Origin of the sequence: Photorhabdus sp. HUG-39 (assembly GCF_963878365.1) — a bacterium.
Lineage (GTDB): Bacteria > Pseudomonadota > Gammaproteobacteria > Enterobacterales > Enterobacteriaceae > Photorhabdus > Photorhabdus kayaii.
In genome coordinates, this window is the sequence record NZ_CAWNWY010000001.1 from 230,685 (window position 1) to 288,355 (window position 57,671).

Below are 57,671 nucleotides of genomic sequence, written 5' to 3' on the forward strand. Positions count from 1 at the left end.
ATCGGGATCTGTATCCTTATCCATCGAAAATGTTACAGTAAAATCACTGGTACTGGAATGAGCAGTAACAACAAACTTTGCAGTGCAGGTATTTTTCTCGACATCCCTTGAAATACGGGGGGTCTCATCAAAACTGGCATCTTGTAGATCACTGTAAACTATGCCGGTTGTTTCTGTTACTTTATGAGTATCATCACCCAAATAAGTCACAGTCATGACAACCGGGCACTCTTCTAAAACCGTTATTCCTGAAACGATATCTGCTGTAAGTGTCGACATATTAAGCCTCATATTAAAGTTAAACACCAATCAGTAACAAACACTTAATTTTCTATCAAAATAATGCGTTTATACAACGATGCCTACTCTCTATTACCTCCTTCCTGTTTGTCACATAAATAAATTATTTACTTTAGCCGTTAATGTAATAACAATAAATATCTACTCGAAACATAAGCTTTATACCAAAATATACCCTATATAGTTACAATATATCTGGGGTTAAAATTACGGCAATTGTTAAATCATTTTTCGCCATATTGACCATTATTCATACTGTCACCATTAGCTCCATGATTCCTTGGTTGAAAATAAAATAACAACGATTAATAAAACATTATAGTATGTAATAAAGAAATCGCCAGTTCACAAATAAGAAATATGCTCGGAAAAATGGAAAATAAATAAAATCCCAATCAGTTAAATTTACTGTCCAGGTGGAACAGTATCAAGGTATCCAAACCAAATCTTAGATTCCTTTTGGCCTACACTGTAAGTGATATAAACTGAACCTAGCGTACCATCACGATATGAGTCTACATTAGTAAAAGGCCCTTGACCAAGCGGAATAATAGCTTCTCCTGCCGCCACTTCGTCGGTAGTTACCGTATGAGGTTCAACAGAATAAATTTTCGAAGATGGATTCTCATTTACAATACCATTAACGTAAATACGTACATTAATGACATTATTTACCTCTATTCCACTGTTTTTACCCACAGCAATATGAGCGTCCAATCCCCCTCCTAAAATACCATCAAGATTGATCTTAGCTGGCCACACAAATTCCAACTGCGTTCTATGATTAAAAATTATAGGTCTCGCTAATATACGCTTAATCTCTGGTGGTACATTTGGTACTGACCTCGTTAAATTAAAATAGAGGGAGGATGACATAGTTATGTTTCCCATTACATCAGCTACATAATAGTATAACTCATTATTGCCAATATTTGGAACACTAGCATATGGAACTAAAATAAATGGTATATCCAACTGATTCAGATCAGTAATTACAGCAGACGCACTTAGCGTTTCATCATTACCTTCTCTGATCATTAAGAAAACTCTATCTTTCGGTCTAACACCTTCATAGAACGGGATACTCACATGAAAACCCGTGCTACTATTTCCTATTGATGGCGTTAATCTATCACCGTCCAGTTCTTCTATATCTGGCATCACCAGCATTGGAGCAATGTCTTCTGTAATAAACAGAATATTTGATGAAGATTTTCTTGAAAAACCCTGCAATTCGGTGAACATATTAACTACATAGTTCCCCCCCTCCTCCTGACTGGGAAAAATCTTTAAGGCAACAAAACCTTTATTATCTGTATTAATATAGTATTTATTGTTATCTAGTTCTTGAATAAAAGGAAATATTTCTTTCGTAAGTTTCTTTCCATCATACCCAAAAATACGTACTAACTTATCCGTTACAAGGGGAATTTGAAAATAGGGTAACGGATCATTTGTTTTACTCAGCGCATATAGATTAATAAACAGGCTACCATTGAATGGTGAAGGTTTCTCATTATCCTCTGCCGGAGATAAGTCTTTTATCAACGAATCGCCAATAACTATAGGTTCAAATGCTGCATGTGAAAAACCATTTTCACCAATAGGATGAAACGCAATCTCCAATTTAGCATCGGGATCCGTAGCCTTATCCATTGAAAATGTTATGGTGAAATCACTGGCGCCAGAATTAGCAGTAACAACAAATTTCGCAGTGCAAGTATTTTTCTCAACATCTCTTGAAATACGAGGGATCTTATCAAAACTGGTATTTTCCGGGTTATCATACACTATGTCAGTCGAATCCGTTACTTTGTGAGTATCATCACCTGAATAAGTCACCGTGATAACAACTGGGCACTCCTCTAAAACCGTTACTCCTGAAACGATATCTGATTTAAGTATCGACATATTAAACCTCATATTAAAGTTAAACACCAATCAGTAACAAACACTTAATTTTCTATCAAAATAATGCGTTTATACAACGATGCTTACTCTCTATTACCTCCTTCCTGTTTGTCATATAAATAAACTATTTACTCTGGTCATTACTGTAATAGCAATGTATTCTTTATCCAAAAGGTATCATAAAATGGGATACAGTGTTTCCTCCGCATATTCAAAAAACTAAGTCAGAAACCATCAGCATATGAAAAAAACGCCTGACTAAGCTAATAACACTTACTCTAACCTCCACATCTTCCCTGATAAATGTATAAGGATCAATAGTAATAACTACTTAATCTAACTCCTCTCCCATAGTACGATTAACGTAAACACTTACACTAATAATATCATCTACATTGATTTCAATGAACAATTAAATAATTGATTTTCCCTCTCTGTCCAAGTTCTAAATGACCTTGGTGAGTAAAAACTCCAGCTACAGCTAATGTGCGAGAAACCTCTGTGATCGCTCATTAGGGACTGAATCGGTTAAAATAACGAGAAGATAGCATAGCTACATTTTCACTATAAGTAGCAGTAATGACAACTGAGCATTCTTCTAAAACCGTTATTCATGAAACGATATTTGCTGTAAGTATTGACAGATTAAACCTCATATTAAAATTAAACACCAATAAGTAACAAACGCCTAATCTTCTATCAAAATAACTTCCTGCTACAATGATGTTTACTACCTGTCTATTATTTCCTCCCTACTCCTCACATAAAACCACATAAGCCAGTAGCGATTTATCGCTCCTATTCAACATATGAGCCTTAATACTCTTATTATTTATCTGTAGTCCCCCCATTCTTATTCCGTTAGCACCTAACCCGTCAGTTGGATCATCTAATAAACCCTTTTGAATAAGATTTAAACCCAAATTATTAACCAGATAATCAATTGAACCACCAAGATCACTCTCTTTTATCCTATTTCCTCTTGTACAACGAGGTAAAGGTTGGCTCTTGTCAATATGACTATTCAGGTCAGGATAACCAATCCCCGGCCCTATCGGATCAGAATCAATAATTACAAAGTGGTCAATTTTCACATCGGGAATAACATATTTTAAATACCGGCCAGATTTTTGGTGTGTAAACGTCGCAGTTAATGTAACCATTCCTACTTTTTTAACTTGAAAATGCTCTCCATCCACATCAATTACGTTCCTATTACTTGAGTCATATACTCCAGTATAACCAGCTATATCTGATTTTCCGGGCAAATACTCAGGTTTAAATGTCATTTTTGGCCAAGCAAAATTCATTCTTTCTTTTGGAACCGAAGGCCCTAAATCTTGTTTCGCTTCACGTTCATAATGATAATCCAATATAAAGAAGCCAGTAACATCCTGCTCATTAGCCTTAATTTCCACCGTTTTATTCTTAGAGCCAACAGATGAATCATTCACTTTGGCTGTTACCATAACAGCAACAAACCCGCCGCTTTTGCTATATACCCGATATTGCGCTTTCCCATCAGCATCTGTTTTACCATCACCCACTACCTGAGTTACCAAGTTTTTATCAGTAATGGTGACTCCCTTACTATTTACTGCACTCCAGGCCACCGTAATACCGCTTTTCGCCTGCCCGGAAAAATCTTTTACTGTGGCAGTGAAGGTATAAATATGCCCCTCGCCTTCTCCTTCTGTTACGTGATCTGGGCTAACAGTAAGAGAAGCAAGCTCATTAGGGCTGATAAAACTGACTTTTTTATCCGCATTCATTGGCGTCTGCTGAGTAGCCGTTTTTGCCGATACTTGTACATCAATCGCTACCACTGTGCTGCTTAACGTCGCGGTCACCTGTCCCTGCGCGTTACTCACCGAGTTGTTCTGTTTCGTCAGGGTTAACCCGTCAACCGTTGGCTCTGTCTGCCAGTCGATATCAATCGGTTTATCCACCACCGGCTTGCCATATGCATCTTCCACTGTCGCCGTGAAGGTGTAAGTATCAGTGCCTCCGTTGTAGAGTGGACCCTCTTTGTCCACCGTTACATGGGTAACATGATAGCTAGTGCTCAGCTCCTCAAAGCTCACCGGGCTATCGGCCTTAACCCACGACGGGTTCGCCGCCGCCTTCGCCGATACCTGCACATCAGATACCTTCGCCGTGCTGGTTAAGGTCGCGGTCACCTGTCCCTGCGCGTTACTCACTGAGTTGTTCTGCTTCGTCAGTTTTAACCCGTCAGCCTTTGGATCTGTCTGCCAGTCAATATCGATTGATTTATCCACTACCGGCTTGCCATGCCCATCCACCACCGTCGCCGTGAAGGTATAACTGTCAGCGCCGTTGTTGTAGCGTACTTTGTCTTTATCCACTTCCACCGTCACGCTGGCGACATGGTAGCTGCTGCTCAGCTCCTCAAAGCTGACCTTTCGATCAGCATCGACCCACGACGGGTTCGCCGCCGCCTTCGCCGATACCTGCACATCAGATACCTTCGCCGTGCTGGTTAAGGTCGCGGTCACCTGTCCCTGCGCGTTACTCACTGAGTTGTTCTGCTTCGTCAGTTTTAACCCGTCAGCCTTTGGATCTGTCTGCCAGTCAATATCGATTGATTTATCCACTACCGGCTTGCCATGCCCATCCACCACCGTCGCCGTGAAGGTATAACTGTCAGCGCCGTTGTTGTAGCGTACTTTGTCTTTATCCACTTCCACCGTCACGCCGGTGACTTGATAACTGAGGCTCAGCTCCTCAAAGCTGACCTTTCGATCAGCATCGACCCACGACGGGTTCGCCGCCGCTTTCGCCGATACCTGCACATCCTTCACCGCCGCCGTGCTGGTTAAGGTCGCCGTCACCTGTCCCTGCGCGTTACTCACCGAGTTGCTCTGTTTCGTCAGTTTTAACCCGTCAACCGTTGGCTCTGTCTGCCAGTCAATGTCGATTGGTTTATCCGCTACCGGCTTGCCATGCCCATCCACCACCGTCGCCGTGAAGGTATAACTGTCAGCGCCGTTGTTGTAGCGTACTTTGTCTTTATCCACTTCCACCGTCACGCCAGTGACTTGATAACTGAGGCTCAGCTCCTCAAAGCTGACCTTTCGATCAGCATCGACCCACGACGGGTTCGCCGCCGCTTTCGCCGATACCTGCACATCCTTCACCGCCGCCGTGCTGGTTAAGGTCGCCGTCACCTGTCCCTGCGCGTTACTCACCGAGTTGCTCTGTTTCGTCAGGGTTAACCCCTCAACCTTTGGATCTGTCTGCCAGTCAATGTCGATCGGNNNGTGACTTGATAACTGAGGCTCAGCTCCTCAAAGCTGACCTTTCGATCAGCATCGACCCACGACGGGTTCGCCGCCGCCTTCGCCGATACCTGCACATCAGATACCTTCGCCGTGCTGGTTAAGGTCGCCGTCACCTGCCCCTGCGCATTACTGACCGAATTGCTCTGTTTTGTCAGGGTTAACCCCTCAACCTTTGGATCTGTCTGCCAGTCAATGTCGATCGGGTGACCCACCACCAGATTGCCGTGCCCATCCTTCACCGTCGCCGTGAAGGTATAACTGTCACTACCGTTGTTGTAACGCTTCTTATCTTTATCCACTTCCACCGTCACGTTGGCGACATAATAGCTGGTGCTGAACTCCGTAAAACTGACTTTTCCGTTCGCGTTCACCGCCGTCTGCTGGCTGGCCGTTTTCGCCGATACCTGCACATCTTTCACTGCCACTGTGCTGGTTAAGGTCGCGGTGACCTGCCCCTGCGCATTACTCACCGAATTGCTTTGTTTCGTCAGGATTAACCCGTCAGCTTTTGCGTCGGTCTGCCAGTCAATGTCGATCGGTTGACCCACCACCAGATTGCCGTGCCCATCCTTCACCGTCGCCGTGAAGGTATAACTGTCGGTACCGTTGTTGTAGCGCTTCTTGTCTTTATCCACGTCCACCGTCACGCTGGCGACATAGTAGCTGGTGCTGAACTCCGCAAAACTGACTTTTCCGTTCGCGTTCACCGCCGTCTGCTGGCTGGCCGTTTTCGCCGATACCTGCACATCTTTCACCGCCGCCGTGCTGGTTAAGGTCGCGGTGACCTGCCCCTGCGCGTTACTCACCGGATTGCTCTGTTTCGTCAGTTTTAACCCGTCAACCTTTGGATCTGTCTGCCAGTCAATGTCGACCGGTTGACCCACCACCAGATTGCCGTGCCCGTCCTTCACCGTCGCCGTGAAGGTATAACTGTCACTGCCGTTGTTGTAGTGCGCCTTGTCTTTATCCGCATCCACCGTCACGCTGGCGACATAATAGCTGGCGCTGTACTCCGTAAAACTGACTTTTCCGTTCGCGTTCACCGCCGTCTGCTGGCTGGCCGTTTTCGCCGATACCTGCACATCCTTCACCGCCGCCGTGCTGGTTAAGGTCGCCGTCACCTGTCCCTGCGCGTTACTCACCGAGTTGTTCTGTTTCGTCAGTTTTAACCCGGCTGGCGTTTGGTCGGTCTGCCAGTCAATGTCGATCGGTTGACCCACCACCAGATTGCCGTGCCCATCCTTCACCGTCGCCGTGAAGGTATAACTGTCAGTGCCGTTGTTGTAGCGTACTTTGTCTTTATCCACATCCACCGTCACGCTGGTGACATAATAGCTGGTGCTGAACTCCGTAAAACTGACTTTTCCGTTCGCGTTCACCGCCGTCTGCTGGCTGGCCGTTTTCGCCGATACCTGCACATCCTTCACCGCCGCCGTGCTGGTTAAGGTCGCCGTCACCTGTCCCTGCGCGTTACTCACCGAGTTGTTCTGTTTCGTCAGTTTTAACCCGGCTGGCGTTTGGTCGGTCTGCCAGTCAATGTCGATCGGTTGACCCACCACCAGATTGCCGTGCCCATCCTTCACCGTCGCCGTGAAGGTATAACTGTCGGTACCGTTGTTGTAGCGCTTCTTGTCTTTATCCGCATCCACCGTCACGCTGGCGACATAATAGCTGGCGCTGTACTCCGTAAAACTGACTTTTCCGTTCGCGTTCACCGCCGTCTGCTGGCTGGCCGTTTTCGCCGATACCTGCACATCTTTCACCGCCGCCGTGCTGGTTAAGGTCGCGGTGACCTGCCCCTGCGCGTTACTCACCGGATTGCTCTGTTTCGTCAGTTTTAACCCGTCAGCTTTTGCGTCGGTCTGCCAGTCAATGTCGATCGCTTTATCCGCTACCGGCTTGCCATGCCCATCCACCACCGTCGCCGTGAAGGTATAACTGTCAGTGCCGTTGTTGTAGCGTACTTTGTCTTTATCCACATCCACCGTCACGCTGGTGACATAATAGCTGGTGCTGAACTCCGTAAAACTGACTTTTCCGTTCGCGTTCACCGCCGTCTGCTGGCTGGCCGTTTTCGCCGATACCTGCACATCTTTCACTGCCACTGTGCTGGTTAAGATCGCGGTAACCTGCCCCTGCGCGTTACTGACCGAATTGCTCTGTTTTGTCAGGGTTAACCCGTCAACCGCTGGGTCGGTCTGCCAGTCAATGTCGATCGGGTGACCCACCACCAGATTGCCGTGCCCATCCTTCACCGTCGCCGTGAAGGTATAACTGTCGGTACCGTTGTTGTAGCGCTTCTTGTCTTTATCCACGTCCACCGTCACGCTGGCGACATAGTAACTGGTGCTGAACTCCGCAAAACTGACTTTTCCGTTCGCGTTCACCGCCGTCTGCTGGCTGGCCGTTTTCGCCGATACCTGCACATCTTTCACTGCCACTGTACTGCTTAACGTCGCGGTCACCTGTCCCTGCGCGTTACTCACCGAATTGCTCTGCTTCGTCAGTTTTAACCCGTCAGCCTTTGAATCTGTCTGCCAGTCAATGTCGATCGCTTTATCCGCTACCGGCTTGCCATGCCCATCCACCACCGTCGCCGTGAAGGTATAAATATCAGTACCGTTGTTGTAGAGCGGCCCCTCTTTATCCACCGTCACGCCGGTGACTCGATAACTGCTGCTGGACTCTGTAAAACTGACTTTTTTATCCGTAGTAACACGTTCGCCATTAATACTGACACTGACTTGTATATCGGATAATGGCGTTGTACTTGTTAATGTTGCAGTCTGTTGTCCATTTTTATCTGTTGTCTCTGAATCAGGCTTTAATTTCAATCCAGGATCTTTTTTATCCGTATCCCAAATCAATTTTGCATTTTCTATCGGCGTTTTTTTGTCAGCGCCAAACAGAGTAGCTGTATAAACATATTTCGCATTTCCATCAGCAATTAAAGGATCGGTTGTGTTAACACTCAAAGAAATATTACGTTGTAATACATGAGCTTGTATTTGCACCCTTAGCTGATCATCTTTACTTGTACCTGTTATAGTATAGTCATTTTTTCCATCAGTCTGATATTCCGGTAACTGAATGGTATAACCATGAGTACTTTCTATATTTATAATCCCGCCATTCTTCTGGAATAACTCAGGCATATCCCAAATCATATTTTTGAATGGAGTATCAGATTGAATTTGTATTGGTTTAGCCTCACCACCATAACCACTAATTTCTAATACAGGAACCAGTAACCTAAAATGTTGCGGTTTTTTCAAATAATTCAAAATAATATTATTATTTCTTTCAACTAAGTCGTAACGACTCCCTGCCAAGCTTCGTAGTGAAGAAACATTTTCTGGTGAAAGTTGTTCTGATAACGGAACACCAAATCGGTAATTCACATTGAATGAAAATATACCATCACTTTTACCCTCTTTCCCTAATTTATAGTCAACTCCTGCTGTTATCAGTGGAATTGGCGTATAATTTACGCCAATAGTTGCCGCATAGGGATCTTTTTGTCTATTATTAGTTCCAAATAATGCAACATTATCACCAAAATATTGTTCATATTTTATTTTGGCACCGAGTGACGGCATCGAAGGTAAATACATGTCGGCAATAAGGTCATAACCATTGGCAGGGCGCTCATAATAATTGGTTAAATCACGGGAATTATGCCAATTACTCAGGCGAAAATATGCGTTAGCAGACATTTTTAGGTAGTTAGTCCATAGTTCACCACCCAGGCTGAATCGGCTATTATTGCCGGTTAAATCATTATCGTAAAAAGTGTTCGCCCCATACATCCAGTCATTTATAAATAAACGGCTTCCAACACCTAAATTCACGGTGTCACGGTTATCTTTATGACGATATCCATATTGACTGTAAACAAGCCAATGATCTTTATCATCATAAAAAGGAACGAGTAAGTCTACAGAACTTTCATCCAAGTGCCCATGATGATCAACTTTTAGATCAATTTTGGCTGTACCAAACTGGGATAACCATTTCTGAGTATTACTTGTTATCTGACTATTTAACTTGTTGACAATATAATCCTGGGCTAATTTTTTCGGATCTTTATTTAATAACCCAAGGAATTCGGGGCCACGAGAGAGAATTAAAGGAGGAGTATTTTGATTATCATCTTTATGACTATTTTCATATAACTGGGGTATTTTGGGTTTTTCACCACCATCGTTTTTTCCTACTATGCTTCTCTTTGATAAAAAATTACCACATCTCCTCGGCTCTGATCGCTTTTTCTCTTTATAAGTAACGTTTTCGTGCAATTTATTGCCAGCCTGCTCGGTTATCTGTTTTTTGCTATCAATATTATGCTCTATAACTGCTTTTGGGTATTCCTGACAATTTTCAATACCAATCAAAGACTTTACTGGCTCAGATAAAGCAGGATAACTTTTTAGTAGCATAATCGCTGCAAATAAAAAACAAACGATTAGCACACTCTTATTTATACTACGAAAAGTACGATTAATGTTCATCAGTAATACCATAAAGTCATTGCCGTTATATTCAGTTGTCACTACTGAGCACATTAAATTACTTTCTATGATTTTGTATAATGAAAATAAATTATCAGTCGATAACCATAAGTAATCACTTAGCAAAATAAAAGTCGTCGTAAATGCTTTCCTAATACAGCATTAAGTATTTATACCCGTCATCTTTTAAGCTGCCTCTTTGTTGGCTGCACTCGCTCACCCCGGTCACATCGTTATCTATGCTTCCGGGGATTCGTTCCCTTGCCGTCGCGATGCAACTTGAAATCCATAGGGTATATTATGATTTTTCCGGCAGTTGGACTCGAACATTAATCACTCGTCCATCGGGGATATCGCATAGTTCACCATCATTATAATAAATGACTTCTCCATTGCCATTAACGTTCTTGACGCGCCTATTTTGAGCAAATATCGGCGCATCTTTATTTTGACGATGATAACATTCGATGGTTATATTGCCATTAGATGGATCTACTGATTCACAAACCCAAATCAGATTTAACCCGTTGCTATCTGCTGGGACGATAGTACCACCGTGAATTCCCCATGCCCCATCTTTAGCGAAACCGTTGCAACCGCTAATGCGATATTTCCCTGTCTCTATCCGCTCAACAATCATACCTTCCGCTTCACGAGTGAGATCATAAGTTCCGTCTGGATGAATATTCACTACGGGGCTGGATACTTTGAGATTGCCGTTAGTATCGGCGATACAGTTATCATTAAAAACTGCAATAGGATTACCGTTATATTTTAACTTATCGCCAACTGTCAGCCTGCCATATTTTTTTTCATTGCAAATATCAAAATCCGATGATCCGTCACCTGGAAATCCAACGTAGGCCGTTCTTGTTGCCCCTTCATAAAACTGCAAATATGCATGTCCGCCTGCATCGTATGCTACGTTAAAAACACCCCCAGCCCCCTTTAAATTCGCCGACCCAGCATCAATCCGACCCGCCGGAGAAACAGAGAAAACCCGATTGTTATTAATATATGCCGCCAACTCTCCACCAATTGTTAATTTGCTAGATTTTTTTTCGTTGCAAATATCAAAATTCGGCGACCCGTCACTTGGAAATCCAACATAGGCCGTTCTTTTTGCTCCCTCAATAAACTGAAAATATGCATGTTTACCCGTATCATGGGTTATGTTAAAAACTCCCGCGTTCCCCCTTATATTCGCTGACGCGGCTTCAATCCGCCCCGCAGGAGAAACAGAAAAAACCCGTTTGCCATTAATATCTATTGTATATCCGTAGGTATCAACGCTACTGCCACGCACAATACCTGTTTTAATATAATTGTCATACCAGTTGTAAAGCGTAAACCCGACTATTTCACTTGTCGGTTTGGCGCCCTGTAAAGAAACTAACATCGTCTCATTACGTTCAGTGGGCAGTGTTTCAACCTGTTTAAACCTAAAATACTGTGGATAATTCCCCCCATTGGTCGATACCGCATTTTTCGCCAATTCTACTGTTTCCGATAAGCCGAGGTTTTTCACAAACGCGTTTTTGTCAGGAATATCTGCGCCATTTTGATTTTTTGCCAATCGGTTATTAGCGTTATCATTTACATCAGAAACAAGCTTCTGCGTTACCGCGAGGGTATTGCTATTACCTATTTTATCTGTGAGCTGAGTAACACCTTTTTGTGTTAATGAAGCATCTGGTACTTTTATTGCTATTTTTTGTTCTAACGCTCTATTTAATTGAACAATAAGTTTAGCTACATCCCCATCATCCAGAATATCATTGCCGGAATATGTTGCGATAAAATCAGCCACAACAGATGTTATTGTCGACGACTGACGTAATACCTTGTTGAGTAAATGAGTAGTAATATTTTCTGGTGGAAACCCCGTCTTTAAACTCCGGCTTTCTTCATATCCTTCTTGGCTCACCACATTAGCATTATTACTAATAGAAAAAGCTTTAAAATCATTTTTTTGACTCATATATCCTCCTAAAATAAAAAAACATCATTTCATAATCAACATGTTGAATTATCGTAAAAATCGTTCTGCATAATTTATTTAAATTATAGTCTATCTCGAAAAAACAATAATAAAACTTTCTTATGACTTAGGTAGTTAACTATTTTTGTACCACTGGCAACAATAAAAAATTAAATATTTTCAAACCAGAAAGATATCAAAACTATTTGTGCTTAATCTCTGTAAATGACTATTCTCCTTCCAATTTCCTCTCGAAAATTTTCGTAACAATATTTCCAGGCTTTCAAACTGAACTTTGTACTTGTAGCCGCCGACAGGTAAACTATCCTCCTTTTTGTTTTACTGTCAAAAGTGAAGAAAAATAGTGAGTAACATAAAACTAATCGTCGGTCTGGCTAATCCCGGTGCTGAATATGCCCAAACCAGACACAATGCCGGAGCCTGGTATGTTGATCTACTCGCTCGGAGCCACAATCAATCACTAAAAGAAGAGAGTAAATTTTTCGGTTACACTGCCCGGATTAATATGTGCGGTCATGATATTCGTCTGTTAGTGCCAACGACATTTATGAATCTCAGTGGTAAATCTGTCGCTGCCCTCGCCTCCTTCTACCGTATTCAGCCGGATGAAATTCTGGTGGCCCATGATGAACTCGATTTACCGCCAGGGGTGGCAAAAATGAAGCTGGGTGGTAGTCATGGCGGTCATAATGGCTTGAAAGATATTCAGAACAAATTTGGCAATAACCCTAACTTTTATCGCTTACGTATTGGTATCGGCCATCCCGGCGATAAAAATAAAGTTGTCGGTTTTGTGCTAGGCAAACCACCAGCCAATGAACAAAAGCTGATTGATGATGCGATTGATGAAGCACGGCGTTGTACTGATATCCTGATGAAACAAGATATGGATAAAGCGATCAACCGTTTACATAGCTTCAAAGCCAGCGTTTGATGACATGGAATCGATAAATCTTGTCTGTAAGATCGTGATAACCCGTCATTCCGTGTATAATGGCGCCAATTTTTTTGACTCATCGAAAAGGCTGATACAGCCTTTTGATTTATAAGTAAATTAAGGTGAAAATCATGGGATTCAAATGCGGTATCGTTGGCCTGCCTAACGTCGGAAAATCAACCTTATTCAATGCGCTGACTAAAGCCGGTATCGAAGCAGCAAACTTCCCGTTCTGCACCATTGAACCTAATACTGGTGTCGTCCCTATGCCAGATCCACGGCTTGAACAACTGGCTGAAATTGTGAAACCTCAGCGAATCTTACCAACCACAATGGAATTCGTCGATATTGCTGGTCTGGTGAAAGGTGCATCAAAAGGTGAAGGCTTGGGCAACCAGTTTTTGACTAACATTCGTGAAACAGAAGCTATCGGCCATGTTGTGCGCTGTTTTGTCAATGACAATATCATTCACGTTTCCGGTCAAGTTGATCCTGCTGCTGATATTGAGATCATTAATACCGAACTGGCTCTTTCCGATCTGGACACCTGCGAACGAGCCATTCATCGTGTCCAGAAAAAAGCCAAAGGTGGCGATAAAGATGCCAAAGCAGAATTAGCGGCACTGGAAAAATGTCTGCCTCATCTGGAACAAGCGGGTATGTTGCGGGCGTTGGATCTCAGTACCGAAGAGAAAGCGGCTATCCGCTATTTGAGTTTCCTGACGCTGAAACCCACTATGTACATCGCTAATGTCAACGAAGAGGGTTTCGAAAACAACCCTCATCTGGATGCGGTTCGTGCGATCGCAGAAAAAGAGGGGTCAGTGGTCGTACCGGTTTGTGCGGCGGTAGAAGCGGATATCGCGGAGCTGGAAGATGATGAACGCGAAGAGTTTATGGCTGAACTTGGGCTGGAAGAGCCCGGTTTAAATCGCGTTATCCGCGCTGGTTATCAGTTACTGAATCTGCAAACTTATTTCACTGCCGGCGTGAAAGAGGTTCGAGCATGGACCATCCCAGTTGGCGCAACCGCACCACAAGCAGCCGGTAAGATCCATACTGATTTTGAAAAAGGTTTTATCCGTGCACAAACCATCTCTTTTGAAGATTTCATCACTTACAAAGGTGAGCAAGGGGCAAAAGAGGCCGGTAAGATGCGTTCAGAAGGTAAAGACTATATCGTTAAAGATGGCGATGTAATGAATTTCTTGTTTAATGTCTAATTTATTTTTCATGTCTCATGACATCGCAAGATGTCTCTGAGACTGATTAAAATTCTTAGAATCCACGCAGTTGCGTGGATTCAGATCCCGACTATATATACCCAATGGATTTCAAGATGGATCGCGACGGCAAGGGAGTGAATCCCCGGGAGCATAGATAACTATGTGACCGGGGTGCGCAAGTGCAGCCAACAAAGAGGCAACTTGAAAGATGACGGGTATATATCCTATATTAACGCGATGCTCGACTTTAACGCCCTATAACATTAGCTTGTTGAAGCCAGTCGCGTTGTTTTTTTACCTTGTTTAAAATTAGCAAAAATGCCTAATGTGTGAGAAAACACCTTCCTGGCAATTCGATTGCTCACATGCCACAGATCCCGCGCCCAGCACTTCTCGATAGTCAATTGCCCGGCGAGTTGACCAATGACCGTTTCAATTAAACATCGTTTGGCGTTAATGCGCTTTCTCGTTTCTCTGGGGATGGGATCATCCATATTGGCACGTACCGGGGTAATCATTTCAATACCCTCTTTTTTCATTTTATATTATATTATATATAATATAAATATTTCCATATAAACTTATATTTTGTGACAATGATCAATAAAACAAAAACAACAATCAATTAACATATAATTAACGTCAATGACGTTATTAAAATGAGTTACCTATTACATTTAAGCCGTATGTAATAAAAATAAATATAACTTAAATGAGGTGCACTATGAAATCCCAAAATCGTATTGATGAAATTACTCTTTCAGATATTACTCCATTAACTAAAAACGTTAAATATGCTCAGCAGGTACATGAAGAATACAACGCAATAGAAGAACTATCACTTTTGGATATTGCTCCATTAACTAAAAACGTGAAGTACGCTCAACAAATCCCTATGGAATAATTATATTATCTTGATCTTTTTTAAGATAATATAAATTTAACAAACAACAAGGTGGTGATTATTTCACTACCTTGTTAACCAAACTTTAAAGGTTATTTCATATGAATGATATTTCTAGTCTGGATTTTTCTCAAAAAATTTGGAATAAAAAACCTGCGGAATTAAATTTAACAAATATAAAATTTTCCGAAAATGAGATATTCGATTCATTAATAAAATATAAAACTTCCCTAGAAGAGTTGAAGTCCAGAAATAGTGTTTCCGAATTTATAACAGCTATAGACGGAAAGTTGACTGAAAAGCCTGTTTCAGATTTTTTGATTGAAAAAGATGAAATTAATTTTGATCAATATATCAAACGACTAGATAATTCATATATAAATCAAGAGTGGTGTATTGCATACTTTGGGTTACATGCCTCTACTCCAGTTATTTGGGATAAAGCTAAAAGTTTTGCTGATTTATTATATAGTTCACTATTTTATAGACCAAGAGGCAGAGTTGATATTGATTGTTTTTTAGGAAGATACTCATCAACTCATACAGGAATACATATAGACTATGCCCATAATTTCGCATTTACATTGAGAAATGGAAAAACAATGTATACATGGGAGCCAGAAAATAAACAATTAATGTATATCCGATATCCTCATTATGAACAATATAAATCTTCTAGTTATATACTCAATAATTCATCTGATAGAGTATGCTATTTCCCACATGATTATCTGCATGTTGCTGAGAGTAAAAACAATGTCTCTTTGGTGATCAATATTGCTTTTTGGGAATTTGATGAAAACAAAAAAAATATAAAATCATTCATAAACAATCAAATAGATAAAACAGTTGATACCTCTATTTATGAACACAATGAATATCAAGGAAATGTGTGTGTTTCTCCTGAGTTACATCAGTATCATACAAAAGGCAAAAAAATATTCGAAGAAGGTACATTAGAAAAATATTTAATAACAACTCAATTAATACGAGATACCAGTAGTTCACTTTGTGTCCCAAGACCTCCGGTACAATTTGATAAAAAAATAAGAACTGTTTTTTTTAATGGGAACTCTTTACTACAATGGTATATCATGAGTTCCAAATTGAATATACTAGTTTCTTCAAATGGGCACTGCATTTTGATAGATTATCATAAAGATACAATTAAATTGTTATATTATATCTTAGAAGGAAAAAGGATAAACTTAAATAAACTCAATGAATTCCATCAGTTGCTGGTTATAAAATTATATGAATGGGGTTGTGTAATAAATGCAGATCATTAAGATAAAATTAATATTCCATATATTATTACTATTATCAATTACATTAGGTAGCTTCTCAGATGAAGCTACTCAAGTAGCTTTAACTTTAAAACTCAACGGCATGTCTCATTCTAATGAGATCGCTATGTTATTTATCGCTTTGCTACTCGGAGGAATAGTTTCCAGTAATTTTGCCAACTTATTTTTTAGGCACATAAATATAAAAAATATAATTATTTATATATTCTATATACAAACGTTTATTATTTTTATGTCCTCCTTTTCAAGCAATATATTAGCTATGGTTATTATCTCATTTTCTCTTGGGTTTCTCGGAAGCATGTTATGGGCAGCTATATTGACAGTGCTTCCTGGTTATTTCAAGGAATTTAAAGAATTAGAAAGAGCTAATAAAATAATTCAAACAATCCGAAATTTAGGTTATGTTATAGGCCCTGCAACTGCCGGAATTATTTTTTCTAAATTTGAGAATAAAACATTTCATATAATAGGAGTATTTACTTTATTTTCTGCTTTGATACTGAGTTATTTATTAGTGTCAGGGAAAGTATTTTCAGAAAATATATCAAATGAGCATAAAACTAAAAATCATAAAAATGGATTCAGAAATACGTTAGCATTATTTAAAACCAGTAATATTAGAAATGCTCTATTTCCACTGTTTTTTACAATAATATTTACATCAGTATTAAATGTACTATTAGTTATATATGTTAATAATATAATCCATTTAGGTAATGAAAAATATGGTTATATAGTTTCTTCAATGAGCGTAGGGTTAATTATTAGTCCTATATTATTAAGTGACTATTTTCTAAAATTAGGAAGGGCATCTGGTTCTTCTCTGGCTGCATCAATCATTGGCCTGGGATTAATTTTAATCAGTTTGACGTCTAATTTTTGGTATTTATTAGCCATTGGATTATTAATTGGATTAGCTAATGGTATCCAGAATACATTAATGAGTTCATTTATGATGGCAACTATTCCTGCCTCTAAAAGAGAAGAATATATGCCAGCTTATATTCTATTTATTCAATTTTCAGTTTTATTAGGATTTACTATTTCATATTATATAAAATTCTCTTACATTACAGAATCTTTGTTATTCTCAGGCATAATAACTGTATTCTTTGGTTGTGTTGGGTTTTTAATTAACAAAAAAAATCATTAAATTTAATAGGATATTGCTATGATAGCAGATACGATAAATTATAAAAAATTATTCTTCTGTGATAATACAGGAGGATATAATTGGCAAGTGGCTGAGTATATTTTTAATAGAGAGAAAAAAATCCGTATAGATAATGATTACTCTTTAAGTAAAGTAACTCCAACTCATTTTAACCGCCTAGAATTATATCCAATCAAACCGGATAATACCGTTATCGCTACAGTAAATGAGTCTTGCTTATTTTTTGAAAACACGCAAAGTATTATTGATATAAACAAAAAAAACATGCTGACCATTATAAATAATGACATTGGCAGTTATATTCAAATAGAAAATATAAAAAAAGAGGGGTTTTTAAATTTAATTAAAGACCTTAATTCTTATTTGATAATTCACAATCAGAATATTAAATTGAAATTTATTGCAATAAATTTACATCGTAATGGACTAATTCACTTAAAAAATATAAAAACAAACCCTTTTAATGAAAAAAGAGTAAGTATTATATCCGAACCTTTCACCTCGACACATATAAATAATAATGATATTTTCGCAATAAATACATTAACCGGAAGGATGATAAAAATTAATGAATATTACCTCGATATAATAAAACAGGGTTTCACCGTTAAAATATCCATAGACTTTAATAAAGAATTTGACTTTCTTGTTAAATCCGGCATTTTTAGATTAGTTTATTAAAAGGAAAAAATATGTTTAGAATAGGTATGGGAACTGAAAACTGTAGCCTTATTTTAAAAGGTTTGATAAAAATGCTCAGGCCAAATACAGTCATAGAAATTGGTGCTGGAGATTCAACTATTTCATTATTACAAGCCTTGAAAGAAACCATAGATGAATTCAATCATGATAAAGAGATAATCATGCTTAGTGAATGGAATGAAAGGCATTCTTTAATTATTCCTTTCTCTGTGGATGATTCTTATAACCCAAAATTGATCAGCATTGATGATGGTTCAGGTGAGGGCTCTTCAGCCGAAGATGTTTGGAAATATGTAGAAAATGAACCTTCACTTTCTCAATTAGTTTCATTTATAAAAAAAGATTTTCATCAGATAAAAGATTCAGAAATTTCTAATTGGGGAATGATTGATTTTGCATGGATCGATGCTGGAACTTTAGTTGATGATGTTCGATTCTTATCAAAGATTGTACCTTATTTATCATATGGTGGAATAATTTGCTTACATGAACCACTTATGACAACAACAATAAAGGAATCATCGTTAACAAAAGTAAGAACTGTCCGTAATCCCATTTGGGAGGAGATCTCAACTAATTTATCAAATGATTTTGAATTAATTACTATTCCAGAAAATCATAAATACAGGCAAGCTGGAATTGGTTTATTAAGAAAAAAAGATACATATGAATGTACTAGAAGAACATCATCATTTCAGGATGAAATGCTTACACTCAATGAACCACCAATAAAATTTGCTATTCCTGATATTATTAATAGATCTAACAATAAAATAAATAAATTCTTTAATATTTTCAATGAAGAAGAAAGCAGATTGATTTACGCGCTTATTTTGGCTGGACATAACAGAATTAATGAAGTAAAAAATAATTGTAATATTCCTATTAAAATCATAGAAAAAACAATAAAAAAATTATTAGACACTGAAATTATTTTAATGGAAGATGGAGTATTAAAAGATAACACTGAGTTTTGGAATCATTCTGTATTTAAAAATAAATATCGGCAATCTGAAAGTAAATCATGTCATAATTCAGTTTATAATACAAACACATTATTACTCATTGCTAATCAATTAAGAGATGATGTTTCTTATACAGAAGATCTTATTTCAGATTTTTGTTCTTTATTTGATGATGACTATGCCCGGCTTAGGCGTGCGCTGGTTGATAATCGCCTTCTCACCCGAAATAACGAGGGGATTTATTTTAAGGTTAAGTAAATAACCTCAGCTTTGTTTAAGAATAGCCATGTCACAAGAGCGTAGATTTAAACTCGGTTTTTTTAGGTTGGAAGGTATAAGCAATTAATCCTGATACGACTTCCAGCAAAAAACCGAGTTGGCTACGGTGCCTTGAATGCTCTATCTGAGAAATATTTTTTAGCTGGTCAACAACCGTTTCTATCAGAAAACGCTTTCTTAACATCAGCTTATCCCAGAGTGATAATGCTTTTGCTTTCATATTGCGACGGCTATTTGTGATTAAGATGAGTCCTTCTGCTTCCAAATCATTACACAGGGCTTGCGATACATAGCCTTTGTCACCATACAAATGCCCCGTTATCCCTTTCACTAACGCTTTGACAGGGCTGCGGTCATCGGTATTTCCTGACATCAACTTAACGGCCAACAGTTCGCCACAATCATTGATAACCAAACGAAGCTTAAAGCCATAAAACCATCCTGTACTTGCTGTGCCATACCTTCAAATACCCGATGCCGGGGAATGCGAAGGTTGTGACAAACCGCAATTTTGGTTGAGTCAATAAAAGCGATCCCGGCTGTCTTAGCCTTGCGAGTGGAATGAAAGGCACATAAGGGAATGAGAGCCCTTCTTTTCAACGTTAACATCCGCGTATAACTGACCAGCTCTGGAACATCTTGATGAAGATATTTTCTAACATGTTGAAGATAAAACGTTTTGAAATCCCGATAGTAGCTCATATGAAATAAAATCAGGATCGTCATCACTTCACTGAGTGAAAGGGAAGCCTGCCGATAACGTTTGAGTAATCCGCTTTCAATTAACTGTTGATGCCAAAGAGGCATAAATTTTTGGCAAAAATCATCGACGCCGCAGTAAAGTTCTTCTAAATTAACCATGCCTGAGGATCTCCACGATAATGTTTTCTTTAACAAAAACTTTGATCGTGCCTCAGGCACTTAGTTCCTTTATTAAGCGAAACTCACGTTATTTACTATTGACAATATGTAAAGATGTGAATATCTTTACCTTTTATATTTAGTAAAGAGGTATTTGTATGCCAATAGTTAGCCAGAAAAGGCAGGTAACGTTACCGCTTGAGCAATGTTCGATTGCCGGCATTCAGCCAGGTGATGAGTATGAGAGTTTCGTCAGCCGAAAAGGCGTCATCTCAATTGTCACAAAGCGCAGAGGGGCCGCGAAGGGGATATTAAAGGGTATCCTAGTCGATCACCAGGTGAGTGAAGAAGAATCACTTGAGAGTGCCATACACAAATGATTGCGGTAGATACAAATGTTGTTCTCAGATATCTTCTGCAAGATGACGCGAACCAGTCTCAAAAGGCCAATGCACTTTTTGAAGGCAAGCAAAAAATCTTGATCACAGATGTGGTCTTAATCGAGATAATTTGGACATTGAGAGGCAAGCGTTACTTGCTACCTAAAGAGGCGCTGATAGAAGTGTTGCACAGGCTCATTGAAGAGCCTAATGTTGTCTTCGAAGATGGTCATGCGCTCTGGTGTGCGTTGGATGACTACATCAATGCCAAACCGATTAAATGCGGCGGCAAGACTAAGCAGGCCGACTTTGCGGATGCATTGATAGTGAATAAGTCTCAGCGGTATGGCATAAAAAACAAAAAATCGGTTTCGCCGCTTTATACATTTGATAAAGCCGCCTTGGAGATCGATGGTACAGAAGAGCCTTAGAGGAAAGGCGTTATGCTGGAGTTAGCTAAAGCCCTTAAAATCCACGCGGTTACGTGGATTTTTATATATTATTCTTGTGATTTTTCCAGCAATTGCACTCGAACATTAATGACTCGTCCATCAGGAATGTCGCATAATTCACCATCATTGTAATAAACGACTTCTCCGTCACTATTAATACTCTTAACACGCCTATTTTGCGCAAATATCGGCGCATCTCTATTTTGACGATGATAACATTCGATGGTTATATCGCCACTGGCTGAATCTACCGATTCACAAACCCAAATCAGGTTTAACCCGTTGCTGTCTGCCGGGACGATAGTACCGCCGTGAATTCCCCATGCCCCATCTTTAGCAAAACCGCTGCAACCACTAATACGATATTTCCCTGTCTCTATTCGCTCGACCGTCACCCCTTCCGCTTCGCAAGTTAACTGGTAAGTTCCGTCTGGGTGAATATCTACTACTGGACTGGAGACTTTAAGGTTGCCATTAGTATCCGGCTTGGCGTTGCTTGTTGACCAGACTTTATACCACGGATTCCATTTATTGATGTTACCGTCACCATTATGCGTTCTATAGTGTAATTCGCTCTTCTGCACATATGAGGAGTGAATCATCAGCTCATAACCCTTAAAGGCCCCATACCCTCCTGAAAATCTCATTCCGGGACCATATACACCTGGACCATTTAACCCTACTGGATAGCCAAAATATGTCGAATTCTGAGGAATATTATCAAAATTATCGATTGTAGAAGCGGTATTATTCCCAACAACAACCGGCTTTGTACTAATCACTTCTAAACCGAGATTTTCCACAAATGCTTTTTTATCAGGAATGTCTGCACCATTTTGATCTTTTGCCAATCGGTTATTAGCATTATCATTTACATCAGAAACTAGCTTCTGTGTTACCGCCAGGGTATTACTGTTACCGATTTTATCCGTAAGCTGAACAACACCTTTTTGTGTTAATGAAGCATTTGGTACTTCGGTCGCAATTTTTTGTTCTAACGCGCCATTTAATTGGGCGGCAAGTTTAACTATATCCCCATCGTCCAAAACATCATTGCCGGAATATGTTGCGATAAAATTAGCCACAACAGATGCTATTGTTGACGACTGACGTAATACCTTATTGAGCAAGTGAACAGTAATATCATCTGGTGGAAATCCAGTCTTTAAATCTGGGCTTTGTTCATATTCTTCTTGACTCACTATATTAGCATTATTACCAATAGAAAAAGCTTTAAAATCATTTTTAGAACTCATACACCCTCCAAAATAAAATAATATTATACCCGTCATCTTTCAAGTTGCCTCTTTGTTGGCTGCACTCACTCACCCCGGTCACATAGTTTGCTATGCTCTCGGGGATTCACTCCCTTGCCGTCGCGATCCATCTTGAAATCCATAGGGTATATTTTAATTTAACCACCGTGAAAATCATTCTCCATAACTCACTTCAATCATAGTCTAACTTAGAAAAACAATAATGGAACATTCTTACAACTTAAATTACCAACTATTTTTATAATTGATAGCAATAAAAATTAAACTCCCTAAAACCAGACATATATTAAAATCATTTCTGCCCAATATATGAAAGTGACTCTTTTCCATCCATTTCATCTCGAAAATATTTATAACAACATTTACTTTCCAAGAATAAATAAAATTAACCATGCAATAAAATGTTTTAACCAAGAAGTTAATATAATTGATCGTAATTTTCACTTGTAATTATTAATTTAAAATAAATATGAAACAAAATAAATCGATAAATAATTAATAATAAAATTCATTATTAGAAAATAAAAAATAAACAGCCGGATAATATAATGTAAGATTATTCAATAAAAACAACCTAAAGCAAAAATTTTATTGCAATGGACTTTACATACTACATTTTTACACTATTATTAAAAGATTAGATATATATTTTTATCTATTGATTAAGATATTCTCGGTTTTCAGGAACATATGCTTATCACATAAATAAACCCTATGTTATTGATATGAAATAAATTATAGTTTCTGAATCTGGAACTCATTTTGAGTAAAGAATGAAAATCAATTAATTATCTAATATACCCTATGGATTTCAAGATGCATCGCGACGGCAAGGGAGTGAATCCCCGAGAGCATAGCAAACTATGTGACCGGGGTGAGCGAGTGCAGCCAACAAAGAGGCAACTTGAAAGATGACGGGTATAAATCCATAAAGGAAAATAGACATGAAAGATATACTCACAAATTCTGATCATAAAATTAAAACTGTCCAAGAGTGGATAGAATACGTTAAACACAGAGGAGAAAGATATTCTAAAACGCAGCCACATTCAGATAATATTTTTACTCATTTCCTAGAAATTGAGGATCTTTCTGATATACAAAGCCCAGCCAGTGTAGCAGCGACAAATAAATACACACTATTCGCCAAAAAATCGGCCACATCAAATAAATACCCAGTCAGTGTCACTGAGGGGCTGCAAACTATCATTAACTTATGTCGAGTGGCCTCAGGTTACGACCCGCAGGAACCAGAAGGTAATGGCAATGCGCAGAAATTCATCGCATTCACAGAAGAAATAGAAAAGGTTCCCTTTCTCTCTTTACTATGGGCAGATACCAATACGATTACCCAACAAAGTCATGACACAGATGTCTTAATCGATTCTTTTGTTGAAGCCTTTCAAGGGTTATCTCCTCAGGATAAAATTACCATTAAGACTTATTTGAAAAAGTTGATTCATACCGCTTTATCATATGCCGATCAAAAGGAAAAAAAATCCAACCTGGTACAATATGCTCTGACTAAAACCCCAAATGGGGTGTCACTCTTACTCTATTCTTCTATATTGATAATAAAGAAAGTAGATAACAAGGGTACTATTAAATTCACCTCTCATTATAATCTTTGCCAGGCAGAATATAATCTCAGCCAGAAAACGTGGGAAATAGTAAAATCTGTATTCGAGAAAGAGGATAAGATAACCATAGAATATTTAATTGATTGTATGACAACCAAAATGAAAGCATAAACTGAAAACTCTCTGTAAGTAGATTAATTGATTTATATCAACAATATTATTACCAATCTGTGCTAAGATTATTCTAATCATAGTTATTTAATAAAATTATTAAATTCAATAAAAATAGAATATAAAAGAATATAACATACGATCAGAATATATAAAAATGAATTATCTTAAAATGTGAATTTTACATCGATAAATTTTAAAAACCGTATTTTAATGCTAATATGGAAATATCACATAAACAACCTTTTATCCGTGAGGAATAAGAGCCTATCCCAATAGGCGTAATTGTTGCAGGCCATTCTTATCAATGAACAGAGAACACGGACAGCGCGGAAAAACCGGAGCGTACACGTAGTACGTGAGGATTTTGAGCACTGCCCAGGTTCGCTCTTTATGGCAAAGAAGGGCAAATAAAATAGCCCTATTGGGATAGGCAGTAAGTTAAATTACATACCCTTAATATTTGATAGTGAAAAATATTCACTTATGGATATACTTAGTTCGCATAAAAATACATTTAACATTTATTAACAAAATTTAAAATAAAAATTACCAAGCTAAAAAAACAGTAATATTAAGTACACGATTATCGATTTATCTCACTGTTAAAAATAGGGTTCAACATTGTTCCCTACTTTCAACAGTACCCTAACATTCAATACCTAACTTAATAAATCTATTAAGGATAAAAATCATGGAAAATATCTTAAATAATCCTGATTATGCAGTCAAAAAAGCCCAAGAATGGATAGAACATATTGAAAAAGGAGGAACAAGATTCCTTAAAGATTGGGAGCGTTCAGGCAATATTACTATGGATTATCCTGATGCCGGAGATTATTCCGATGTACAGAGCCCGGCTAATGGCGCAGCTACAGAGGATTATACACAGCTTGAAAAAAATTCTTCCACATCATCTAGAAATCCACTCAGCATTACCGAAGGCTTACAAACTGTTATTAATATGTGCCGTGCGGTCTCAGGCTATAATCCTTTAGATCCTCAAGGCCAAGGTAATAAAAAGAATTTCTTCTCATTTACCTCAGAATTATCTGGCGTTCCATTCCTTTCTTTACTGTCAACCAGCGTACAAAATGTTATTCAAAAAAGCCATAATGCCGATGTTTTAATCAACTCTTTCCTGGAAAACTTCTTAGGATTATCTAGTCAGGAGAGAGAGCAGATGAAAACCCCACTGAGACAACTGGCTATCGCTGCATTATCCTATGCAGGCAGGAGACAAACTCAATCCAATTTCGTTCAAAGTGTTCTTGCTACATCGCCAAGAGGTGGCGTGTCATTCTTCTTATATTGGTCTGAGTTTTCAATCGTCGCTTACGAAGATGATAAAGGGCTTATCGAATTCAAATCTCATTACTTCCTGCCACAAGCAGAATATAACCTGAGGTACGAATCATGGGTAAATGTAAGGCCAGCATTCGAGAAAGCACAGAAGGTATCATTAGAAGATTGGATTGATAGTATGACCACTCGGAGAAAGCAAGGAAGTAATGTAAGAGCGCTTTGTATAGAATAATGTGGTGAAATAACCCCAAAATGGTGTCTGCAAAAACGTCGTGGACACCATAAGTTTCATTGAACCATCGATAATACAGTAATTATTTTTCGTTGACCCAGTTCTCAACACGAAGGCCAGGAACCCGCTCAAATTCGCGCACATTATTAGTCACGATAATCAGCCCTTGGCTTCTGGCATGCCCCGCTATTTGATTGTCATAAGACCCTATGCGTAAACCGCCCCGTTCAAGCTCTGCGATAATCTGACCGGCATGCACAGCAGCCTTACTGTCGAAATCCAATACCTCCAACCTAGCAACGAATCCCTCAATAATCTTCATATTACTTTCTGGATTTCCCGATTTCTCTGCGCCTTTAATCAGCTCCATCAATGTCACCGTGCTGATACACAACTGATCGTGATGGAGCAGAAAAGCTTCACGCACTCTCTGGGGCTGGTTCTTGATAGTATAGATGCAAATACAGGTATCAAGCATGTATTTCAGCATCAGAATCCCTCTCGCTCTTGTACTGGTGGCTGCTCGCGTTCTGCCATAAAATCGGCCGTAACACTAGGGCCATCAAACCAACTGTCCCAAAACTCACCAGCCGGAGTGATTATGCGAGTATGGCCTACAGCGACAACATCAACCCACTTCACATCTTCCGGAAAAGCGACAGCTTTAGGAAGCCGGACTGCCTGAGAACGATTGCTTTTAAATACCGTTGTTTGAACCATAAAATATTCCTCATATAGGGATATACTTACTGTATATCCATGATAAGCACTAAAAAGAGCGTGTCAACAAGATGTACCCAATTTTTCTTAATTGAACACTCTGAGGGTATTGGCTCTGATCTATATAAATCACTAAACAACTATAGACAGAAACCCGCATCGTTATGCCTTTCCACATTCAGCCAATAAACTATGGCAAATATTGCCTAAAGTCTGCATCGCACGTTCCATTTCCTGATTCCAATCAAAAGAGGCATTCAGACGAAAGGCATGGTTAAACTGTTCACTGGTACAAAACATACTGCCCGGTGCAATACTGATCCCTTCTGCCAATGCCAGTTGATAAAGCCGCTGTGCATTGAACAATGGCTCAAATTCCAACCAGAGAAAATAGCCACCTTTAGGGCGATTCACTTTGACTGAAACAGGCATATAGTCACCAATTGCTCGTAACATCAGTTGCTGACGTTGCTCCAATGTGCGACGAAGGCGACGTAAGTGGTTGTCATATCCCCCCTCAGCAAGATAATCCGCAATTGCCAATTGCGTCGGCATGCTGGCAGAAACGGTACTCATCATTTGTAGCTGTTGGATTTTCTTGGCATGTCTTCCTGCTGCAACCCAACCCACACGGAATCCCGGTGCCAGACATTTAGAAAACGAGGAACAGTGCATAAAGTTGTTTTCACTGTCTAACCCTTTCGCCGGTACAGGCCGTTGCTGATCGAAATAGAGTTCACCATAAACATCATCTTCAATCAGTACCACCTGATTACTGTTCAGGATATTCACCAGCCGTAATTTACTTTCAGCAGACATCGTTCCCCCAAGCGGGTTCTGAAAGTGAGTCATTAACCAACAGGCTTTTATTGGGTATTTCTGAATGACCTCCTCCAGCGCATCCAAATCAATACCGTTTTGTGGATCAGTTTTGATTGCCACCGCTTTCAGACGTAAACGTTCAATAGCCTGTAAAGCACCGTAAAAAGCCGGTGATTCAATCACGACCCAATCCCCCAGCTCAGTCACCGACTGTAAACTGAAACTCAGTGATTCCATCGCACCAGCGGTAATGACAATTTCATCAGGAGAGACATGAATACCGTGCATTGCATAACGGCGCGATATATTACGGCGTAACTTATCATTACCCGGCGGTAAATTGGCTAAAGCGCTATGCGGTGCTATTCGCCTGGCAGCGGCCGCTAACGCTTTGGAAAGTTTAGGTTGAATCAATAAGGATGGGTCTGGAAATGCTGAACCAAACGGAATAATCGCAGGATCTTTGCACGCCTGTAATACATCAAAAATAGAAGCGCTTATTTCTACGCTTTCACTTAAATGTAATCGCTTTCCTCCTTTTGCTGCGGCAAAGGGCTGCAAACGTTTGGCGACGTAATAACCCGATTGAGGGCGGGAAATGATCCATCCTTGACTCTCTAATAATTGATACGATTGAACAACAGTCATCAAACTCAAACCCGATAATTTCACTGATTCCCTCAGTGAAGGTAATCTATCTCCCACCAGCCAGGTACCATCTTCAATATGTTGGAGAATTTGCCTGGCAAATTGTTCATAACGTTTCATCAATTCAGATCTCCCCGCAACTGTTATAGTCAATATACAAAAAACTGTCACTATTATAGTCATTTTTTTCATGCTTTACTTGTCCGCATACATTTCCTGCCTTTATTTAAATTAAAAATAAGAGGTCACTATGTTTGGTTTAAGTGCCCTGGAACTGGCCAGAATTCAGTTCGCGTTTACCGTCTCCTTTCACATTATCTTTCCGGCGATTACCATCGGGCTGGCAAGTTTTTTAGCCGTACTAGAAGGGTTATGGCTGAAAACGCGTAATGTTGATTACAAAGTGCTATATCATTTCTGGTCGAAAATTTTTGCTGTTAACTTCGGTATGGGCGTGGTTTCCGGTCTGGTTATGGCTTACCAGTTCGGCACTAACTGGAGTTTTTTCTCTGATTTTGCCGGTTCGATCACGGGTCCATTACTGACTTACGAAGTACTGACCGCATTCTTTCTTGAAGCGGGCTTTCTCGGCGTTATGTTATTTGGCTGGGATCGTGTAGGTGAAAAATTACATTTCTTCGCCACCTTTATGGTTGCGCTAGGTACTCTGATATCCACTTTTTGGATACTGGCTTCCAATAGCTGGATGCAAACCCCGCAAGGTCACGAAATTGTCAATAATCAGGTCGTCCCCGTCGACTGGCTGGCAGTGATATTTAATCCCTCCTTTCCCTATCGTCTGGCTCATATGTCTACTGCGGCCTTCCTCGCCTCAGCATTCTTTATTGCAGCTTCAGCGGCATGGCATTTATTAAAAGGCAATGACTCGGCAGCAATGAAAAAAATGCTATCCATGTCGATGTGGATGATCTTGATTATTGCGCCTTTGCAGGCATTGATTGGTGATGCTCACGGTCTCAACACCCTCAAACATCAACCCGCTAAAGTCGCGGCAATGGAAGGCCACTGGGAAAATCTTCCCGGTGAAGCAACGCCGCTGATCCTGTTTGGTATCCCGGATATGGAGCGGGAAGAGACGCGTTATGCCGTCGAAATTCCTTATCTCGCCAGTCTAATTTTAACTCACAGTATAGATAAGCAGGTTCCAGCGCTTAAGGAATTTCCACCGGAAGACAGACCCAATGCGCTTATGGTTTTCTGGTCATTTAGAGTGATGGTCGGCCTCGGTGTGTTGATGATAGTTGCCGGCTTTTGGGGGCTTTGGCTGCGCTATAAGAGACGACTTTATCAGTCAAAAAGCTTCCTGCGCTTTATATTCTTGATGGCACCTTCCGGCCTGATCGCCATTCTTGCCGGCTGGTTTACCACAGAAATAGGCCGTCAACCGTGGGTAGTTTATGGCCTGTTGCGCACCAAAGATGCCGTATCCGCACACGGTGAAATACATATGAGCATCAGTTTGTTGCTTTTTATCGCGGTTTACAGCTCGGTATTCGGTGTGGGTTACGCCTATATGATGAAACTTATCCGCAAAGGTCCCAAAAAGGAGCTAAAAAATGGGTATTGATCTGCCGTTAATCTGGTTCATTATCATTGTATTCAGCATCATGATGTACATTGTCATGGATGGTTTTGATCTTGGGATTGGGCTGCTCTATCCCACGGTTAAAAGCGATAAGGAGCGTGATTTAATGATGAACAGTGTGGCGCCGGTATGGGATGGTAACGAAACCTGGTTAGTGCTTGGCGGCGCAGGTTTATTCGGTGCTTTTCCTTTGGCTTATGCCGTTATCCTTGATGCATTAACGATCCCCCTGACATTAATGTTATTTGGTCTGATCTTCCGTGGTGTCGCCTTTGAATTTCGTTTCAAATGCGCGCCCGAGCATCGTCATATCTGGGACAAAGCTTTTATCGGCGGCTCTGTGATGGCGACGTTTGCTCAGGGCGTGGTGGTGGGCGCCTTTATTCAAGGGTTCCCGGTGGAAAACCGAACTTACACCGGCGGCTATTTTGATTGGTTCTCACCCTTCCCCCTATTTTGTGGTTTTGGCCTGATAATTGCTTACGCAGTGTTAGGCTGTGGCTGGCTAATTATGAAAACCGAAGGTCACCTACAACAAGAGATGTACCGAGTCGCCCGTCCGCTCACTTTTCTGATGCTGACAGTTATCGCCATTATCAGTTTATGGACACCATTCATTCATCCGGCAATAACTGAACGTTGGTTCAGCTTACCTAACCTGTTGTTCTTCCTTCCCGTGCCACTGTTAGTGGTCTGGTCTGGCTGGAAACTACTGCATTCCATCAAACGTAAAGCTCATTACACACCGTTTCTGGTAGCACTATTGTTAGTTTTCCTTGGCTACAGTGGGTTAGGTATCAGTATCTGGCCTAACTTGATCCCACCGACCATTAGCTACGAAACTGCGGCAGCACCGCAACAAAGTTTAGGTTTTATGCTGGTCGGCGCCCTACTTATCATTCCAGTGATCCTGGTTTACACCTATTGGAGCTACTACGTTTTTCGGGGGAAAGTTAACCATGAACAAGGCTACCACTAATCAAAACACCCCACGCCCTTCTGTATGGAAACGGATAGGCTGGATGGCAATGATCTGGTTATGCAGTGTGATGGCTCTTTTTGCTGTTTCCACGCTATTTCGTCTTCTGATGACAGCAGCAGGTATGAAATTGAAGTAATTATTAACACTATTTAACAAATTGAGCTAAAGTTTTCATCAGTATTGCAGAACGGAATCTTAACCTGATGAAAACAAGTTCAAATAACACCATCTTCAAAAACCAAAAACTGTTTGTAATCAACTCTGTTATAAATTTATTTTTACTTTTTATACTGTTGTTGATTAATAAACCGTCGATTCCAGATTTAATTTTACCGTTATTGATAATGTTGAGTATTACAAATGTCTACTTTCTGATAAAAGTGGTACATAACTCTGCTCCTGTCAAAGAATGGCAACATGCAAGATACAAAGCAGAAATTAACGCACTGAAACAAAAAAATGGCTATTTGGATTTCCTCTGTCAAAGCCATTTCAAACTACAAAATTGTAAACTGCTACCTGAAAAGCTTCAGGAGATTTTTTCTCACCTCAATCGCCTAATCCCTTTCTGTGAAGCCAAAATCATCTTTTATCCATCACAACAAGAATATTTCTTTCGCAATCCCCACCAATGTCCCTACTTTGATATGCCGCTGATTATGAGATGGAATCTAGATGATAACATTGATAGCTATGGGATACTCTGGATAAAAACACACAGAAATAGTGATCTCACTCCTGATGAAAAAAAACTGGTCCAGGATATAGTGACTTTAATGACAAATAAACTATTACGGGAAAATCAGATCCAATGCCAACACCAGAGTATGTTGGCCGCGGAGAGAGCCGCTATTTCTCGTGAACTCCACGATTCCATTGCCCAATCCCTCTCTTTCCTTAAGATTCAAGTTAATTGCCTATATATCGGCAGTGATAATTTACCCAAGCAAAGTTTAACCTCGCTGAATATGATTAAAGATGAGTTGAATATTGCTTATCGTCAGCTCAGAGAATTACTGGCAACTTTCAGGAACGAACAACCTCAATGTAATCTACAAGAATCTTTACAGACCTTGATTAATGAATTTAACCACCGTCTAGGCTTCAATATTGAATTCAATTACCGCCTGACACATCAACACATTCCTGACAGTTATAGCAAGCATTTGATACAAATCATTAGGGAATGTCTGAACAACTGTTATAAGCATGCCGATGCCAATTGGATCAGTATCCATATTTATCCTGTCGATGAAAAAATCATTACAGTTGTCAGTGACAATGGTCGAGGCATTAATTTGAATTCCGCTAATAAAAACAAATTTGGGCTGGCTATTATGCAAGACAGAGTTTCTATCCTAGGTGGGCAATTACAGATAAAAAACCGTAAACATGGTGGTACAGAAGTAGAAATTCAATTTTCAGTGGATTGAAAAAGGCAGATAAATCCCATTATTGACGGCAACGCAATTTGTTGAATGATAATAATTAGCATTTGCGTTAATTACTGTTACACTAACATTGGCTTTATCAGATAATAACCTTCGGTAAGTTTTCCAGAGGAATTTTACGTGACCAATAGAACAATTGAAGAAAAAAACATTTACCGGCCTGCACCACCTAGACTTGTTCAGGTAAAAAACATTTTCGACGTGACACCTAATATGCGCAGCATGACTTTCACCAGTGAATGTCTGGATAGTTATCCCACTGAATGTGAAGGCGGACACTTAAAGATATTCTTACCGCTTCCGGGGCAGACCAAACCGGTGTTACCGACTTTATCTCCAGAAGGCCCAATATGGCCGCCGAGTGAACTGCGCCCAATAACGCGCACTTACTCGGTTCGGGCTATTCGTACCGAACAAAAAGAGATCGATATTGAATTTGCACTACACCACCATGGCGGCCCGGCAGTGGAATTTGCTTATAGAGCCCAAATTGGTGACTGGATCGGTATCACTAACCCCGGTGGCCCAGATCCATTACTGCCAAAAGTCAGCCACTACTATATGGCCGGCGACCCAAGCTCCCTGCCTGCTATTGCGGCGCTATTGGAAACAGTAAAACCAGATGCGACCGGGCAAGTCATTATGCGTATCGAAAGTGAGCAAGATATTCAGGAATTAAAAAAACCGGCAGGAATAGCCATTCACTGGATCACTGGTGATGTTGAAATAACTGACAAAATCATATCTGAATTCAAATCCTGGTCATTACCAACAGAAGATGTCACTTTCTGGCTTGCCGGTGAAGATAAGCTGGTAAAAGAGCTTCGTCGCTATATTCGCCGAGAAAAAGGCTATGAACGCCACCAGCTATATGCCATTCCTTATTGGAGGCATGGCTTTGATGAGGAAGGTTATCATGCCTTGCGTCATGAAGTGATGGATAGCGACGATTAAGAACCTTATTTAATCCCCCCTCACTTACTGCAATCAGAAAGTGAGGGGATCAGCGATACGGATATTATCAGCAACATCACTTTAAACGAGGTTTTTAAAATCGAAGAAATGCGATTGACGATAACTCAATCCCTATTGAGTTTGTAACACTTTCTTACAAATCTATTTTTTCATAGATTTAAAAAATGAAAATTTTCTCTTGCTATTTACTGATGATTTAATAATCATAACTTGAGTTCCATCATATGGACAGTATGAAGGAAATTACAACTCCTGTTCCCTTTATTCAAAGGGATTAATTGATGGGAATACAATTCTGTCTTCCTGTCGTTCAACTCACTATTACTCACGGCATAAGCGGTGTTTCTTATCTATGGTAATAGGATTTTTACTATCTTGTTTCTTTAGTGACGCAATCAATCACGGCTATTCCTGGCGGGATACTTATTCTGATGAAAGTGATTGATAGCCGGGCGGGGAAATAACGTTAAAAGAAGGAAGTAAAACTAATGGCTATATCAGATCCACGCTTATGCTTTGATTGTAAACGGTTTCTGAAAAACTGGGTGGAATTTCAGTTAGTGGATGAACAGGGAAAGCCGCTGGTCAACATGCCTTATCGCCTGATCAGTCACGGAACCCCAGGTTATGTGCGCCAAGGGAAAACAGATGGTTTTGGTGTGCTCAGAGAAGAGGAGCTGTTGCCTCATCCGGTGACGCTATATATTAATGCTCAGCCGCTAGCCGATGAGATGGAACAGCGTCCGTTGCGGGAAAAACGGGGAGAGGAATTTTCAGTGGTGAAGCCAAAAGCAGAAGCCGAAGGCTATCAATATCGCTATGTGACTATCGGGCAGATTAGTGATGGGTTGCCGGTATTTGAGGATTGGAAAGACCCTAAAGACATTCCGCCACCCTATCATTTCCCGGACCCGGAACCAAAAGGCTATCGGGTTCATCCGTTAAATCGTCGTTATGTTCTGGAGGTGTGTCCTTTCCGGGCCTGGGTTTTACTGCTACATCATCAGAAGGAGTATTCCATTGTTAATGCCTATAACCAGTGTTTGATGAGCGTGCTGGCCTATGCCGATGGGGATGTCAATGTAGCAGGCTCTGTGAAACACTTTTTTAACCGGCAAATGGTGGATGTTTCAAAATTGCCCTATAAAGTGGAAACATTGTCAGCAACACCTGTAGTTTACGATGTGCCGTTTAGTGAACGTTATACCCGGGTGGAATTTATTGATTCACAAGCGGGGAACAACAAACAGGGTGATACCAAACTGTTTTATGCTGCCAGTCAGAAAGATGTGATTGTTAGTTGGCGAGGAACGGCTAATCTGGATAATTACCTGACTGATGCCACTTTCCAGCCATTGTCTTTAAGTTGCGATGATGACAAATCTCTGTGTAGTGGGTTTATCTACAGTGGTAAAGTGCACAAAGGGTTCTGGGATGCATTTAATTTGGTTGGAGAGTTAATAGTCCCTAGTGATAAAAAGAAAGAAGTATTCAGTGATATCTTGGATTTGGCTAAAAAAGGGAAGTTATTTATTTGTGGCCACAGTCTGGGAGGGGCGCTGGCATTATTGCATAGCGCACAACTGAAAGAACACAATCCTTGTCTTTACAGTTATGGAATGCCGAGAACATTAACTCGCAGTGCAGTAGAGGAATTGTCTTCTATTATCCACTATCGCCATGTTAATGAAGATGATGTAATCCCTTCTGTGCCATTTGAGCAGGATATGGATAATGTTTTTTTCAATTATTGGGCACCAGCGGGGTATGACTGGGCGGTTATGAAGTTGTTGTCGCCGTCACCGATTATTCAGGCAATTAAACAGGCGACAGCCAATAAAGAAATCTATTTGCATCATGGTAAAGTGGTTCATTTCTTTCAAGCCAACAGTTGCCCGGAATGGCTGATTTCCGCCCGGAATGCCTCCCTGATAGCCGGTGTTGCTGAAAAAATATTGGATAACACCACAAAACTCTACTTAATTCCTGAGTTAAATCAGGAAACAGAAAAGGATTTTTCTCTGGCCGGTGAGCGGCAAAATGCGTTGTTTAATCAGCTCAGTCAACAAGAAAAAGACAAACTGTTTGTTGAAAACAGAAGTGCTGATTTAAAAGGCGGATTCGGTTTCTCTAATCATAGCTCGTATAAATATGCGGGTTATATTGACAAGCGCCTCAGAGAGTTATGTGAACCGGATAAGATTACGGTCTATCAGGACAGTCAGCGTCAATTTAAGGCGAAAATGGACAGTTATAAGATGCTTATCCCTGACAATGTTTACTACCGAAATCTCTATTTTCTGGATATGGATAAGCAGTTAATAAAATCACTGACGGTCAGCCAGCAGGAAGAACAAGAGGAACTGGCCTTACAGCATTACTGTGATAAACAGGAACTGTCCGTATGAAAATATTGAAGATAACGCTGTCCTTATTATTTCTCTATTTTATTTACTGGGCGTTTGGTGACACCTTTTTTAACTGGCTGCTTCCCTTTTCATCTGCCGGAAAAGGGCAGTTGATTACGGTAGAAGGAGTGGCTCCGAAGCACACTGAGCCATATGTAGCAGCTATATATAAGTCAAAAGATTGCTTAAAATATCAATTTGATGCGGGTATGTCGCCTTTTAAAGTACCGACTTATCATAGCCTAGGTTTGGATGTAAAAGCTGATGCGAAAACTGGTTACTTTCAGGCAAAATTGCCTTTTAGTGGTGGAGGTTGGTGTAAATGGAAGATTGATAGAGCCTTTGTATCAGTGAGTTATACCGATGTCAGTCATTTGGTAAAAGATGCTGTTCCGTACGAGGGAACAGGATTAACTGCATTTATCAACGACGCGACTCAAACAAATATTAGCGAAATTGCAGCATTGAATACTATAGATTTCAGCCCGGTTATTTACCCTGTATTAAAAGTGGTTGATGGGCGTCCAAATAGAATTTTCTTGCAGGGCGTGGTGGATACGTATCCTTTTAGGTTGAAATTAACTCCAGGAGCGGAATGGAAAATTACCTATAAACCTAAATTAGATGAAACCAAAATGCCTAAAATTATTATCCCACCAGGTAAAGAACCTTCAAGAGTTGAATATCCTGATGGCAGAATTGATTTAAACAGAGACTCTATTGATTACTGGAAAATAAAGTAGAAGTAGTGCCATTCAGGTTATATCACCAGTTTATCTATACCCGTCATCTTTCAAGTTGCCCCTTTGTTGGCTGCACTCGCTCACCCCGGTCACATAGTTACCTATGCTCCCGGGGATTCACTCCCTTGCCGTCGCGATGCATCTTGAAATCCATAGGGTATATATCCAAAATTAAACAGTAAAGGTAAAGGATTTAAAATAGGCGGAATAATCAAGGATCACGCCGTGAGGCGCTCTTGCAAAAGCCCCCACGGCATATTTCCATCAGTTATTTACAATAAGCTAATAACGTTTTCTGGCACAGTTGAGAACGAACACAATCCTCTTGATTAAAATGGATAACACTGACGATTTCATCATCTGAAAATCTTTCCAGTGCATCACGCAATCCTGATACGACTCCAACCGGCAAATCGCATTGACTTATATCACCATTTACAATCACAGTAACATTTTCCCCAAGCCGGGTCAGAAACATTTTCATTTGATTGATCGTCACATTCTGGGCTTCATCCAAGATCACAAATGCATTTTCAAATGTTCTGCCCCGCATATAGGCAAAAGGCGCAATTTCTACTTTGCCAATTTCAGGCCGCAAGCAATATTGCAGAAACGATGCACCCATGCGTTTTAATAAAACGTCATAAACCGGTCGGAAATAGGGTGCAAATTTTTCAGCCATATCTCCGGGCAAAAAACCGAGATCTTCATCCACCTGTAATACAGGACGGGTGACGATGATCCTATCAATTTCCTTATTAATCAACGCATCCGCAGCCATTGCCGTACTGATAAACGTTTTACCGCAACCCGCCTCCCCACTGGCAATAATCAGTTTTTTATAATTTATTGCACGCATATAACGCCGTTGCGTTTCAGTCCGTGGCAAAATTTCCGAAGTATCCCGCTTATCACGTGCCATACCAATGACTTCTACGCCACCGAGTTGTACCAGAGAAGTCACATTATCATCCTGATAACATTGATGATGACGCAAATCCCTTTTCATCATCCGTTTTGCTTCTCGACGTGATTTAATCACTGCTTTCTGTCTACTCATAGCAGTATCACCTTATCGTTGTTTTCACCCATCCGGTGTCATATCACCGATACAATAACTACGTTATTTAATGACGCTGAGCTTCCCACAGGTTCGCATATTATCGGAATATCAATCATTAATGTTACTCACCATTATTTCTATTTAGTGAAAAATAACGAATCATTATGACAGTATAATGACAATCTCTCCGTTATGACAAACACGCCAGGGACGCTCAATTAAAAATAATCGACAGTATCGTTTATTTAGTTTTGCGAGAAATTTAATTCATTGAATAATATGACTTAAATATAAGCTAATGACTTAACACCACTAATTACTTAACATCATAGTAGCCATTATTGATTTGACTACTATGGTATTGATACATTCCGTTACCATCCGGCAAAGAAGTCACTATCTGCAAGCACTTTTCTTCAACGGATGGCAATAATATTATTATTGATGACAACAGAGCAAATAGTTAATTATCTGTTTTATTAAGTACCCTTACAGTTTCCAGCCAATCGAAAACCCGCATTTTTTGCTTCAGTTTCTGTTTTAAAATAGACCGCGTTCTTCTCCTGAATCATCTTATAACCTGAACAATGAGAAAAATGATAGATTTTGCTATTGTTATTCCCTTTAATTAATCCTGTAGAGGATGCATCAGATAACACCCGTTGTCTCTGGGTATCTGTTTGACTATTTCTCTGCCCTTTTCTCTGCTCGCTTTTTGGAATGCCAGCGGCGGAGTTTTTATGCCACAATTGCCATTTCTGTTCACCGGTAACAAAAGGGTTATGATGCCCCATAATACCGGCAATTCGATTATCTCTCTCCTGCTCCCATTTACTCGGTGGATATTGACGATCCCAAGCGATAAATAATTGCTGTTGTTGGCGGGACATGGAAAGATTGTAACGATCGTGCATATAAAAATTGATCCGAGCGACCTGCCCTTTTACTTCATCTCTCGGTTCGAACGTTCGAGATTTAAAATCGACTTTACTGGTACAACGACCATAACTATTCGGCATATTTTTCGGTAACATTCCATAACTGAAATTACTACGATCGCCATTAACCTCACCAATTGATGGGGCCAAATTATGCATATCAGATTCCATTGCCCTGAAAACAGGATCGGAAGAGACACAATTCTTCCTCCCACCATTTCGCCAACATTGCCGCTGATGACCAAAAACCCAGGCAGGAACAATATGTTCCCATTCAATTCGTTCAGCACGATTCTGTTGTGACCTGACTTGATAACCACACGAAGAAAGGATTGTGCGTCCACCGCTCTTACCTGTCCATTGCCAATGACAACCACAATAAAGTGTCCCGGTCTCTGACTTAAATTGATCATGATAAATGCGTTTACGCAATTCAACTTTAGCTTGTTCAAAGGCAACCGGTGCGGCAAAAGAAGATAAAGGAGCAATTAAACTGAAACACCCAATGTGAATTGCCCAAAAAATAACTTTACGTTTCAATGATAACCCCTACTTATATAAAAATATCATTCTGATTTTAACCTTTTATATTGCCTCATAATCGACCTATAAGACAAACATTGTTTCTTTGCATTTCTTCTTAGCAGCTCTTTTAAAAAGAAAGACTATTCAATAGACAGGTTGGGATATCACAAGATAGTGGTTATCCTATTATAGCGGAATGATTAATTGGGTATTATGAAATCAACATATGAACTATATGCTTTAAAAACGAGCGGTTATATCACTCACCATTAATATGAAAAAATAGAGAATGATGCTCAATGTCAACATCCTAATATTGAAGCGCCAAAAAGCCTAAATAAGATACAGGGCCGATATACGGCCCCGTCTTACTACAATCTACAATTTATGACCAAAAGCGCTGCTACTCGCCATTTCTTTCTGTAACTTCTTTCGATTCAAGTTCCAGAGTGAATCTTCTGGCATTTGGACCCTAATATCTAAACGGCAAGAATCGGGAATATCACAGGGTTCCCCATCTTGATAGAATATCTTGTTGCCATTGTCATCAATAGATTTGAGCCGCCAATTTTGAAATCTCTCCGGTAAATGTGCGTGTTGGCGATGGAAAGTCTCAATAATAATAGAGCCGTCAGGTTGAACGTGATCATCAACAAAAATCAGTTCAAGATTATTGTTGTCGCGGGGAACGGAAATACCCCCATTAACACCCCAACCACCATCAGCGTTATAGCCCAGGATATTTGATATACGATATATACCGGTCCCCTGTTTTATCACTTCTGCACCTTCGGATTCGTCATTAGTCGAGAATGTGCCATCAGGGTAAATTTCTATTATCGGAGAGGCTTTCTTGAGGTATCCGTTGGTGTCTGGTTTAGCGTTCTTATCGTCCCAAAACTTACGGGTAGCTTGTCTGTTGCTATCGCTATTTATGCTATCTGTACGATATGTATTGCCTTCATGCTCGAAAACCAGCCTATGGCTCCATACACCATACACGCCTTCACTTGATAAGCCATTTACATTACTAAATCTTAACTGAACGCCATACCCACCAAGTGGCAATCCATATTTAGTGACGAATGGCGCGTTGGGTCCATATCCGGCACAACCATCGTATAAATTTTCCAATCCATCCAAACGAGCAAAACCCATTGAAAGCATTGCATTATTAGTTGATACCGCACCCACATCCGCCGCAGTCAGATTGATATCCCCAGTCAACGCCTTACCGTTTATTTTCCGGCTATCAGGTACTCTAGTATTAATATTTCCAAGTAATGAATTAACTATTTCCTTAATCAACTGTTGCGTCACTGCCAATGTATCACTATCACCCATCACATCGGTAAGTTGCACAATACCTTTTTGTGTTAATGAAGCATTGGGAATTCCTGTTATCGCTTTCTGTTCTAAAGCTTTATTTAACTGTGCAGTGAGTTTAGTGACATTACCATCATCTAAAACATCCTCACCAGTTTGTGTCGCAATAAAATCAGCTACAACCGATGTTATTGTTGATGTTTGACGAAATATCTTATTTAATATGTAATTATCAATATACTGCCTGTCTGGAAACCCACGCGGCAAATTCGGATCTGTTTCATAGTTTTGTTGACTGGGCACATTAGCGTTACTATCAATAGCAAAAGCTTTAAAATCATTTTTACTCATATACCTTCCCCAAATTAAATAATGTTCATTTACAGTCAATAAATCGAATTATTAAAAATAATTCTCCATAATTCACATCAGTTATAGTCTAATTATAAAAAATAATAAAAATATCCTTACTGACCGCCCTCCACTTTTAGCAAAAATACATTTAAAATCGATAACCAAATAAATTTCACAGACCAGAGTTCATTTTTATATGGACTTTCATACAAATTTTCCAATCAAAGCACTGATTAAAAACCAGTGCTTCGTTAATATTTAAGAATTATAAAACTTTAATGGTATTATTCTTGCGGCTTTTCAGGCCAATTAATATCTGGTGCCGATGAAACATCAACCCGACGCAGTAATACCAAATACTTTTTCCAATCTAGCAATAAAGTTTTTTCCGCTTCTGAGGCCATTTCAGTTTCAACCGCATATTGCAATACCGTGATGGCTTCATCAGCTTGCCGACGAAAAATAGCACGCTGTTGTTCTGCCTGTTCAATTTGACTGATTTTTTGAGCTTCAAAGTCCGTTACCCATTTTTCACCATCCCATTGATCAAAATCGGTGGACGGTTGTTCAAATGTTAATGTTTCTGGTAATTCACCCAGCGCAGCCACTTCTTCCTGTGCACCCACTTGCGTGTTGTAAGCTATTTTTCCACGGTGGTCAGGAACAATTTCCCAATAACTCCCGTCCTCACTGCGACGCACAGCCATATCATCAGAATCTGGCAAATCTGGCGCGTCTAAATAAGAATGCGCTGACAAACCGACGCCTTCCGCAACATATTCGAAATCACTACCAGAGAATTCTCTCGAATAGGGATTGGCATGATAAACTTTTATCCAGCCAGCTTGAGTCGCTAATCCATCTTCACCTAATACAGCGGTTTCTGAATTTAAGATATTTTCTTGTGTCATTATTATTCTGCCTTTACGATATTATTCTGCTTTTACGATATAGTTAAATGCGATATTGCGGGGGCGGGTTTCATGACCGCTTGTATTGTTAGCAATTGATGTAACAGTGGCACTATCAAGTACATCACGCCCCAGAGGGAACTGGTATCTATCTACAGGACCTTGATAACTAGAAAGAAATTGCCCATCAGGGAGTCCTTTCGTAAGTTGTATTCTTTTTGTGTTGTCAGTCTGTGCGCTTAAAATAACACGGCCACCATCAACACCACGACCATCATCCCAACCACGAATAAACTCGCCTCTTAAATCAGGTAATCTACCGTCAGGATAAGCTTCTGCTAACTTCGAATACTGTGATCTACTAAAAGCGGAACCATTACAAGTAAAATAACCGGAAGGTGGATGGGGTAACGGCCACGGAATAGGAGAACCAACAGGGATACCGGAAATATTTGAAGCTTTTTGCTCTAAAGCTTTATCTAAAGCGCTATTAAATAGCACGGTCAGTTTAGCTATATCACCATCATCCAGTATATCTTCACCAGATTGTGTCGCAATAAAATTAGCCACAACAGACGATATTGTTGAGGATTGGCGTAATACCTTATTTAATACATGAGTAGAAACATTCTCAGGTGGAAACCCCGTCTTTAAATTCTGGCTTTCTTCATATTTTTCTTGACTCACTACATTAGCATTCTCACTAATAGAAAAGGCTTTAAAATCATTTCTTTGGCTCATATACTCCTCTTAAATTCAATAATATCATTCAGTAATAAATATATTAAATAGTCGTACAGATAGCCTATCTCAATTGGCGATGATTATAGTCTAGTTCAGGAAAGGAATAATGAAATTTATTTTATAACTTATAGGGTTAATTATTTTTGTATAATTGGCAGTAATAATCATCCAACACATTGCAATAAATCTTCATGATAATATTTCCTACCTTTATTAAAACAAATGAAAAAATAATAGTGACAAAAAGTTCTTTCATTGAAAAGTAAAAAGACCACACTACAGCGTGGCCTTAAGCAAGGTAACTCACCAGTAAAAATCATTGTTTTTCAGCAAATAATAACCTGTAAATTCCCCCTCCAACAATCCCACCAATAATTGGCATCACCCAGAAAAACCATAACTGCTCTAAAGCCCAGGTATTCTGGAATATCGCAACAGCCGTGCTTCGTGCCGGATTGACTGACGTGTTAGTAATAGGAATGCTAATCAAATTAATTGAAACCAGCGCCAAACCTATTGCTAATGGCGCAAAGCCCGGAGGTGCTCGTCTATCTGTCGCACCAATAATAACAATTAAGAAAATAGCCGTTAAAACAATTTCAGCCACAATAGCCGATTGAAGCGAGAATCCACCTGGTGAATGTTCACCAAAACCATTTGCTGCAAAACCACTCGTGGTCGCATCAAAACCCGCCTGCCCACTGGCAATAACATATAATACCGCGCCAGCAAGAATACCACCTATAACTTGAGAAATAATATAAGGAATAACCTCCACTGCCCTGAAACGACCACCAGCCCAAAGACCAATTGTTACAGCGGGATTAAAATGCCCGCCAGAAATATGCCCAACAGCATATATCATCGTCAATACTGTTAAGCCAAATGCCAAAGATACACCGACAAAACCAATCCCTAATTCAGGAAATGCCGCAGCGAATACAACACTACCACATCCCCCAAAAACCAGAACAAAAGTTCCAAGTAATTCAGCCGCCAATTTTCTTAACATGTTTTGTCCTCATCCAGTTATCAAAACGAGTCACCTTGCTGAAATTAACTATAGCCAATAAATTAAAATCATGCTTATTTTTACTATAACCGCATAAGTTGCTGATTCTTGTGGCATCTTTGCCTGATATTCACTTTAATCAGGGATTTTATGCAACATCTATCCTGTGCAGATCAACTTTTTGGTAAAAAATGGATAGCTTAAAATCAATTATCACCAAAATAAGTTCAATATTCTGTTGTGACTGCTCCCCGCCGTCGCGATGCATCTTGAAATCCATAGGGTATAAGTCATTCATCTGACTACCAAAACTGAAATATTTGCATATCCAACAATCCCTGAAGCGTTTGAACCCAATAAATGGGTGGAAATATTAGGCCGCCGGGAACCAATAACAATTAAATCTGCTTTAATCTCATCTGCTGTCGATAATACTTTATCCCTCGGTGACCCAAAGGCTACGGAGAAAGAGACTCGCTCTTTTGGCAAGTCTATTTTCTCAGCCACTTTTGCCAATTCCTCTTCTGATCTTGCAATAGATTTCTTGGCAAAAGAGTTGAGCAAGTCATAATGGTCACTATAACTAATTGAAAATCTTGATATGTCAGGAACGGCATGGAAAAGATGTATATTAGCATCAGATAACTTCGCTAAATACTCTGCATGTGCAATCGCTTTATCGGTCAACTCATCTTCTGAAATATCCACTGGCACTAAAATCGTTTTGTACATACGTACTCCTATATTTATATACCAAACCTAACTACTTCATAGGGTATATACCCGTCATCTTTCAAGTTGCCTCTTTGTTGGCTGCACTCGCTCACCCCGGTCACATCGTTATCTATGCTCCCGGGGATTCACTCCCTTGCCGCCGCGATGCATCTTGAAATCCATAGGGTATAAACTATTACATTATTTGTTGTGAGTTGTTTAACTAAATCAAATAAATTACCGTATAGCTCTATTTTCAATCACTCAGAATTAAGATGCCACTTATGTAATATTCGATGAATGAAAGGTGTGACAACAAGCCCCAAAGTAATAAAGAACACACTTTCCAAAAATACCCCATATATGGCAATAAAATATTTACCGGGTAAACTAATAGGGACGGGATCTAAACCCTGCGATCCCAGCATAGATAAAGCATTAAGCAAAGATTCAGAAAATGTATGCCCCTCTATCAGGTAAAACCCCAGGACACCCGGAATTATTCCAATAAAGAAAAACGTTGCAGCAATAAGGTAAAAACGCACCACCCGCCATAAAAAATGGTCCAAACGAATCAGTTTATCAGTAAATTTTTCCACAATTATTGCATCCTCAACAATTCTACGAAATCTTATGCAATCTCAATGAAAATGAAATCAGAGCAAATTTAATAAAAATAGTGCAACACAGCGTTAGCTAAGACATATATAGCAAGCCATCCGAAGATGGCTAATCAATCTCTCTCATTACGTTTTAACCACCTTACCTGATAACCAAAACAGATGTTGTCGAATATTTGACAACACCTGATGCATTAGATCCTAATAAGTGCGTTGTAATATTGGGCCTTCTAGAGCCAATAACGATAAGATCAGCATTAATTTCTGTCGCTGCTGCTGTTATTTCATCTCTTGGCGACCCAAATGCAATGGAATAGGATAACCTGTCAGCAGGAAAATCGATGGTATCAAGCAGCGTTTTCAAATCATCTTCGGCTTTAATTGTCGCTTTATCCTTAATTTCATCATATCCCAACGAATATGCGTTAACAATCGCGGATGAAATTGGCAGTACATGAAGAATATGGAGCTTCGCACCTGTTTCTTTTGCTAAAGACAGTGCATGCTTAACCGCTTTACTCGTTAGTTCATCTTCTGAAATATCTACCGGTACTAAAATAGTTTTGTACATACGCACGCTCCTATATTTACATACCAAACCAGACTACTACATTTAGTATACGCTATATCCTGTTAATTACTATGAGCTATTTTCCTCTTCCCACACCTTTATCTATAACCAGACAATTAATATCATTTTTAATTTATTTACCTTACACCTTTAGTTTCATATAGTTATGATCATTAAATAGGTAGCAAAAGTGGGATATGTACAGGGGCAATAACATTAACCCCTGAGACCCTACCTCACTGCCGATATAACACTTTTATTTGCTGAACGGTATTTTCAAATATCTTAGCCTGTTTTTCATCGCCCATTTCTGCAATAACATGTTCCAAATTCAGTACAACTTTCCCTGCATGAGCTTGCCCCATAGTTTTAAGCATAGAAGCCAACAGAACTTTCAAACATGTCACCTCTGTTGCCAAGGTTTCAGTATCAGATGAAGGAATTAAATCGATTTTATTCATAGTCGTTACCTGTTTACGTATTAATTACGTTATGAAAATAATAATTATACCACATAATTCACCCCCTATTTTTATACATTTTCCAAATAGATCTACGCCAAAAAACGTTAAATTATTGTTAAAGCCATTTGTTTTATAAATATTTATTTAGTTATTAATTTTATCATAATCAGAATATATAGGACATTCTGATTTCAAATAAATAACACTTGTTATCATATAAAATAATTCTCTTTTGTCTTTGGAGGAGATAAGTATAATATTCACATTTCTGATGAACTTTTAGGATAATCTATCTATTTTATTGTTTTATATAATCTTTACTATACCTTATGGATTTCAAGATGCATCGCGACGGTAAGGGAGCCAATCGCCGGAAGCATAACGAACGATGTGGCCAGGGTAAGTGAGTACAGCCAACAAAGAGGCAATTTGAAAGATAACGGGTATATCAATGAAGCTCATGTATGAGCATATAGAGCCAGTTGGAGACACTTTTTTGATAAATATTTTGTTAGTCGATGATCATGAGCTGATCAGAGTTGGTGTAAAACGTATTCTTGATGACGTAAAAGGAATAACCGTAGTAGGAGAAGCTAATTGTGGTGAAGATGCGATAAAATGGTGCCGAGCTAATAAAGTAGATATCGTGTTAATGGATATGAACATGCCAGGCATTGGTGGCCTGGAGGCGACAAAAAGAATCCTACGTTATTGTCCCGATGTCCGTGTCATCATGTTGACTGTCTATACTGAAAACCCTTTACCAATGAAGGTGATGCAGGCTGGCGCCAGAGGATATCTCAGTAAAGCCTCGACCTCTCAAGACATGGTTAATGCAATTCGTGCAGTTAATGCCGGCCAGCGCTATATTGCTCCCGATATTGCTCAACAGATGGCCCTTAGCCAAATTAGCCCACAGCAAGACAATCCATTAAGTTGTCTGTCTGATCGTGAATTACAGATTATGCTGATGATCACGAAAGGACAAAAGGTGAACGATATCTCTGAACAACTTAATCTCAGCCCAAAAACCGTTAATAGCTATCGCTACCGAATGTTTAGTAAACTAAATATCAGCGGTGATGTAGAATTAACACATATAGCAATACGTTATGGGCTATTCGACACAGAGAGTCTATTAAATAGTGACGGAACAATTTGATTCAAAAACATTTTTAAAAACAGTAACCAGTCAGCCTGGCGTTTATCGTATGTATGACACCTCAGGCACGGTTATTTATGTCGGTAAAGCCAAGGATTTAAAAAAACGGCTTGCCAGCTACTTTCGCACACAGATCGCCAGTCGTAAAACCGAATCTCTGGTTAAAAATATTGTTCAAATAGATGTTACAGTTACGCATACCGAAACTGAAGCACTGCTGCTGGAGCATAATTACATTAAGCTCTATCAACCCCGATATAACGTTTTACTGCGAGATGACAAATCCTACCCTTACATTTTTCTCAGCGCAGATAAACACCCACGACTGACAATGCATCGGGGAGCTAAACATTTCAAAGGTGAATATTTCGGCCCATTTCCAAACGCTCATGCGGTACGAGAATCATTAATCTTACTGCAAAAACTTTTTCCTATCCGACAATGTGAAGATAGCGTCTACCGCAATCGCTCGCGGCCATGCCTGCAATATCAAATTGGCCGCTGCCTTGGGCCTTGCGTTAAAGGGCTGGTAAGTGAAGAAGAATATCAGCAGCAAGTTGATTATATTCGTCTGTTCCTTTCAGGCAAAGATCAGCAAGTTTTAACCAGATTAATTGACCGAATGGAACAAGCCAGCCAGCAACTGAAATTTGAAGATGCAGCAAAATACCGTGATCAAATCCAGGCCGTTCGTCAGGTTACTGAAAGACAATTTGTTTCAGGAACAGGCGATGACCTCGATGTTATCAGTGTTGCCTTTGAAGCGGGCATGGCTTGCCTGCATGTACTGTTTATACGTCAGGGCAAAGTACTGGGTAGCCGAAGTTACTATCCTAAAGTCCCGACTGGGACAAAGCTTGATGAGATTGTACAAACATTCCTTGGTCAATTTTATTTACAGGGCAGCCAAAATCGGACTTTGCCCTCAGAAATTTTGCTGGATTTTACTCTGCCAGAGAAAGACATTTTGTCTGATTCTTTATCTGAAATATCCGGGCGAAAAATTCATATTCAAACCCGGCCCCGCGGAAATAAAGCCCGTTATCTGAAACTTGCCCGCACAAATGTAACAATCGCCCTAGCAACCCGCTTATCACAACAATCAACTATTCACCAAAGATTAGACGCTCTCACCAAATTAGTTAAATTAGCAAAAATTCAGAGAATGGAATGTTTTGACATTAGTCACACTATGGGGGAACAAACTGTTGCATCCTGTGTCGTCTTTGATAGCAATGGTCCACTACGTTCTGAATACCGGCGCTATAATATCAGTGGTATTACTCCCGGTGATGATTACGCTGCCATGAATCAAGTATTACGCCGTCGATACGGAAAAGCATTAGATGAGTCAAAAATTCCCGACATTATTTTCATCGATGGCGGTAAAGGGCAATTAGCTCAGGCAATAGATGTCTTTCAGTCTCTTGATGTTGAATGGGATAAAATGCGACCTCAATTAATAGGCATTGCCAAAGGCAGTGATCGCAAAGCCGGGCTTGAAACACTATTTTTCGCGACGGAGGATAAAGGTATCGCATTACCGCCGGACTCTCCTGCCCTGCATGTGATTCAGCATATTCGTGACGAATCACATAATCATGCAATAACCGGGCACCGTCAACGTAGATCTAAAGTTAGAAACACCAGTACGCTGGAATCTATTGAAGGCGTTGGGCCAAAACGCCGACAAATGTTACTGAAATACATGGGAGGTTTGCAGCCTTTACGTAATGCAAGTGTCGAAGAGATCGCAAAAGTACCGACTATTTCCTATGCATTAGCAGAAAAAATTTATAATGCATTGAAACACTAAGTACATTGATGCACCATACTTATAAATTCCACTATAGCCAGATAGTTAAGAAGCACTATGCAATTAAATATACCAACATGGCTCACTCTATTTCGTATCGTCCTGATCCCATTTTTTGTCCTGGCATTCTATTTGCCATTCACATGGGCGCCGATGGTTTGTGCCATAATTTTTATTGTCGCTGCGGCGACAGACTGGTTTGACGGTTTCCTCGCGCGCCTTTGGAAACAGACAACTCGCTTTGGCGCATTTCTTGATCCTGTCGCGGACAAAATCATGGTTGCTGCCGCATTAGTCTTAGTTTCCGAACACTATCATACATGGTGGATAACCCTCCCCGCAGCAACCATGATAGCGCGTGAAATTATCATCTCTTCTCTCAGAGAATGGATGGCTGAATTAGGCAAACGCAGTAGTGTTGCCGTTTCCTGGATGGGTAAGGTAAAAACGACAGCACAGATGGCGGCGTTAGTTGCTTTATTATGGCGCCCTAATTTTGAATTCGAATTGGGCGGATTCATATTACTTTATGTTGCTACGGTGATGACATTTTGGTCAATGTTTCAATATGTAAACGCGGCTTGGTCTGACTTGCGTGAAGCTTGATCGAAATGACGTAAAAACCATCGAACAAACACAGCGTAACAATAATTGTGTTGACTCGATACGTGAAGTAAGTAGAATGCAACGCATCGAACGGCACATGAGATTTACGAAAACAAATAAGTAAATCAGCCAGTTCAAAGCGGTGCGGGAATAGCTCAGTTGGTAGAGCACAACCTTGCCAAGGTTGGGGTCGCGAGTTCGAGTCTCGTTTCCCGCTCCAAGTTACTGTTCAGAAGTTTGATAGTAACTTAGCGACTAAAGGTTTAGTAGCTGAATTATTCGTTGAATAATTATTCATTGAATATAGAAAGGCGCGTTGGCAGAGTGGCCATGCAGCGGATTGCAAATCCGTCAACCTCGGTTCGACTCCGGGACGCGCCTCCAAATTCAGCCCAGGTGGTGAAATCGGTAGACACAAGGGATTTAAAATCCCTCGGCCTTAAGGCTGTGCGGGTTCAAGTCCCGCCCTGGGCACCATATAGAAACTTATTGTAAAACAGTGAGTTAGGAAAAAGAAAAGGCCACCGCAAGGTGGCTTTTTTGTTGATACAAATCACACTTCACTATTCATTCACTATATCTTTTCGCTATATTTTTACTTTGGCACCCAGTGCCGGAATTAAGGATATCTCCGTCCACCAATCTAAAAAGCAAATAATTCTTCTTGTAATGCAATAAAATAGTAAATATAGTATATACTGTCATTATATACAGCAATCAAAGGCACGGGGGAGAGGGGGAACATAATGCTTAATAATTTTTCTCGCTACGCACTAACTGCTAGTTCTGTCGCCCCAGTATGTATTACTTTAGCATTCCTTGCTTTTATAAATAAAAATTGGCTAATTTTCAGTCTATCAATATCAATAGCAGTTATAAGCGTGCTGTTTTGTTATTTTATTATAATTCAGGCGATAAAATACAATCCCATAACTATCAAGAACTTAGAATCAGCATCACCAGCCGACAAAGAAATAACTAATTATTTTTTGACATACTTATTTCCTTTAATATCCGGGCCAACCACCTTTATGAATATCAAGCTGGCTATATTTTTTTATATCAGCTTGTTTTTTTACATAAAGCACTCCTCCTCATACAGTTTCAACCCTATTGTTTCTGTCTTATTTAAATATAGGTTTTATGAGGCTGAGGATGATACAGGCGTTAGTTTTGTTTTAATGACTAAAAAACCTTTGTTAAAAGCAAAAATCAAAGGTGCAAGAGTAAAAAAACTAACAGAACATACATATATATTATGTGATTAAGGATAAAAAATGGAATTGTTTGCTATAACTGATAGTATTATTCCGAACCGAATAATCAAAATTGACTTAGACCAATCAGCTCAAGAACGCATGGAAGACTTATTCACTGAAGCAAAAAATAGTTTTATCAGTGAAAATGATGAAGAAATTTCCTTCTCTGTATCCTACAATCTGTCACCTGATGAATTTTTTTCAATCCCAGAATTTACAGATGATATAGGCATTATAGATGCCATAGAGCGCCCAGATAGTGTACATATATGGAATCCTGAAGAAATATCAGTTTTCTACTTTAAGGCATTGTTCACAGGTATTCCCTCTAATGAAAAAAAGGAAGCAGAAGTTTTCTTTCAAGTTTTCGATAAAAGACAAGTAATAAATAATGAAAAAGCTTTTTTACAAATGCTCACTCAACCAAAAAATAGGTTTAGTGTTTCAACTAGACCTGGTTTTTCGATAAGTGATAAGTTAAACGCTATGCTAATAGGAGACAAATTAATTTTCAAAAGCTTCTACATGGTCCGTCGTTTTCTTGATATGGATGGATACTTTACTGAAGCTACCAGGGAGGACTTAGAATCTTTTACTCAACATGATATTTTTCACATGGAAGATACTGCAAGCTTTATGGAATTAGCTGATTCTTCTATCAAAAAAAAAGTATCTTTAATATCCAATTCAGGAATACTGGATACTGATATTGATAGATTGCAAACTTGTGCAGAGATGATCAACTATGACTTAAACATTACAGTTATCTCCAATACTAGGAAAATCGTGATACCTAGAGAGAAGAAAGAAATCAAAAAATTGCTTAATTTTTTGGATCAGGGGTATTTTAATACTATCATCACAAATGAGCCTATGTTTACTAACTCAAAACGCCCTTCACAATTGTAATCCAAATTTAGTATTTTTTCCTTAAGGCTCATAAGAGCCTTTTTGTATATCAATCATTTCATTATTGATAGTTACTTATCAATAGAATCTTATCGATGAATTTAATATATAAAATAATAAGCCGGTCACCCGGCTTTCAATTTATTTCGGCACTTCCGGCCACTCAACATTGGGCGCTTTATTCACATCGACACGAGTCAGCAACACTCTGTATTTTCTCCATTCGAGTAGAGCTTCTTTCTCTGAGTCTGTAGCGACTTCTAAGTCAACAGAGTCTTGTAGCAATGAGATTGTTTCATTTGCTTGCTGTAACAGTGCTGCCTGCTGTTGTTTTGCTTCATTGATTTGATGAGACTTGAGTAAGTCTTTATCGACTACCCACTCTTTGCCATCCCACGTATCGAAGTCGGTGGGCGGTTTCTTGAATGTCAGCGTGTCAGGCAGCTCACCGATTTCCGTAATTTCAATAGCCGCACGAGTCAATGTGTCGTAAGCGATTTTTCCCCGGTAATCAGGGAGTATTTCCCAGCGGCTTTTATCGATACTGCGGCATACAGCTTCGTCATGAGATTTCGGCAATTCCGGGGCATCAGGATAAGCACCGGCGGATAAACTGACACCGAGCATGACGTACTCAATATCGGAAGCGATGAATTCTCTTGTGATTTGATTCGAGTGATAAACCTTTATCCAGCCGGCTTGGATAGCTAAACCATCTTTACCCAATACGGCTGTTTCATGTTCTAAAGAGTACTTTTGTTCTGTCATTATACTGCTCTCACTATGTAATTAAATGCGACGTTGCGGGGACGGGTTTCGTTTGCACCCGACGCGTGTGTTGATACTTTTGTCTGTGACACATCGTTTTCAACAACGACCCATGTGCTTGATGTAGAATCAACACCCACAGCCATCCTTGCAGTCGGCAAAATATGACTATGGGATTTATTTTCGTCAGCTTGCCACGTACCACACACACGCCCCGGATCGACTCCCCGACTATCATCCCATCCCCGGATAAACTCGCCCCGTAAATCGGGTACTCTGCCAGCGGGATAAGCTTCTGCTAACTTTGGGTATAAAGATTTGTCGAATGTTTGACCATTGCAAGTGAGGTAGCCTGCTGGTGTGTATCGGTGGGGATATGGAAGCGGGACGCCAACAGGTACAATCAAACTATTTGATTCTGTTATGGTATACGCCCCTAATTCTCCCGGGGACGGCTTATTTGTAGCGCTATATACGCGAACACCGGTATCATATACTCCTCTACCGTAAATGGACCCTGTTGCATCCACATTCCCATTGACAACCCCACCCGATTTTTGATAAGCACCATTCGCCAAATTCACCGTCTCCACCAAACCGAGGTTTTTCACAAACGCATTCTTGTCTGGAATGTCGGCGCCGTTTTGGGATTTCTTGAGGAAATCAGATTTTGAATATTCTACTTCTAGCCAAATCCCATTATCTAACGGGCCATTTGGGCTTATATTTGAGTTCGCAGACAATGCAACCCAGTTTCTCCCGCCATAATTTACCAGCGCCCCTTTTGTATATTTTGCGTCAGGGAACCAAGCGAGTGCTCCGCTATTTTGGATTTCAAGTAGAGCCTCATCTAAGCGATTGTGCCACCAGTTTTCCCATTTAGCTTCTGGCGGATCTTCTGATGCTCCACCAGCCCATCCGCGTTCAATTAATGCATCACCGGGTTTTTCAAATTGAGCTGGATTACTGGCCCATGTTTTATTAAAACTGTCTTTTCTAGCCATCTATTATTACTCCGATTATACGTATGCGCCTACGCCGTAGGGCTGTGCATCATAAGTACCTTTATACGCAAAAGAGTGGTGATTAACCCTGACTAAATGGGCTTTCACTCCCTGCGGCCTAGGTATTAAATCAAACATTTGAATCAATGCACGAATGTTCGCGGCGATCTGCTTATCTATCCAGATTGTTTTCATTGTCATATCCTGCCCGTCAATAATTGCAGAATTAACATTAAAAATATAATCAACGGCATTCTTTACATCGTCTATTGTTGCTATTGAGTTATTCTTTTGTATTTTCGATTTAATTAATATCCGGTACATAAAATCAGATACCGGTGCTATTTTAATTTGCTCGCCGGGAGATTTATACGGTGCAATGTTATATGGCTGCGCTCCGCCAGTACCATTATATGCAAAAATAGAAACAAAGTCAGTACGGATGAGTGGCCGTTCTGCAAATCCCGCAATTCTTCCGCATATATCTAATTGCTCACCCTCGGCTCTATCTATATCAAGAATATTGCTTATCTTATCTATTTGGTCCTCAATAGAAGATTGAGCAATATCAGGTAATGAAGTTATCCATTCGATAAGCTTTGGTGAGTTTTTATATTGCCAATAAATTCTAGATAACGCTTTACTTTTGTGGTCATACATATACCACCTCTATATTCTCAGTGGCAAATACACCGAGTTGGTTGAATTTAACATTCACTACCCCTCTGGTTTCATCCCAAGATTTACCGACTGTAATTGAGTTTACAAATCCATTATCAGCAATGATATAGTTTACCGGTGTGAATATTCTTCCAGCTCCGACACTCTCACCGATCCTGAAACCTAGTTTCGAAAATCCGCTGGTTTCATCAAAACCATAAGTTGTGTAATGAACAATGGCCTGCTTTATATTTTCATCATCAAATTTATTATTACTCGATATCTCGACACGAACATGAATAGGAATAAGTTCCGGCCTGAAAAATGTCACTGACACAGGGTTTCCCAGTGGGGTTTTTGTATCCTCAGTAATTTTATTGGGAAATGTGTTATATCTATTTAACCCGCATCCCGGATTCTTTTTTGCAGCAATGGCATTAATAATATCATTGACCGAACCACCGTCTACAAATATTGCCATTGAGTGTTCTTTCACTCCGTTTTCATCAACTTGACCGTTGTCATTTTCATAAATACGAGCTTGCTTTACACTGTCTATATTAACCAGCGCAGCATACATATTATCAACTTGATTGGAGCCGGGTAGCGCTACAGATTCGTTACGGCGGATTCGAAAAGCATTATCTGACTCAATATCTCTGCCCGGCGATTCTGATGTTTCGTTGTTAACAGCCGTTATACCACCGATGGGCGTAGCAATAATGGTTAAAGCGCCAACATTGGCAGTTTGCGATCCCGATGTTGTGCACGTCACATTGACAGTAGCGCTTCCGCCCGCATCTATCGTTACATTGTTATCTGTAACCCACAACGTATTAGTAATTTTATTACGAACAAGCGTCTCGGAGGGAATCAGTGTAGCGGGAACGCCTTTGAAAATTACAGTCGATGTTGAAAACGTGGCTTTATTACGCTTAATGCCTGCAAATGCTGCTATTCTATCTAGTTGCTGCCCCACTGCGGAATTGGGATCTGCTGAGTGATAAGCGGCGATTACTCCTTCATCGAGATTAGCCAATGCCTCGCACCATGCTGCTATAGCCAGACCATCAGGAGATTCAGGATTGATATTCCAGCCGTCATCTATAGCCAAATAACGCTGACGCATCACAGTTAAATATTCATTCAGCGTCTGCCCTTTTGCTCCCTCTCTTGTTATTTTAGCCATTAAACAATTTCCTCATTGAACAGGAATTCAAATTGTTCATTGTTGATATCAATCAATGATGCATAAATTGTGATTTTCCGATTTTGCATATCAGTTTTAAATTCAAATTTGGTTAACCCCAGCACACCCGGCGCGGTAATAATACGTTCCTTGACACTGGCCGCCGCAATATCAAGTGAGGTTTTACCCAGAATACTTTGAAACCACGGCGTACCCTCAGTAACATTTAGAAAGTATTCACCCAGGAATAAGCGTAAGCGCCGGATGATGGCCTGCTTTGTTGCCTCTTTGCTTGTTGCAAATTGGGTGCCGTGCGTGACGATATCGCCATTTGTGAAATTTCGTATCATGCGATCCCCTTCAAAAAAAAGCCCCAGCGAATGCCAGGGCAAAGAGGTTAGCAAATGCTATCTTGGTAGCTCTCACACAACCAAGTAAGGTATCAACAATGGCTAACATCAAACTCACCTGCCCGAACTGCGGTGATGATCGACTCGTACGTGGAACCGAGGCGAACAAAGAAAGTGGTCTTTATATTCTCACATGCCTCTTTTGTAGTCGTAGTTTTACTAACCTCGAAATCTTCAAACACGTTAGCAAACTTACTATTAAAGAGTCTCCGGGCAACGTCAGCACTCCCGTTGCAGACAGCGAGAAATTGAGGTTCAAGTAGCTGGTATAGCTCATAGATTTGTTTCTCTACTTCATCGTTATTCATATAGAGCTCTTCAATCAACATTTTGATAATCCTCTGAACGTTCTGATTACTGGGGCGTTCTATCACTGCGGTCCTCGTGTCGTACCGTTACCAGTTTGAACCCCGCCGTGAACATGCTTGCCGAACTCGATACCCTCAACGGACAGGCCACCTTGATTGACTGTGGTTCTGCCATTCAGCGTGGTCTTGCCGCTATTTGTGAACTCTGGGCCGTTATATGTCATACCTGAGCTTGTCAGTGATAGTGACGTTCCTCCAACTGACAGCGTTATCCCCCCGTCCGTCATATGAATGCGGACAGAGCCAGATCGGTTACTCATTCCCATCCCCGATATTGGCAAGCCGGGAATAACCGTTTGCATTGAACGATAGCCGGGTGAGAAAAAAGCATCTGTGGCGCTGAACATTCTTGCATCAGTTGGCGCAACAGGCCCGCCAAGATCAAGCCACGCATCAACCGCACGCTGGCTGAAATGAATTAATCCCTCTGTGCCCGGTGGCAATTCATGAAATAATGCCCACTCTTTAGTACCCGAAAACCGGACTGGAACATTTTCAATGATGGGTATTGTGTAAAACTGATCGCCAATGCTTCTGTTAATACCGCATTCAATTTGTGCTCGTTGATTTGTCGAATTATAAGAAACAATTTTACCAGGCAAACAAACCATAATTTCTTTAATTGCAGATGTCTTAAGTGTGTCCAGCATAGAAAAAAACGGATTAATATTTTGCATTACTGATTATTCCACAGGCAAGTAATTGTTGTTTTCCATGTGTCTTTCCAAAAATCCCCCTGATGGGATGTAGATAAGACATTGAATTTTCCTGTACGACGCTGAGTATTTGCCATGTCCTGTAGCCCCGTTTGGTACATCCCGCTGTAATTTATCGTCCAAAACTCAGATGTTATTTTTATTGTATCTGCTGGTTGAATTCGGTGATCTAATTTGACATCGATTTCTAAATCTGTCCTATACCATCGTGGGAAGCCTTCCATTCCATTCAATGCACTAATCTCATGAGTGGTATTTCTAGACGAGCCGTTTCTAATAATAGCTGTTCGTGATTGAGATAATAACCACTCGTAGTTCCAAGTTGCTTTCATTTGATTTAAAAAATCACGGCTCCTAGTATACGGCAGTGTTAACCCATGACTAAAAACCGGTAAGTTAGAAAAATCTCCAATAAATTCCACAGGATTTTCAAATGTTAAAGCTACATCCCGTATAACTTCTTTCGCTGGAGTATTATTTCCCCACGTTTTACCGATAACAGCCTCATTCCACTTTACCGACCAGCAATATAATCGCACATAAACATTAACGCCATCCCGCGCCACTTCTACGCTGTTTATTTGTCCGTTAAAAATCATTCCTGAACTATTAATATATCCAGCAGATAAAACAACAGTACCGTATCGATCTTTCTTATTGTCATATTTTTGTATTAATTGCCTATATTTTTCTGACACCCCGTATATTGTAATTAGTGCTGTAGAAACTTGATTCTGTGGCATATTGATAACAGAGAATTTAACTTGCATCGGTGGCGTGCAAATTAATTCAACATCATCAACAGATTTAACTGTTAACTTATAATCCCTACCAAATAGTTCATTACTCATATTGGATACCACTTTAACTGATTTTTAATGCCCAAGTTACTGATAGTTGGGGTTTCTCCTTCTAGAATAATTTCCCCAATATCTGTATTCAGCCCGGCAAGCAAATTTACTCCAACATGTAATGCCCGGCCTAGCGCTATAGGACTATTATCAATACTCATGATATCAACAACAAAATATCTATATCGAGTCAACCAACGTAGATAAAATACTAATTGATGATTATTTAGTGTAATAGAAAATTTTTGGTAAGCTGCATTTCTTGTAAGAGGAATAATATTCATTGCAATAAAACTTTACCATGATTAATAGTTGCTTGTCCCTGCGTACTGGCACTGTCACCGGTCGGGAGATTAGCATTAATAGTATCAGCATCATGTTCGCGCTTAAGGATCTTCAATTGCCGCATTTCAACTACTAATTCCAATCCTCCCTGATTATCTTTATTTTTAGTTGTACGGGTGTTTGTGATAATCATGTTGTCATAAACTGCGCTAGTACCTGTAACTGTCAAAATTTCATTGTTGCGCTGTGACCATCTGATTTCTTCAAGTATCGTCTGCGAGCGCTTTTCT

Annotated in this window: 52 protein-coding genes, 3 tRNA genes and 2 pseudogenes (2 of these 57 cut by a window edge); 26 read left to right on the forward strand and 31 right to left on the reverse strand. The window is 39.9% G+C overall.

The genetic code is table 11. The features are described from left to right. From AAC155_RS01120 to AAC155_RS01140, 5 genes are all read right to left on the reverse strand, one after another. Positions 1–279 carry the beginning of a hypothetical protein gene (locus tag AAC155_RS01120; RefSeq protein WP_113040686.1) on the reverse strand. It extends 1,224 nt beyond the left edge of the window, so 279 of the gene's 1,503 nt are visible here — the first part of the coding sequence; the start codon lies at positions 277–279; the stop codon falls past the left edge of the window. Between the two features lie 426 nt (positions 280–705). Beyond that, entirely contained in the window at positions 706–2,211 is a 1,506-nt protein-coding gene (locus tag AAC155_RS01125; protein ID WP_113040687.1) for a hypothetical protein, read from the reverse strand. 752 nt (positions 2,212–2,963) lie between these two features. After that, positions 2,964–5,420: an Ig-like domain-containing protein gene (locus AAC155_RS01130; RefSeq protein ID WP_240002802.1), complete on the reverse strand. Its 2,457-nt coding sequence runs from the start codon at positions 5,418–5,420 to the stop codon at positions 2,964–2,966. Between the two features lie 23 nt (positions 5,421–5,443). Beyond that, positions 5,444–10,078: an inverse autotransporter beta domain-containing protein gene (locus AAC155_RS01135; RefSeq protein WP_445260686.1), complete on the reverse strand. Its 4,635-nt coding sequence runs from the start codon at positions 10,076–10,078 to the stop codon at positions 5,444–5,446. Between the two features lie 244 nt (positions 10,079–10,322). Further along, complete coding sequence (locus AAC155_RS01140) at positions 10,323–12,005, reverse strand: phage tail protein (RefSeq protein WP_113040689.1); 1,683 nt, start codon at positions 12,003–12,005, stop codon at positions 10,323–10,325. 364 nt (positions 12,006–12,369) lie between these two features. Between AAC155_RS01140 and pth the strand changes: the two genes are divergently transcribed. Beyond that, on the forward strand, positions 12,370–12,960 hold the full coding sequence (pth, locus tag AAC155_RS01145) for an aminoacyl-tRNA hydrolase (RefSeq protein ID WP_113024373.1): 591 nt from the start codon (positions 12,370–12,372) through the stop codon (positions 12,958–12,960). A gap of 134 nt (positions 12,961–13,094) precedes the next feature. Beyond that, positions 13,095–14,186 carry a redox-regulated ATPase YchF gene (ychF, locus tag AAC155_RS01150; RefSeq protein ID WP_113040690.1) on the forward strand — a complete coding sequence of 364 codons (1,092 nt, stop codon included), beginning with the start codon at positions 13,095–13,097 and terminating at the stop codon, positions 14,184–14,186. 250 nt (positions 14,187–14,436) lie between these two features. Here ychF and AAC155_RS01155 read toward each other — a convergent pair. Continuing rightward, positions 14,437–14,731: pseudogene (locus tag AAC155_RS01155) on the reverse strand (transposase); the annotation flags it as partial. A gap of 182 nt (positions 14,732–14,913) precedes the next feature. Between AAC155_RS01155 and AAC155_RS01160 the strand changes: the two are divergent. The 5 genes from AAC155_RS01160 (at position 14,914) to AAC155_RS01180 (ending at position 19,502) form a co-directional block, all read left to right on the forward strand. Next, entirely contained in the window at positions 14,914–15,093 is a 180-nt protein-coding gene (locus tag AAC155_RS01160) for a hypothetical protein (protein WP_113040691.1), read from the forward strand. A gap of 101 nt (positions 15,094–15,194) precedes the next feature. Further along, positions 15,195–16,382: a hypothetical protein gene (locus AAC155_RS01165; RefSeq protein WP_113040692.1), complete on the forward strand. Its 1,188-nt coding sequence runs from the start codon at positions 15,195–15,197 to the stop codon at positions 16,380–16,382. After that, positions 16,369–17,556 carry an MFS transporter gene (locus AAC155_RS01170; RefSeq protein ID WP_113040693.1) on the forward strand — a complete coding sequence of 396 codons (1,188 nt, stop codon included), beginning with the start codon at positions 16,369–16,371 and terminating at the stop codon, positions 17,554–17,556. Before AAC155_RS01165 ends, AAC155_RS01170 begins: the two co-directional genes overlap by 14 nt. An 18-nt stretch (positions 17,557–17,574) precedes the next feature. Next, complete coding sequence (locus tag AAC155_RS01175; RefSeq protein WP_113040694.1) at positions 17,575–18,258, forward strand: hypothetical protein; 684 nt, start codon at positions 17,575–17,577, stop codon at positions 18,256–18,258. 11 nt (positions 18,259–18,269) lie between these two features. Beyond that, positions 18,270–19,502: a DUF2087 domain-containing protein gene (locus AAC155_RS01180; RefSeq protein ID WP_113040695.1), complete on the forward strand. Its 1,233-nt coding sequence runs from the start codon at positions 18,270–18,272 to the stop codon at positions 19,500–19,502. 31 nt (positions 19,503–19,533) lie between these two features. On the opposite strand, the pseudogene AAC155_RS01185 reads toward AAC155_RS01180, so the two are convergent. Further along, positions 19,534–20,384 (reverse strand): annotated as a pseudogene (locus AAC155_RS01185) (IS982 family transposase). 158 nt (positions 20,385–20,542) lie between these two features. Between AAC155_RS01185 and AAC155_RS01190 the strand changes: the two are divergent. Further along, positions 20,543–20,764, forward strand: coding sequence for an AbrB family transcriptional regulator (locus tag AAC155_RS01190; protein WP_112895714.1), 222 nt, complete (start codon positions 20,543–20,545; stop codon positions 20,762–20,764). Then, complete coding sequence (locus AAC155_RS01195) at positions 20,761–21,195, forward strand: PIN domain-containing protein (protein WP_113040696.1); 435 nt, start codon at positions 20,761–20,763, stop codon at positions 21,193–21,195. Before AAC155_RS01190 ends, AAC155_RS01195 begins: the two co-directional genes overlap by 4 nt. A gap of 68 nt (positions 21,196–21,263) precedes the next feature. Here AAC155_RS01195 and AAC155_RS01200 read toward each other — a convergent pair whose 3' ends face one another. Next, positions 21,264–22,472, reverse strand: coding sequence for a phage tail protein (locus AAC155_RS01200; RefSeq protein WP_113040697.1), 1,209 nt, complete (start codon positions 22,470–22,472; stop codon positions 21,264–21,266). A gap of 965 nt (positions 22,473–23,437) precedes the next feature. Here AAC155_RS01200 and AAC155_RS01205 point away from each other — a divergent pair. Together AAC155_RS01205 and AAC155_RS01210 are read left to right on the forward strand one after the other, a co-directional pair. After that, positions 23,438–24,244, forward strand: a complete 807-nt coding sequence (locus AAC155_RS01205) for a hypothetical protein (RefSeq protein ID WP_113040698.1) — start codon at positions 23,438–23,440, stop codon at positions 24,242–24,244. Positions 24,245–24,938: 694 nt separating this feature from the next. Then, positions 24,939–25,781, forward strand: coding sequence for a hypothetical protein (locus AAC155_RS01210; RefSeq protein WP_113040699.1), 843 nt, complete (start codon positions 24,939–24,941; stop codon positions 25,779–25,781). Between the two features lie 82 nt (positions 25,782–25,863). Here the strand turns inward: AAC155_RS01210 and vapC are convergent, their stop codons facing one another. The 3 genes from vapC to AAC155_RS01225 all read right to left on the reverse strand — a co-directional run bounded on the left by vapC (position 25,864) and on the right by AAC155_RS01225 (position 28,091). Next, positions 25,864–26,271, reverse strand: coding sequence for a type II toxin-antitoxin system tRNA(fMet)-specific endonuclease VapC (gene vapC / locus AAC155_RS01215; RefSeq protein ID WP_113040700.1), 408 nt, complete (start codon positions 26,269–26,271; stop codon positions 25,864–25,866). Continuing rightward, on the reverse strand, positions 26,271–26,501 hold the full coding sequence (gene vapB / locus AAC155_RS01220) for a type II toxin-antitoxin system VapB family antitoxin (RefSeq protein ID WP_113040701.1): 231 nt from the start codon (positions 26,499–26,501) through the stop codon (positions 26,271–26,273). The genes vapC and vapB overlap by 1 nt, the downstream gene beginning before the upstream one ends. 162 nt (positions 26,502–26,663) lie before the next feature. Then, positions 26,664–28,091 carry an aminotransferase-like domain-containing protein gene (locus AAC155_RS01225; protein ID WP_113040702.1) on the reverse strand — a complete coding sequence of 476 codons (1,428 nt, stop codon included), beginning with the start codon at positions 28,089–28,091 and terminating at the stop codon, positions 26,664–26,666. Positions 28,092–28,221: 130 nt separating this feature from the next. Here AAC155_RS01225 and AAC155_RS01230 point away from each other — a divergent pair, with 130 nt between their 5' ends. The 7 genes from AAC155_RS01230 to AAC155_RS01260 all read left to right on the forward strand — a co-directional run bounded on the left by AAC155_RS01230 (position 28,222) and on the right by AAC155_RS01260 (position 36,136). Beyond that, positions 28,222–29,559: a cytochrome ubiquinol oxidase subunit I gene (locus tag AAC155_RS01230; protein ID WP_113040703.1), complete on the forward strand. Its 1,338-nt coding sequence runs from the start codon at positions 28,222–28,224 to the stop codon at positions 29,557–29,559. Next, complete coding sequence (gene cydB, locus AAC155_RS01235; RefSeq protein ID WP_113040704.1) at positions 29,549–30,556, forward strand: cytochrome d ubiquinol oxidase subunit II; 1,008 nt, start codon at positions 29,549–29,551, stop codon at positions 30,554–30,556. The genes AAC155_RS01230 and cydB overlap by 11 nt, the downstream gene beginning before the upstream one ends. After that, the gene (locus AAC155_RS01240) at positions 30,537–30,695 is read left to right on the forward strand and encodes a DUF2474 domain-containing protein (RefSeq protein WP_071824106.1); all 159 of its coding nucleotides are present in this window, start codon (positions 30,537–30,539) and stop codon (positions 30,693–30,695) included. Before cydB ends, AAC155_RS01240 begins: the two co-directional genes overlap by 20 nt. Positions 30,696–30,903: 208 nt before the next feature. Then, positions 30,904–31,992: a histidine kinase gene (locus AAC155_RS01245; protein WP_229015707.1), complete on the forward strand. Its 1,089-nt coding sequence runs from the start codon at positions 30,904–30,906 to the stop codon at positions 31,990–31,992. Positions 31,993–32,130: 138 nt separating this feature from the next. Continuing rightward, the gene (locus AAC155_RS01250; protein WP_113040706.1) at positions 32,131–32,964 is read left to right on the forward strand and encodes a siderophore-interacting protein; all 834 of its coding nucleotides are present in this window, start codon (positions 32,131–32,133) and stop codon (positions 32,962–32,964) included. Positions 32,965–33,473: 509 nt separating this feature from the next. Next, positions 33,474–35,393, forward strand: a complete 1,920-nt coding sequence (locus AAC155_RS01255; RefSeq protein WP_113040707.1) for a lipase family protein — start codon at positions 33,474–33,476, stop codon at positions 35,391–35,393. Beyond that, on the forward strand, positions 35,390–36,136 hold the full coding sequence (locus tag AAC155_RS01260; RefSeq protein WP_113040708.1) for a hypothetical protein: 747 nt from the start codon (positions 35,390–35,392) through the stop codon (positions 36,134–36,136). The genes AAC155_RS01255 and AAC155_RS01260 overlap by 4 nt, the downstream gene beginning before the upstream one ends. A 268-nt stretch (positions 36,137–36,404) precedes the next feature. Here the strand turns inward: AAC155_RS01260 and phoH are convergent, their stop codons facing one another. The 10 genes from phoH to AAC155_RS01310 all read right to left on the reverse strand — a co-directional run bounded on the left by phoH (position 36,405) and on the right by AAC155_RS01310 (position 45,375). Continuing rightward, on the reverse strand, positions 36,405–37,196 hold the full coding sequence (gene phoH, locus AAC155_RS01265) for a phosphate starvation-inducible protein PhoH (protein WP_113040709.1): 792 nt from the start codon (positions 37,194–37,196) through the stop codon (positions 36,405–36,407). A gap of 482 nt (positions 37,197–37,678) precedes the next feature. Continuing rightward, positions 37,679–38,662 (reverse strand): endonuclease, encoded by a 984-nt coding sequence (locus AAC155_RS01270; protein WP_387491251.1) that lies wholly within the window; start codon positions 38,660–38,662, stop codon positions 37,679–37,681. A 378-nt stretch (positions 38,663–39,040) separates the two neighbouring features. Then, entirely contained in the window at positions 39,041–40,339 is a 1,299-nt protein-coding gene (locus AAC155_RS01275; RefSeq protein ID WP_113040711.1) for a phage tail fiber protein, read from the reverse strand. A gap of 287 nt (positions 40,340–40,626) precedes the next feature. Then, positions 40,627–41,253, reverse strand: coding sequence for a tail fiber assembly protein (locus AAC155_RS01280; protein ID WP_113040712.1), 627 nt, complete (start codon positions 41,251–41,253; stop codon positions 40,627–40,629). Between the two features lie 21 nt (positions 41,254–41,274). Continuing rightward, on the reverse strand, positions 41,275–41,994 hold the full coding sequence (locus AAC155_RS01285) for a phage tail protein (RefSeq protein WP_113040713.1): 720 nt from the start codon (positions 41,992–41,994) through the stop codon (positions 41,275–41,277). 319 nt (positions 41,995–42,313) lie between these two features. After that, positions 42,314–43,009, reverse strand: coding sequence for an aquaporin Z (aqpZ, locus tag AAC155_RS01290; protein WP_113040714.1), 696 nt, complete (start codon positions 43,007–43,009; stop codon positions 42,314–42,316). Positions 43,010–43,303: 294 nt separating this feature from the next. Continuing rightward, on the reverse strand, positions 43,304–43,741 hold the full coding sequence (locus tag AAC155_RS01295; RefSeq protein ID WP_113040715.1) for a universal stress protein: 438 nt from the start codon (positions 43,739–43,741) through the stop codon (positions 43,304–43,306). A 242-nt stretch (positions 43,742–43,983) separates the two neighbouring features. Next, on the reverse strand, positions 43,984–44,322 hold the full coding sequence (locus AAC155_RS01300; RefSeq protein ID WP_113040716.1) for a hypothetical protein: 339 nt from the start codon (positions 44,320–44,322) through the stop codon (positions 43,984–43,986). A gap of 163 nt (positions 44,323–44,485) precedes the next feature. After that, on the reverse strand, positions 44,486–44,914 hold the full coding sequence (locus tag AAC155_RS01305; protein ID WP_113040717.1) for a universal stress protein: 429 nt from the start codon (positions 44,912–44,914) through the stop codon (positions 44,486–44,488). Between the two features lie 236 nt (positions 44,915–45,150). Then, positions 45,151–45,375 (reverse strand): DUF2594 family protein, encoded by a 225-nt coding sequence (locus tag AAC155_RS01310; protein ID WP_113040718.1) that lies wholly within the window; start codon positions 45,373–45,375, stop codon positions 45,151–45,153. 499 nt (positions 45,376–45,874) lie between these two features. Between AAC155_RS01310 and uvrY the strand changes: the two genes are divergently transcribed. From uvrY to AAC155_RS01350, 8 genes are all read left to right on the forward strand, one after another. Continuing rightward, the gene (gene uvrY, locus AAC155_RS01315; RefSeq protein ID WP_113040788.1) at positions 45,875–46,540 is read left to right on the forward strand and encodes a UvrY/SirA/GacA family response regulator transcription factor; all 666 of its coding nucleotides are present in this window, start codon (positions 45,875–45,877) and stop codon (positions 46,538–46,540) included. Continuing rightward, positions 46,524–48,356: an excinuclease ABC subunit UvrC gene (gene uvrC, locus AAC155_RS01320; protein WP_113040719.1), complete on the forward strand. Its 1,833-nt coding sequence runs from the start codon at positions 46,524–46,526 to the stop codon at positions 48,354–48,356. Before uvrY ends, uvrC begins: the two co-directional genes overlap by 17 nt. Positions 48,357–48,413: 57 nt before the next feature. Then, a complete protein-coding gene (pgsA, locus tag AAC155_RS01325; protein ID WP_049581866.1) occupies positions 48,414–48,962 on the forward strand; it encodes a CDP-diacylglycerol--glycerol-3-phosphate 3-phosphatidyltransferase in 549 nt (182 codons plus the stop codon). Between the two features lie 144 nt (positions 48,963–49,106). After that, positions 49,107–49,182 (forward strand) — tRNA-Gly (locus tag AAC155_RS01330). 90 nt (positions 49,183–49,272) lie between these two features. After that, positions 49,273–49,346 (forward strand) — tRNA-Cys (locus tag AAC155_RS01335). Between the two features lie 6 nt (positions 49,347–49,352). Next, positions 49,353–49,439, forward strand: a tRNA-Leu gene (locus AAC155_RS01340). A gap of 269 nt (positions 49,440–49,708) precedes the next feature. Next, positions 49,709–50,230, forward strand: a complete 522-nt coding sequence (locus AAC155_RS01345) for a hypothetical protein (protein WP_113040720.1) — start codon at positions 49,709–49,711, stop codon at positions 50,228–50,230. Between the two features lie 9 nt (positions 50,231–50,239). Further along, the gene (locus tag AAC155_RS01350) at positions 50,240–51,130 is read left to right on the forward strand and encodes a Kiwa anti-phage protein KwaB-like domain-containing protein (protein WP_113040721.1); all 891 of its coding nucleotides are present in this window, start codon (positions 50,240–50,242) and stop codon (positions 51,128–51,130) included. Positions 51,131–51,271: 141 nt separating this feature from the next. Here AAC155_RS01350 and AAC155_RS01355 read toward each other — a convergent pair whose 3' ends face one another. The 10 genes from AAC155_RS01355 to AAC155_RS01400 form a co-directional block, all read right to left on the reverse strand. Further along, positions 51,272–51,898, reverse strand: a complete 627-nt coding sequence (locus AAC155_RS01355; RefSeq protein WP_113040722.1) for a tail fiber assembly protein — start codon at positions 51,896–51,898, stop codon at positions 51,272–51,274. Then, positions 51,898–52,902 carry a phage tail protein gene (locus tag AAC155_RS01360; protein WP_113040723.1) on the reverse strand — a complete coding sequence of 335 codons (1,005 nt, stop codon included), beginning with the start codon at positions 52,900–52,902 and terminating at the stop codon, positions 51,898–51,900. The genes AAC155_RS01355 and AAC155_RS01360 overlap by 1 nt, the downstream gene beginning before the upstream one ends. A gap of 15 nt (positions 52,903–52,917) precedes the next feature. Then, positions 52,918–53,562: a DUF2612 domain-containing protein gene (locus AAC155_RS01365; protein WP_113040724.1), complete on the reverse strand. Its 645-nt coding sequence runs from the start codon at positions 53,560–53,562 to the stop codon at positions 52,918–52,920. Then, positions 53,555–54,751 (reverse strand): baseplate J/gp47 family protein, encoded by a 1,197-nt coding sequence (locus AAC155_RS01370; protein WP_113040725.1) that lies wholly within the window; start codon positions 54,749–54,751, stop codon positions 53,555–53,557. The genes AAC155_RS01365 and AAC155_RS01370 overlap by 8 nt, the downstream gene beginning before the upstream one ends. Then, a complete protein-coding gene (locus AAC155_RS01375) occupies positions 54,751–55,101 on the reverse strand; it encodes a hypothetical protein (protein ID WP_113040726.1) in 351 nt (116 codons plus the stop codon). The genes AAC155_RS01370 and AAC155_RS01375 overlap by 1 nt, the downstream gene beginning before the upstream one ends. 92 nt (positions 55,102–55,193) lie before the next feature. Beyond that, on the reverse strand, positions 55,194–55,535 hold the full coding sequence (locus tag AAC155_RS01380) for a hypothetical protein (protein ID WP_146748034.1): 342 nt from the start codon (positions 55,533–55,535) through the stop codon (positions 55,194–55,196). Next, complete coding sequence (locus tag AAC155_RS01385) at positions 55,532–56,206, reverse strand: Gp138 family membrane-puncturing spike protein (protein ID WP_113040728.1); 675 nt, start codon at positions 56,204–56,206, stop codon at positions 55,532–55,534. Before AAC155_RS01385 ends, AAC155_RS01380 begins: the two co-directional genes overlap by 4 nt. Then, positions 56,206–57,096, reverse strand: coding sequence for a phage protein (locus tag AAC155_RS01390; protein WP_113040729.1), 891 nt, complete (start codon positions 57,094–57,096; stop codon positions 56,206–56,208). Before AAC155_RS01390 ends, AAC155_RS01385 begins: the two co-directional genes overlap by 1 nt. After that, on the reverse strand, positions 57,093–57,380 hold the full coding sequence (locus AAC155_RS01395) for a phage baseplate plug family protein (RefSeq protein ID WP_113040730.1): 288 nt from the start codon (positions 57,378–57,380) through the stop codon (positions 57,093–57,095). Before AAC155_RS01395 ends, AAC155_RS01390 begins: the two co-directional genes overlap by 4 nt. Further along, positions 57,377–57,671 carry the final stretch of a phage baseplate protein gene (locus tag AAC155_RS01400; RefSeq protein ID WP_113040731.1) on the reverse strand. Its footprint extends 350 nt past the window's final position, so only the last 295 of its 645 coding nucleotides appear in the window; its start codon lies off the right edge, out of view — the gene reads right to left on this strand; its stop codon occupies positions 57,377–57,379. The genes AAC155_RS01395 and AAC155_RS01400 overlap by 4 nt, the downstream gene beginning before the upstream one ends.

Bases quoted from the DNA above. Each gene is read 5' to 3' on its own strand.
- AAC155_RS01140 (WP_113040689.1), bottom strand. From the start codon at position 12,005: ATGAGTCAAAAAAATGATTTTAAAGCTTTTTCTATTAGTAATAATGCT.
- AAC155_RS01170 (WP_113040693.1), top strand. From the start codon at position 16,369: ATGCAGATCATTAAGATAAAATTAATATTCCATATATTATTACTATTA.
- AAC155_RS01395 (WP_113040730.1), bottom strand. From the start codon at position 57,380: ATGAATATTATTCCTCTTACAAGAAATGCAGCTTACCAAAAATTTTCT.
- AAC155_RS01280 (WP_113040712.1), bottom strand. From the start codon at position 41,253: ATGACACAAGAAAATATCTTAAATTCAGAAACCGCTGTATTAGGTGAA.
- AAC155_RS01245 (WP_229015707.1), top strand. From the start codon at position 30,904: ATGTTGAGTATTACAAATGTCTACTTTCTGATAAAAGTGGTACATAAC.
- AAC155_RS01275 (WP_113040711.1), bottom strand. From the start codon at position 40,339: ATGAGTAAAAATGATTTTAAAGCTTTTGCTATTGATAGTAACGCTAAT.
- AAC155_RS01260 (WP_113040708.1), top strand. From the start codon at position 35,390: ATGAAAATATTGAAGATAACGCTGTCCTTATTATTTCTCTATTTTATT.
- ychF (WP_113040690.1), top strand. From the start codon at position 13,095: ATGGGATTCAAATGCGGTATCGTTGGCCTGCCTAACGTCGGAAAATCA.
- phoH (WP_113040709.1), bottom strand. From the start codon at position 37,196: ATGAGTAGACAGAAAGCAGTGATTAAATCACGTCGAGAAGCAAAACGG.
- AAC155_RS01210 (WP_113040699.1), top strand. From the start codon at position 24,939: ATGGAAAATATCTTAAATAATCCTGATTATGCAGTCAAAAAAGCCCAA.
- AAC155_RS01390 (WP_113040729.1), bottom strand. From the start codon at position 57,096: ATGAGTAATGAACTATTTGGTAGGGATTATAAGTTAACAGTTAAATCT.
- aqpZ (WP_113040714.1), bottom strand. From the start codon at position 43,009: ATGTTAAGAAAATTGGCGGCTGAATTACTTGGAACTTTTGTTCTGGTT.
- AAC155_RS01125 (WP_113040687.1), bottom strand. From the start codon at position 2,211: ATGTCGATACTTAAATCAGATATCGTTTCAGGAGTAACGGTTTTAGAG.
- AAC155_RS01310 (WP_113040718.1), bottom strand. From the start codon at position 45,375: ATGAATAAAATCGATTTAATTCCTTCATCTGATACTGAAACCTTGGCA.
- AAC155_RS01195 (WP_113040696.1), top strand. From the start codon at position 20,761: ATGATTGCGGTAGATACAAATGTTGTTCTCAGATATCTTCTGCAAGAT.
- vapB (WP_113040701.1), bottom strand. From the start codon at position 26,501: ATGGTTCAAACAACGGTATTTAAAAGCAATCGTTCTCAGGCAGTCCGG.
- AAC155_RS01285 (WP_113040713.1), bottom strand. From the start codon at position 41,994: ATGAGCCAAAGAAATGATTTTAAAGCCTTTTCTATTAGTGAGAATGCT.
- cydB (WP_113040704.1), top strand. From the start codon at position 29,549: ATGGGTATTGATCTGCCGTTAATCTGGTTCATTATCATTGTATTCAGC.
- AAC155_RS01200 (WP_113040697.1), bottom strand. From the start codon at position 22,472: ATGAGTTCTAAAAATGATTTTAAAGCTTTTTCTATTGGTAATAATGCT.
- AAC155_RS01365 (WP_113040724.1), bottom strand. From the start codon at position 53,562: ATGTATGACCACAAAAGTAAAGCGTTATCTAGAATTTATTGGCAATAT.
- AAC155_RS01190 (WP_112895714.1), top strand. From the start codon at position 20,543: ATGCCAATAGTTAGCCAGAAAAGGCAGGTAACGTTACCGCTTGAGCAA.
- AAC155_RS01295 (WP_113040715.1), bottom strand. From the start codon at position 43,741: ATGTACAAAACGATTTTAGTGCCAGTGGATATTTCAGAAGATGAGTTG.
- AAC155_RS01240 (WP_071824106.1), top strand. From the start codon at position 30,537: ATGAACAAGGCTACCACTAATCAAAACACCCCACGCCCTTCTGTATGG.
- AAC155_RS01225 (WP_113040702.1), bottom strand. From the start codon at position 28,091: ATGAAACGTTATGAACAATTTGCCAGGCAAATTCTCCAACATATTGAA.
- AAC155_RS01355 (WP_113040722.1), bottom strand. From the start codon at position 51,898: ATGACAGAACAAAAGTACTCTTTAGAACATGAAACAGCCGTATTGGGT.
- AAC155_RS01385 (WP_113040728.1), bottom strand. From the start codon at position 56,206: ATGCAAAATATTAATCCGTTTTTTTCTATGCTGGACACACTTAAGACA.
- AAC155_RS01165 (WP_113040692.1), top strand. From the start codon at position 15,195: ATGAATGATATTTCTAGTCTGGATTTTTCTCAAAAAATTTGGAATAAA.
- AAC155_RS01305 (WP_113040717.1), bottom strand. From the start codon at position 44,914: ATGTACAAAACTATTTTAGTACCGGTAGATATTTCAGAAGATGAACTA.
- AAC155_RS01205 (WP_113040698.1), top strand. From the start codon at position 23,438: ATGAAAGATATACTCACAAATTCTGATCATAAAATTAAAACTGTCCAA.
- pgsA (WP_049581866.1), top strand. From the start codon at position 48,414: ATGCAATTAAATATACCAACATGGCTCACTCTATTTCGTATCGTCCTG.
- AAC155_RS01180 (WP_113040695.1), top strand. From the start codon at position 18,270: ATGTTTAGAATAGGTATGGGAACTGAAAACTGTAGCCTTATTTTAAAA.
- AAC155_RS01370 (WP_113040725.1), bottom strand. From the start codon at position 54,751: ATGGCTAAAATAACAAGAGAGGGAGCAAAAGGGCAGACGCTGAATGAA.
- AAC155_RS01230 (WP_113040703.1), top strand. From the start codon at position 28,222: ATGTTTGGTTTAAGTGCCCTGGAACTGGCCAGAATTCAGTTCGCGTTT.
- AAC155_RS01175 (WP_113040694.1), top strand. From the start codon at position 17,575: ATGATAGCAGATACGATAAATTATAAAAAATTATTCTTCTGTGATAAT.
- vapC (WP_113040700.1), bottom strand. From the start codon at position 26,271: ATGCTGAAATACATGCTTGATACCTGTATTTGCATCTATACTATCAAG.
- AAC155_RS01375 (WP_113040726.1), bottom strand. From the start codon at position 55,101: ATGATACGAAATTTCACAAATGGCGATATCGTCACGCACGGCACCCAA.
- AAC155_RS01160 (WP_113040691.1), top strand. From the start codon at position 14,914: ATGAAATCCCAAAATCGTATTGATGAAATTACTCTTTCAGATATTACT.
- AAC155_RS01345 (WP_113040720.1), top strand. From the start codon at position 49,709: ATGCTTAATAATTTTTCTCGCTACGCACTAACTGCTAGTTCTGTCGCC.
- AAC155_RS01350 (WP_113040721.1), top strand. From the start codon at position 50,240: ATGGAATTGTTTGCTATAACTGATAGTATTATTCCGAACCGAATAATC.
- AAC155_RS01255 (WP_113040707.1), top strand. From the start codon at position 33,474: ATGGCTATATCAGATCCACGCTTATGCTTTGATTGTAAACGGTTTCTG.
- AAC155_RS01360 (WP_113040723.1), bottom strand. From the start codon at position 52,902: ATGGCTAGAAAAGACAGTTTTAATAAAACATGGGCCAGTAATCCAGCT.